The 57,671-nt window shown below is 37.6% G+C and carries 42 protein-coding genes and 1 riboswitch (2 of these 43 only partly in view); of the genes, 7 read left to right on the plus strand and 35 right to left on the minus strand.

From position 1 onward, the window contains the following. Window positions 1-690, plus strand: partial view of a 3-deoxy-manno-octulosonate cytidylyltransferase gene (gene kdsB / locus SOLCA_RS10305; RefSeq protein ID WP_014680388.1) — the 3' portion only. The gene continues 36 nt to the left of window position 1, outside the view; 690 of the gene's 726 nt are visible here — the last part of the coding sequence; the start codon falls outside the window, past its left edge; its stop codon occupies window positions 688-690. 128 nt (window positions 691-818) lie between these two features. Here the strand turns inward: kdsB and SOLCA_RS10310 are convergent, their stop codons facing one another. The 3 genes from SOLCA_RS10310 to SOLCA_RS10320 are packed head-to-tail and all read right to left on the minus strand — an operon-like array spanning window position 819 to window position 1,959. Then, on the minus strand, window positions 819-1,202 hold the full coding sequence (locus SOLCA_RS10310; RefSeq protein ID WP_014680389.1) for an acyl-CoA thioesterase: 384 nt from the start codon (window positions 1,200-1,202) through the stop codon (window positions 819-821). Continuing rightward, on the minus strand, window positions 1,199-1,441 hold the full coding sequence (locus tag SOLCA_RS23955) for a cysteine-rich CWC family protein (RefSeq protein ID WP_014680390.1): 243 nt from the start codon (window positions 1,439-1,441) through the stop codon (window positions 1,199-1,201). The genes SOLCA_RS10310 and SOLCA_RS23955 overlap by 4 nt, the downstream gene beginning before the upstream one ends. After that, window positions 1,441-1,959, minus strand: a complete 519-nt coding sequence (locus SOLCA_RS10320) for a PAS domain-containing protein (protein WP_014680391.1) — start codon at window positions 1,957-1,959, stop codon at window positions 1,441-1,443. Before SOLCA_RS10320 ends, SOLCA_RS23955 begins: the two co-directional genes overlap by 1 nt. 164 nt (window positions 1,960-2,123) lie before the next feature. Continuing rightward, window positions 2,124-2,271: riboswitch (cobalamin riboswitch) on the minus strand. Between the two features lie 215 nt (window positions 2,272-2,486). Between SOLCA_RS10320 and SOLCA_RS10325 the strand changes: the two genes are divergently transcribed. Next, complete coding sequence (locus tag SOLCA_RS10325) at window positions 2,487-4,115, plus strand: CTP synthase (protein ID WP_014680392.1); 1,629 nt, start codon at window positions 2,487-2,489, stop codon at window positions 4,113-4,115. 18 nt (window positions 4,116-4,133) lie between these two features. Beyond that, window positions 4,134-5,921 carry a membrane protein insertase YidC gene (yidC, locus tag SOLCA_RS10330; RefSeq protein ID WP_014680393.1) on the plus strand — a complete coding sequence of 596 codons (1,788 nt, stop codon included), beginning with the start codon at window positions 4,134-4,136 and terminating at the stop codon, window positions 5,919-5,921. Window positions 5,922-5,999: 78 nt separating this feature from the next. Here yidC and SOLCA_RS10335 read toward each other — a convergent pair whose 3' ends face one another. The 3 genes from SOLCA_RS10335 to SOLCA_RS10345 form a co-directional block, all read right to left on the minus strand. Further along, window positions 6,000-6,596 carry a hypothetical protein gene (locus SOLCA_RS10335; protein WP_014680394.1) on the minus strand — a complete coding sequence of 199 codons (597 nt, stop codon included), beginning with the start codon at window positions 6,594-6,596 and terminating at the stop codon, window positions 6,000-6,002. Between the two features lie 206 nt (window positions 6,597-6,802). Continuing rightward, window positions 6,803-7,393 carry a hypothetical protein gene (locus SOLCA_RS10340; protein ID WP_014680395.1) on the minus strand — a complete coding sequence of 197 codons (591 nt, stop codon included), beginning with the start codon at window positions 7,391-7,393 and terminating at the stop codon, window positions 6,803-6,805. A gap of 281 nt (window positions 7,394-7,674) precedes the next feature. Beyond that, window positions 7,675-9,111, minus strand: a complete 1,437-nt coding sequence (locus SOLCA_RS10345; RefSeq protein ID WP_169313286.1) for a T9SS type A sorting domain-containing protein — start codon at window positions 9,109-9,111, stop codon at window positions 7,675-7,677. Window positions 9,112-9,358: 247 nt separating this feature from the next. Between SOLCA_RS10345 and SOLCA_RS10350 the strand changes: the two genes are divergently transcribed. Next, a complete protein-coding gene (locus SOLCA_RS10350; protein ID WP_014680397.1) occupies window positions 9,359-10,132 on the plus strand; it encodes a DeoR/GlpR family DNA-binding transcription regulator in 774 nt (257 codons plus the stop codon). Here SOLCA_RS10350 and SOLCA_RS10355 read toward each other — a convergent pair. From SOLCA_RS10355 to SOLCA_RS10445, 17 genes are all read right to left on the minus strand, one after another. Next, entirely contained in the window at window positions 10,129-11,199 is a 1,071-nt protein-coding gene (locus tag SOLCA_RS10355) for a dipeptidase (RefSeq protein ID WP_014680398.1), read from the minus strand. The genes SOLCA_RS10350 and SOLCA_RS10355 overlap by 4 nt on opposite strands. Window positions 11,200-11,217: 18 nt before the next feature. Next, window positions 11,218-12,333, minus strand: a complete 1,116-nt coding sequence (locus SOLCA_RS10360) for a D-TA family PLP-dependent enzyme (RefSeq protein ID WP_014680399.1) — start codon at window positions 12,331-12,333, stop codon at window positions 11,218-11,220. A gap of 2 nt (window positions 12,334-12,335) precedes the next feature. Beyond that, window positions 12,336-12,986, minus strand: coding sequence for a bifunctional 4-hydroxy-2-oxoglutarate aldolase/2-dehydro-3-deoxy-phosphogluconate aldolase (locus tag SOLCA_RS10365; protein ID WP_014680400.1), 651 nt, complete (start codon window positions 12,984-12,986; stop codon window positions 12,336-12,338). Between the two features lie 18 nt (window positions 12,987-13,004). Then, on the minus strand, window positions 13,005-14,036 hold the full coding sequence (locus tag SOLCA_RS10370) for a sugar kinase (protein WP_014680401.1): 1,032 nt from the start codon (window positions 14,034-14,036) through the stop codon (window positions 13,005-13,007). Between the two features lie 51 nt (window positions 14,037-14,087). Then, entirely contained in the window at window positions 14,088-14,555 is a 468-nt protein-coding gene (locus SOLCA_RS10375) for a RidA family protein (RefSeq protein WP_014680402.1), read from the minus strand. Between the two features lie 8 nt (window positions 14,556-14,563). After that, window positions 14,564-15,883, minus strand: a complete 1,320-nt coding sequence (locus SOLCA_RS10380; protein WP_014680403.1) for a GntP family permease — start codon at window positions 15,881-15,883, stop codon at window positions 14,564-14,566. A gap of 387 nt (window positions 15,884-16,270) precedes the next feature. Then, window positions 16,271-16,636: an iron chaperone gene (locus SOLCA_RS10385; RefSeq protein WP_014680404.1), complete on the minus strand. Its 366-nt coding sequence runs from the start codon at window positions 16,634-16,636 to the stop codon at window positions 16,271-16,273. A 17-nt stretch (window positions 16,637-16,653) separates the two neighbouring features. Next, window positions 16,654-17,286 carry an endonuclease III domain-containing protein gene (locus SOLCA_RS10390; RefSeq protein ID WP_014680405.1) on the minus strand — a complete coding sequence of 211 codons (633 nt, stop codon included), beginning with the start codon at window positions 17,284-17,286 and terminating at the stop codon, window positions 16,654-16,656. A gap of 594 nt (window positions 17,287-17,880) precedes the next feature. After that, window positions 17,881-18,729, minus strand: coding sequence for a sulfurtransferase (locus SOLCA_RS10400; protein WP_014680407.1), 849 nt, complete (start codon window positions 18,727-18,729; stop codon window positions 17,881-17,883). 28 nt (window positions 18,730-18,757) lie between these two features. Then, complete coding sequence (locus SOLCA_RS10405; protein ID WP_217166210.1) at window positions 18,758-19,201, minus strand: methyltransferase family protein; 444 nt, start codon at window positions 19,199-19,201, stop codon at window positions 18,758-18,760. A gap of 574 nt (window positions 19,202-19,775) precedes the next feature. Then, a complete protein-coding gene (locus SOLCA_RS10415) occupies window positions 19,776-20,258 on the minus strand; it encodes a GNAT family N-acetyltransferase (protein WP_014680410.1) in 483 nt (160 codons plus the stop codon). Between the two features lie 15 nt (window positions 20,259-20,273). Next, window positions 20,274-20,804, minus strand: a complete 531-nt coding sequence (locus SOLCA_RS10420) for a DUF2199 domain-containing protein (RefSeq protein WP_014680411.1) — start codon at window positions 20,802-20,804, stop codon at window positions 20,274-20,276. Between the two features lie 77 nt (window positions 20,805-20,881). Then, window positions 20,882-21,148, minus strand: a complete 267-nt coding sequence (locus SOLCA_RS10425) for a hypothetical protein (protein ID WP_014680412.1) — start codon at window positions 21,146-21,148, stop codon at window positions 20,882-20,884. Between the two features lie 33 nt (window positions 21,149-21,181). Further along, complete coding sequence (locus tag SOLCA_RS10430; protein ID WP_014680413.1) at window positions 21,182-21,562, minus strand: VOC family protein; 381 nt, start codon at window positions 21,560-21,562, stop codon at window positions 21,182-21,184. Window positions 21,563-21,696: 134 nt separating this feature from the next. After that, on the minus strand, window positions 21,697-22,215 hold the full coding sequence (locus SOLCA_RS10435; RefSeq protein ID WP_014680414.1) for a 3'-5' exoribonuclease: 519 nt from the start codon (window positions 22,213-22,215) through the stop codon (window positions 21,697-21,699). 26 nt (window positions 22,216-22,241) lie between these two features. Then, on the minus strand, window positions 22,242-23,213 hold the full coding sequence (locus SOLCA_RS10440; RefSeq protein WP_014680415.1) for a toxin-antitoxin system YwqK family antitoxin: 972 nt from the start codon (window positions 23,211-23,213) through the stop codon (window positions 22,242-22,244). Between the two features lie 49 nt (window positions 23,214-23,262). Then, entirely contained in the window at window positions 23,263-23,706 is a 444-nt protein-coding gene (locus SOLCA_RS10445; protein ID WP_014680416.1) for a hypothetical protein, read from the minus strand. A 209-nt stretch (window positions 23,707-23,915) separates the two neighbouring features. On the opposite strand from SOLCA_RS10445, the gene SOLCA_RS10450 reads away from it, so the two are divergent. Then, complete coding sequence (locus SOLCA_RS10450; protein ID WP_157604551.1) at window positions 23,916-24,668, plus strand: hypothetical protein; 753 nt, start codon at window positions 23,916-23,918, stop codon at window positions 24,666-24,668. 60 nt (window positions 24,669-24,728) lie between these two features. On the opposite strand, the gene SOLCA_RS10455 is transcribed toward SOLCA_RS10450, so the two are convergent. From SOLCA_RS10455 to SOLCA_RS22330, 5 genes are all read right to left on the minus strand, one after another. Beyond that, a complete protein-coding gene (locus SOLCA_RS10455) occupies window positions 24,729-25,148 on the minus strand; it encodes a hypothetical protein (protein ID WP_014680417.1) in 420 nt (139 codons plus the stop codon). 1 nt (window position 25,149) lies between these two features. Beyond that, window positions 25,150-34,725, minus strand: a complete 9,576-nt coding sequence (locus SOLCA_RS10460; protein WP_014680418.1) for a SpvB/TcaC N-terminal domain-containing protein — start codon at window positions 34,723-34,725, stop codon at window positions 25,150-25,152. A 67-nt stretch (window positions 34,726-34,792) separates the two neighbouring features. Next, the gene (locus SOLCA_RS10465; protein WP_014680419.1) at window positions 34,793-36,736 is read right to left on the minus strand and encodes a T9SS type A sorting domain-containing protein; all 1,944 of its coding nucleotides are present in this window, start codon (window positions 36,734-36,736) and stop codon (window positions 34,793-34,795) included. Window positions 36,737-36,956: 220 nt separating this feature from the next. Continuing rightward, window positions 36,957-38,294, minus strand: a complete 1,338-nt coding sequence (locus SOLCA_RS10470; RefSeq protein WP_014680420.1) for an ATP-binding protein — start codon at window positions 38,292-38,294, stop codon at window positions 36,957-36,959. A gap of 71 nt (window positions 38,295-38,365) precedes the next feature. Continuing rightward, on the minus strand, window positions 38,366-39,895 hold the full coding sequence (locus tag SOLCA_RS22330) for an eCIS core domain-containing protein (RefSeq protein ID WP_014680421.1): 1,530 nt from the start codon (window positions 39,893-39,895) through the stop codon (window positions 38,366-38,368). 169 nt (window positions 39,896-40,064) lie between these two features. On the opposite strand from SOLCA_RS22330, the gene SOLCA_RS10480 reads away from it, so the two are divergent. After that, window positions 40,065-40,523 (plus strand): helix-turn-helix domain-containing protein, encoded by a 459-nt coding sequence (locus SOLCA_RS10480; protein WP_014680422.1) that lies wholly within the window; start codon window positions 40,065-40,067, stop codon window positions 40,521-40,523. 4 nt (window positions 40,524-40,527) lie between these two features. Further along, on the plus strand, window positions 40,528-41,091 hold the full coding sequence (locus SOLCA_RS10485; protein ID WP_014680423.1) for a PIN domain-containing protein: 564 nt from the start codon (window positions 40,528-40,530) through the stop codon (window positions 41,089-41,091). A 102-nt stretch (window positions 41,092-41,193) separates the two neighbouring features. Here the strand turns inward: SOLCA_RS10485 and SOLCA_RS22335 are convergent, their stop codons facing one another. The 7 genes from SOLCA_RS22335 to SOLCA_RS10520 form a co-directional block, all read right to left on the minus strand. After that, window positions 41,194-42,642 (minus strand): eCIS core domain-containing protein, encoded by a 1,449-nt coding sequence (locus SOLCA_RS22335; protein WP_014680424.1) that lies wholly within the window; start codon window positions 42,640-42,642, stop codon window positions 41,194-41,196. A 53-nt stretch (window positions 42,643-42,695) separates the two neighbouring features. Continuing rightward, entirely contained in the window at window positions 42,696-46,766 is a 4,071-nt protein-coding gene (locus SOLCA_RS22340; protein ID WP_014680425.1) for an eCIS core domain-containing protein, read from the minus strand. 85 nt (window positions 46,767-46,851) lie between these two features. Next, the gene (locus SOLCA_RS22345; protein ID WP_014680426.1) at window positions 46,852-48,441 is read right to left on the minus strand and encodes an eCIS core domain-containing protein; all 1,590 of its coding nucleotides are present in this window, start codon (window positions 48,439-48,441) and stop codon (window positions 46,852-46,854) included. 25 nt (window positions 48,442-48,466) lie between these two features. After that, window positions 48,467-49,732, minus strand: a complete 1,266-nt coding sequence (locus tag SOLCA_RS10505) for a contractile injection system tape measure protein (protein WP_014680427.1) — start codon at window positions 49,730-49,732, stop codon at window positions 48,467-48,469. Window positions 49,733-49,736: 4 nt separating this feature from the next. After that, complete coding sequence (locus SOLCA_RS10510; protein ID WP_157604552.1) at window positions 49,737-53,483, minus strand: hypothetical protein; 3,747 nt, start codon at window positions 53,481-53,483, stop codon at window positions 49,737-49,739. A gap of 10 nt (window positions 53,484-53,493) precedes the next feature. Then, the gene (locus tag SOLCA_RS10515; protein WP_014680429.1) at window positions 53,494-56,562 is read right to left on the minus strand and encodes a hypothetical protein; all 3,069 of its coding nucleotides are present in this window, start codon (window positions 56,560-56,562) and stop codon (window positions 53,494-53,496) included. Beyond that, on the minus strand, window positions 56,562-57,671 hold the end of the coding sequence (locus SOLCA_RS10520; protein WP_014680430.1) for a baseplate J/gp47 family protein. The gene runs 2,385 nt beyond the window's last position; only the last 1,110 of its 3,495 coding nucleotides appear in the window; the start codon falls outside the window, past its right edge — the gene reads right to left on this strand; it ends in the stop codon at window positions 56,562-56,564. Before SOLCA_RS10520 ends, SOLCA_RS10515 begins: the two co-directional genes overlap by 1 nt.

Genomic DNA, 57,671 nt, shown 5'->3' on the forward strand with positions numbered 1-57,671 from the left:
TCCACAAGATTTCCGGGCAAACCATTGGTAGAAATCAAAGGTAAAAGTATGATCAGACGTGTTTACGAACAATGTAAACTTTGTCAGGAACTTGATGAAGTGGTGGTTGCTACCGATGACCAACGCATCTATGATCATGTGATCGCCTTTGGAGGCAAAGCTATGTTGACGTCAGAAGACCACCTAAACGGGACCTCAAGGTGTGCAGAAGTTGCGGAAGCTTTTCCTGATTATGAGGTGGTCATTAATATTCAGGGCGATGAACCTTTTATCTCTCCAAAACAAATAAGTGATTTAATTCATTGCTTTGACGATAAAGAAACCGAGTTGGCGAGTATGTATAAGAAAATTAAACAGCCTGAAGAAGTATTTGACCCACATGTAGCTAAAGTGGTAATGAACTTAAAAGGCGAAGCATTATTCTTTAGTCGCTCACCTATTCCATTTTTGCGAAACGTTGCAGAACATGAATGGCTAAACAAACAGGATTATTACTACCATGTTGGTATATACGGCTATAAATCAGCAGTGTTGTTTCAGCTAATCAACTTAGATCCGTCTCCACTCGAGCTCAGCGAGTCTTTGGAGCAATTACGTTGGCTTGAGTATGGCTTTAAGATAAAAATGGCGGAAACTGATATTGATACGATTGCAATTGATACTCCCGAGGATCTGGAAAAAATAAAATGATTTTTTCCTAAAGAGAGAATAGCGTTGTCATGCTGAGGTACGAAGCATCTGTAACATATTTCGCAATGAATCAACAGATCCTTCGTACCTCAGGATGACAATCATATGAAGTTATTAATGATGTAACACTACACCACACTCACCGGCTTTTTATGTTCGTCTATAGCCACAAAAGTAAAAGTTCCTGTAATAGCCTTTTCACGTTCAAATGAATACATTTCTTCGATAAAAATCTCCACGCTTACCTTTAAACTGGTATTTCCGATATGTGCAACTCTACCTACCAGTTCGATAATTGTTCCTGCCGGAATTGGCTTTGAAAAGTCAATGCGATCTGAAGAAACGGTTACTACACGTTTGCGGGTAAAACGGGTTGCCGTAATAAAAGCTACTTCATCCATTAAATGCATTGCTGTTCCGCCAAATAGCGTATCATAGTGGTTGGTAGTATTAGGAAAAACGGCTTTAAAGATTCGGGTTTCTGAGAGATTTATTTTTTCTTCTATATTCATCTTGTTTTTAATATGGTGTTAATTTGTTCTTTCTTTTCTATGAGCGCTTTGAATTTTATCTCTTGTTTTATTTCCAGCAAACAATTACGACAAAGACAGTCGTTATAGCCACAAGCTATCGCTTCTTTCTCCTCCTCATTAAATGTGAGTCCAAAGCATTGACATTGAGTAATGCTTCCGGCTTTACACTCAAATGAAGCATTGCACCGTGGACAGTTTTTTGATTCGTGATTTGCCATCAACTTTCCTTTGCAAAAGTTATAAAATTAACCAGTTCCTGTTTTCTGTTAAATACCGGAAATCCTTGAATATTGCTGGTATAGGGAGTACCATTTTTTCGGTAATTCAAAATACTCACCTCAAAAGGCAACTTATTGCTAACCACCACTGAGACTTTATCCTTTACAACTTGATCCGTATCTATCCCTTGAAACATACTTAGTTTGTTTCCTATTACTTCTGTAGGTAAATAACCGTTCATTTCGAGCATATTATGACTTGCAAAAACAATTCTCAAATCTGGCTCAGTTACAATAATGGTCAGTCCTTGGTGGAATATTTTCTGATTAAAATTAAAGTCGTGATTCCATTTATTCTCCACCGCATACTTTTTCAGGTTCGTTATATCTTTTAGTAATAAAGAGTTACGTTGAAATCCTTGGATATAAATATCCCAGCTGTTTAATGGCGCTTTAAAATTGATTTTTTCAGTTTCTTCAACGAGTTTCTGACAATATTCCTTTGCGTTACATTTCATTTAATTTATGATTAACAACTAAATACAAATAAACATGGCTTATGCTTGTGAACTATTCACGATTCAGTGTAGAAATAAAAGATAATAGTAATCCGGTCGTCAGGAGGAAGATTGGTTAAACGACAGAAATATAACTTTTGACTACTGCTTTTTATCGCGAAAGCATTGATCCGAATAATGAGGCAAGTATCCTGACTTATTATAATTGATCGAAATCAATATAAATTACAGTTGCGCGACAGCCCGTGATTTGCACACGGTTCCTTTTTAATCTGGCATAACAATACCAGAACCACATTATAACAAGATAAAGAACTAACGGCGCAAAGATAGGAATAAGTTTTTCTTCTGCGGTTATTATTGAAGTCAGTCCTACTAATCGAGCATTAAAGTGAACATTTTGATTTCATATCTTATTTTTAATCAAAATTTTACCATAAGATTACGAGAAAATAAAATCATTAAGATAAGCAACCATTATTTTTCGTACTTTTGCAACCCGTAACCAGCAGCGATCAATTCAGATTATGACTAAATACGTATTTGTTACGGGGGGTGTTACCTCGTCGTTAGGGAAAGGAATTATTTCAGCTTCATTAGCTAAATTATTACAGTCGAGGGGGTACAGGGTAACCATCCAAAAGCTTGATCCTTATATAAACATCGATCCCGGAACCTTAAATCCATATGAACACGGAGAGTGTTATGTAACCGAGGATGGTGCAGAAACCGATCTTGACTTAGGTCATTATGAGCGTTTTTTAAATGTTCCAACTTCACAGGCCAACAACGTAACTACCGGCCGCATTTATCAAAATGTAATTAACAAAGAGCGCAGAGGTGATTATTTGGGAAAAACTGTTCAGGTGGTTCCTCATATCACTGATGAGATAAAAGCAAATATTCAGCGTTTAGGAGATACTGGTGAATACGATATCGTTATTACTGAGCTAGGCGGTACCGTAGGTGATATTGAGTCATTACCGTATATTGAGGCTGTTCGTCAATTCCGTTGGGAACATGGTTCAACTAATACCCTGGTTATTCATTTAACGTTATTACCCTATTTAGCTGCTGCAGGTGAGCTTAAAACCAAACCAACCCAGCACTCGGTTAAAATGTTAATGGAGTACGGTGTTCACCCTGATATTTTGGTTTGCCGTACTGAGCATAGAATGACGCCAGATTTACGTAAGAAAATCGCTCTATTCTGTAACGTAAACGTAAATGCAGTAATCGAATCGGCTGATGCTTCAACCATTTATGACGTTCCGTTATTAATGTTGAAAGAACAGCTAGATCGTATTGTTCTTACCAAACTAAAATTACCTATTAAAGACGAGCCAAATCTTGATTCATGGAAAGAGTTTTTAGGCAAGCTTAAAAACCCTACTTCTGAAGTTAAAATTGGGTTAGTTGGTAAATATGTTGAACTTCCGGATGCTTATAAATCGATTTGTGAATCATTTATTCATGCCGGTGCTAAAAACGAATGCAAAGTAAACCTACAATACATCCACTCAGAGCATATCAATGCTGAAAATGTTGCCGAGAAATTAGGCGGACTTGACGGTGTTCTTGTTGCTCCGGGTTTTGGTAACCGTGGTATCGAAGGTAAAATTGATGCTATCAAATATGTTCGTGAGAATAATATTCCGTTCTTTGGTATCTGCTTAGGTATGCAGTGTGCGGTTATTGAATTTGCACGCAACGTATTAGGCCTAAGTGATGCACATTCATTAGAAATGAACCCTGATACTCCATATCCGGTGATCAATCTGATGGAAGAACAAAAACAAATCACTAATATGGGTGGAACAATGCGTTTAGGTGCATATCCTTGCGAAATAAAGAAAGGAACTAAAGCATTTAGCGCATATGGTAAATCGCGAATTACTGAGCGTCACCGCCACCGTTATGAGTTCAACAACGATTATTTACAACAATACAATGATGCAGGAATGATCACTTCGGGTATCAACCCTGATTCTGGTCTGGTTGAAATCATTGAATTGAAAAATCATCCTTATTTTGTAGGCGGACAATTTCACCCTGAATTAAAAAGTACTGTAGCTAACCCTCACCCACTGTTTGTTAAATTTGTGGATGCTGCTAAAACTTACCATTACGAGAATAATCCAAAGAAATCTAAATAAGAATTAAGAAACCAATAGATGGATAGAAACACCTTCACCGGTATGTTTATGATTGCTGCCATTTTGCTTGCGTGGGGCTATTTTATGAAGCCCAACGAAGCGGAAGTGAAGCAATACCAACACCAAACCGATTCAATTAAAAATGCAAAAGCCGGCATTAAAACAACTCCGGCCGCTGCAAATAAAAGTGTAAATCTGGCCGATACCTCAACTGTTCAACAGCAACAATTCATCACTGTTGAAAATGAGTTGATCAAGGTAATCCTTTCAACCAAAGGTGGTCGTGTTTACTCAACCGAAATCAAAGGTCAAAAATCGTATGACGGTAAACCTGTTGTTCTATTTAACGGTGACGACAACCGCTTTGGTTTTAAATTGCCTTTAAACAGCAAGAATGTTAATACTAACGATGAGTTTTTCCAACCTGTAGGTTCTTCTTTCAGTGTTGCAGGAAAAGACTCTAGCAGCGTTACTTTACGTTTAGCCTTCTCTCCTACACAATACATTGATTATGTATATTCATTAAAAGGAAACAGCTATTTATTAAATTATGCTGTTAAAATGGTGGGTATGAATCAATTGATCTCTCCTAATGCGAAAGCATTAAATCTGGAGTGGAAAAGTGATTTGATCCAACAAGAAAAAGATAAAAAGAGTGAGCAAGGATACACTACTGTTTATTTCAAAAAAGACGCAGGAGATGTAGATTATTTATCAGAAACAAAAGATAAAGAAGTTAAGAATGAAGAGCCTGTAAAATGGATTTCATTTAAACAGCATTTCTTCTCTACTGTTTTAATTGCAAAGGATAAATTCCCTGGAAGTACTTTAAATACTGAAACAGATTTAACAAAATCCTATTTAAAAAGACTTTCAGCTGATCTTACCATTCCTTATCAGTCAAAACCAACTGATGAGTTGAACTTTACGTTCTACTTCGGTCCTAACCAATATAATACGCTTAAAAATGTTGGTAATGACTTACAACGTCAGGTTAACTTAGGCTGGGGACCTTTAGGTTGGATTAACCGTTGGGCAGTAATTCCTCTGTTTAATTTCCTTGATAACTTTAATATGAGTTATGGTATTATCATTTTGATTTTAACCATCATATTAAAACTGGTTTTATTGCCAATTACTTATAGCTCATACATGTCGCAAGCAAAAATGCGCGTGTTAAAACCAGAAATGGATGCTATTAAGGAAAAAGTTGGCGAAGAAGATCAAACCCGTTTACAACAAGAATACCTGAAGTTATACAAGCAAGCCGGTGTAAATCCATTAGCGGGATGTATCCCTCTGTTACTACAGATGCCTATCTTACTGGCATTCTTCCGTTTCTTCCCTGCTTCGTTTGAATTACGTCAGCAATCATTCTTATGGGTACCTGACCTTTCAACTTATGACTCGGTAATTACCTGGGGAACTAATATTCCTTTCATCGGAAATCACTTGAGTTTAATGTGTTTATTAATGACCATTTCCACCTTAATTTACACATGGATGAATAACCGTATTTCGGGTGTTACAGGCCAAATGAAGTATATTGGTTACATTATGCCAATTATCTTCTTAGGCGCGTTAAACAGCTTCCCTGCAGGTTTGAACTTCTATTATTTCTGTGCTAACATTATCACATTTGCACAACAGTTCATTATCCGCAAATTCGTTAACGAAGACGCTATCCACGCAAAAATTCAGGAAAACAAAAAACGTCCTAGCGCTGGCAAGAAATCTAAATGGCAAATGCGTTTAGAGGAAATGACTAAACAGCAACAAGCTGCGCAATCAAAAAGTAAGAAATAAGATCCTGTTTAATATAATTATGAAAGCCGTCCCGGTCTAACCGGGATGGCTTTTTTTTGTAGTCTATAAATTGATCAGCTATTCATTTGGATTCGGACAAGGACTAACGGTATAATAAAATACTCCTTGAGGATCTGCATATTTATAGAGATAGAAATTAACAACGGTGTCTAAAAAGCCATCAATATAATAGTCTGTAAACTCAAAGGTACTAGGGTAATTAAAGTCAGCTATAATTACTTCATTAGTGTAAAAGTCTGAGATTGGAAATTTCAATGCCGACTCTCCATTAACATAAGCGTATTCACCTGTAAAAGTTCGTAAGCCATCGCTTGAGGTTAACTCAATATAATTCAGACCATCATATCCAGCTTGAACATAGACAAACTGATGATCATGAAATATTGAAACCCCGAGATTATATGAATCATTGGAATCTTCCATTGTCATCTCCTGAGTTACACCTGGAGGGTTAATCTCATGGGTATCGGACTCATACCTTAAATAACTCGAATGCATAACAACAGTATATTGGGCTGTTGGACCACAAGATTGAACAGTTGAAGCTGAATTGTTAACAATCGGAGAGTTTACATTGGGATAAACCTTATCAATGTCTTTCTGACAACTTAGTGAGCACACTAGTACTCCCATAAGCACAATGATTTTTTTCATAAAGAAGATGTAATTTAAAGAAGATGTAATTTATTGAGTCAATTTGCAATTGAACAAACTATAAATCAATACATTAAATGATTTAACAAAAAAAAGAAAAAATAGAATCAATCGAAAAGTAAGAAGTAAAGATCCTGTTTAATATAATTATGAAAGCCGTCCCGGTCTAACCGGGATGGCTTTTTTGTAGTCTATAAATTGATTAGTTATTCATTTGGATTACAACACGGGCTGATCTTATAGGCAAGTTCACTTTTATTCGTGTTAATTGAAAGCCCGCGCTTAATGCTTCTGAGGTAAACATAAATCGGAGTTTCTAAGGTATAATCAATATAATAACTTTCAGGATCAAAAGTTTCAACATAACGGATCAAAATTGATTGATTGGCAGAAAATTTACTAAGTGGTATTTTTAAAATTAACGTACTACTATTTAGATAATCGTATGTTCCTGTATAGGTCGTTAACCAATCTGTTGAAGAAACAACAAAAGCTGATGAATCAATGTTAACCGTTCTAACATATAAATATTGATAATCGTTAAAGACGCAAACAGAACCAGAATGATCAGCATCATCAAAACCAGGAGTTGGGGGTATTCCAGAAGGCTCATAATAGCGGATTGTTTCTCTTTTAAATAAGACTGAATCTCTAACTACATTACCACAGATTTGAATAGGAATTCCCAAACTGTTTACCTGTTTGGCTGTTGCATTTACATACGGACATTTGTCCGTGTCTTTTTGGCAACTAAGAAGGCACACCATGGCCATCATAAGTAGAAAAGTTTGTTTCATAAGTATAAAGTTTAGATAAACAATAAGTTACGAAAAAAACAGGATATATAGTGGGCTTGAAAAATCAGATAAGGTAGCTACATAAAAAAAGGAGTTGAAACCTGGGAAGAATCAACTCCTTTAATTTAACCTAAACCAAAAGAAAAAGAATAATAATAGGAATATAAAATATAACTATACTCTTTTTCCTACCGCTAAAGTAGATTATAGATTTGACTTACCCAAATTTTTTTTAGAAATGCGAGATAAGTCCCTATAATCTACGTGGACAAAAAACTTAATTATTGTTTTTGAAACTTTAAAGACTTTTGAAAATCGGCACTTTCAACTATTATATTATAATAACCAGGAGACAGTGATGATACATTTATACTTTTATTATTTTCAAAGACACCTGTTTGTACTATTTGGTTATCTAAACTTACAATCCTATATTTTCCTAATTTAACAACTTCACTGGTTTTCAAAGTGATTTCAGAAGTTGATGGATTAGGATATAGTAACATAATTGCTTCATTAGATTTGTTTTGAACCTGCATTGTACTTCCTCCACCGCATCTAAAATCCACATTTACTAATGTAGAAGAAGTTGAGGTCTCTACTGCTGTTCCACATAAACTGACAGGTAATGCATATATATAATAGTTACCGGGATCTGTTATTCCAAACTCTTGATAATTCAAGCCAAATTGATTGACAATGGTTTTATCATTAGGATTATTAGCTGGATAATACCCCCAAACGTAGGTTGATACATCCGGCAATGGTTCTGCCTGAACTGTAAATAATTCTCCAGAGCAAACTTTTGAAGGTGCACTTACCCAATTTACTGGAACAGCTCCAATTAAAAACTCCCTACTTGCATACGGTGTTGAGTTTGTACAAAGTGGTTTATTTGCTTTAACCTTTACAGTTCCTTTGTAATTAGATAATTGACTTGAAACAACTACCGAAGTACCACCCAACCCAGTGATGGTAACAGGAGATGACTGACCATTTATTAATAAGGCAGATGTCGAAGTTTCCCATGTATATGAATCTGCTCCTTCAACTGGGTTAATAGTTACATTTCCTGATCCACATAGTGTACTAAAATCATTTGTTATTACCGGCGCATTATTTGTCCTATTGATCTGAATTGAAGCAACCTGACCAGTTGTGGTACATAGGTTATCTCTGCCAATTACATTGATACTAATTGAATTATTAGTTGTTACATTGTAATTTACACTTGGAGTTGTGGTTGTCTGCGTCCAGCCTAATCCATCGGACCACGTGTACTGATTCGCAATAGCAACCGGTGTAATACTTAATGGAATACTTCCTCTAAATGAACAATCTTTAGAAATTGTTAGAGATTGAACATCAGCAAATACCCTGACCTTTACATCATGTTTAATCGAAACAATATCAGTAGTACATCCACCACTTGAAGAAGTTTTATAATATGTATAATAAACCTTTGCATTAATTGATGTAGGGGTATTGATCCACTTGACTTTAATTTTGTCTTTATTCTGTGAAACCTCAATTATTTGCCCTCCAGATACAGACCATGGAAGATTATTTGGACATGGTGGAATACTTGAAATTGAGTACTCATAAATTACATCCGGACAAGGATTTTGAGGGCCAGAAATTGTTTGGGCTTTGGAATTAAAGCAACAAGAAACCACAAGGAATAAGATTCCTGGCAGAATTAGGCATTTTTTATACATAAATAAATTGTTTAAGATGTGATCAAGTGTACGACGATTAATAAAGAAAGTTGTATAAATTTGCAAGTATACAGTATAATGAGTATCAGTGCTCCCATTTTTAACTTGCAAAAAAAACGCAACCACCTTCAATCCTCCATTAATAATGCAGTTCACATTTATGTTACAATTAAGTTAATAGTCATTTTATTTAGCAAAATAATTGCAACAACTGCTTACCTTTGTAAACATTAAACCCAGAGGCAACATGAAGGATACTGAATTTGTAAACTACACTAAAGAGGAAAGAAAGTCGCACATCTTAAAAGAGATTGATTTACATACACGTGTAAGTTTCGAAACATTATCCAATCAATTAGGAGTTTCTGAGGATACAATAAGGCGAGATATTAACGAATTAGAAATCGAATCGCTGTTGATTAAGGTAAAAGGTGGGGCTATGACAAAAGCCTATCATCATACCTCCTCTGCACAAACTTATGCTGAATCTTCTAAAAAGATCATTGCTCAAAAAACAACGAAATTGCTGAAAGACGGCATGGTGTTGCTTGTTGGCGGAGGCACTACAATCAGAGAATTTATCCGATTGATTCCTACAGATCTTAACCTCACTGTCTTTACAGTAAATGTTTTATCAGCTGTTGAGTTATTAGATAAAGCCAATGTAAAAACCATTATGATTGGTGGCAGTATTTCTACCTACAGTCAAATGTGTATAAGCGGAGATGTTTATAGTCAATTGGCCAACATTAAAGCTGACCTATTGATTTTAGGAACAAACGCTTTAGCCATTGAAGGAGGATTTTCAGACTCGGATTGGGAAACGGTTCAGGTGAAAAAGGCGATGATACAAGCTGCTGAAAAAACAGCCATTCTTACTATTTCTGAAAAGTTGGATACTACCCTAAAAATGAAAATAGCCAACTTATCCGAAGTAGATTATGTTATTACTGAGATCGACACAGATAACGAAAAACTACAATCGTATAAGGAGGCTGTTCCTAGGCTAATATTTGTTTAATTCCAATTTTTCATCAGAAAATTAATCCAATTCTGGTGAAAAATATTATTCAAATCTGCTTGTGAATACCCATGATCTGTAAAAATCGTTACTAATTTTTGCAAATCTGCGATTGTATCCAAATCATGCGGACACTGTTCCGTTCCGAAAGCTCCATCCAGATCAGACCCAATACCTATATGCAATGTATTTCCTGCTAACTGACAAATATGATCCATGTGATTAAATACGGTTTGTAAATCACAGTGCATACCTGTTGGCGTTGACACCCCTCTCTCCCAGTTAGGAACCAGCATCCATGCATCAAATGCTCCTCCAATTACTGCTCCTCTTTTGATCAACGCTGTTAGCTGTTCATCGCTGAACTGCCTGTTGTGATTTACAAGAGCACGACAGTTATTATGACTTGCCCATACTGCACCATTAAAATGATCCATTGCCTGCCAAAAGGCATCATCACATAAATGAGTTGCATCAAGTATAATATTCAACCGCTCCATTTCTTTTAACAACGCTAAGCCATTGGCATTCATTTTTCCTGTAGCATCAGTACCGTTAGCATATCGGCCTGGACCATAATGTGCAGGTCCAACTGCACGTAATCCATAATTATAGGCTCTTTCAAGGTAGGAAAGATCGATCAGCGAATCGGCCCCTTCTAAACTTAATATATATCCAATAGGTTTTTGGTCGTTTGGCTGACCATTATTCCATAGTGAGATATGGTTTTGTAAGGATGTTTTATCTATGATCTGCACCATTTCACCAGCTTCTTCCATGGATTTATACCATGCAAGCTGGGCTTGTGTTTGTGCCCACGCTTGTTGGGGTGAATTCCAGCCGGGAATCAGGCTGTCGGGTTTTACAAAACGGGCAATCTGCGTAGCCACAACAATTCCAATATTTCCATTTCTTAATGCAGGCAACGATACCGTTGCTCTTTCTCTGTCGGGTTTATCGGTCATGCCTTTTTCCAAAGCACGCAACGTTGTAACATCATTTCTCAGATCCCTGTTCCATTCCATGGCATTCATGCTAAGGTCCAGGTGTGCATCTACTATAAACATAATAGCTAGTATGTGATTTTAAATAGTTATTTTTTTGTTGCGTGCTTCCACCAACCATGTATCATAGATCTCATGATTATTATTGACGACTTGTACGGAATCGTACAAAGCACACGTCGGACATACATGATAAGGTAGTGCATAAATGGTTTCTCCCAAAGAGTAGTGGTGTACACCTTTGTTCTCTAAAACCAAATGCTCTTCTGAATGCGAAATAGGGATTAAATTCTCATCATTTAAAATTGCCAGGCGCTTATCCAGCGGATTTTCAGAAGACACCGATTTATAACCTATATCAACACATAAAGTACTGGCAGATGGTTTAGAAATAACCGTTCCAACAATTACAGCAGCATTTTTAAACTCTTGCTCCGGAAGATTAGTCTGATAGTTTACATCCCAGAATACAAACGTACCCGGACTACATTCAACCTCCTTTATTCCAGCATAGAATGGGAAAGTGTTTGAACCTCCGGCTACAATCTTTAATTTATAATTTAACCGCTCCTGGAGGGTAGACAAACGGGAAATGATTTTCGAAAAGGAGTTACAAGCTTGCTGTTCACGTTGCTCAACAGTTCCTTTTATATGCCCGTCGTAAATATGTAAACCTAAAAAATTAAGATTAGGTAGTTGAGAAATTTGCAATGCCAGATCGTCCCAGGAATCATTCACATCAATACCTGTTCTGTTCATTCCGGTATTCATATCAATGTAAACATTTAACACCAGGTTATTTTCTTTTGCCGTTTCAGCTAGCAATGTTGCGGTTTCTATATTATCAACAATGATTGAAAAAATAGAATTCCGGTACCGCTGGATTAAACGAATCCAACGATTCAACTTCAGACCTGCAGGTTGGTAGGCTAATAAAATATCTGAAATATGATGCATCGCACTTAACTCAGCCTCTGCAATCGTTGCACATTTCACCTTTTCGATCTTGAAGTCTTTATATAATTGCAAGATCTCCCCTATTTTATGCGTTTTTATATGCGGTCTAAGGCGCAGAGGATCACCATCCACTGCTCGAATCAATTGTTCAATATTGTATTTGATTCGATCCGTATAAATAGCTAAAAAAGGTGTATCAATGCGAGTTTCAGGAGTTATTTCCCACCAATTATACTGCATAACTATTTTGTTCTGGATTTTCTTACAATTTCTATTAACTGTTTAAATACCTGAAATGCCTTTTCATAGCTAAGATGGGCTAAAACATTCTTAGAAAACAAGTGAGAGCCTATACCCACACAATCAACACCTGCATCAAACCAAGCTTTCAAATTAGTTTCTTCAAGTGTTACTCCACCAGTTGGCATTAATTTAAGACTTGAAAAAGGAGCTTTGATTGCTTTTACATAATCAGGTCCACCAATTTTATCGGCAGGAAAAAGTTTAACGATTTCAGCTCCTAATTTATTGGCGTACAACACTTCATTAAGCGTGGCAGCTCCAGGAATCCAATAAATATGATTATCAATACAATATTTCCCTGTTTCAGCATCAATGTGCGGAGAAATGATACAATCGGCACCTGCTTTATGAAAAAATTGAGCATCAGCAACATTTAAAACCGATCCTACTGCTAATTTTATGTTCAGGTTATTTTTTACTTTAAAATCCACCATTTGGGTGAAAACATCCTTTGCATCTGCTGAGCGTGCTGCAAATTCAATAATTCGAATTCCCGCATCTTCAGCCGACCTCAAAATTATTTCAGCAGTCTTGATATCAATCTGAGTAACTAAAGGAAGTACACCTTGCGTATATAAAATTTGGTACATGAGATTATTAAAAACTATTTATCGGCTAATTCTATTACTTGTACCATTTATCAGGAAATGATTTACTTCATCAACCGAAGTGATAGAAAAGTCGCCTGGTATACTCTGCTTAATAACTCCACAAGCGGTGGCCCATTCAATGCTTTCCTGTGCAGCAAACTGATTCATCAAGCCATACAATAATCCGGCTGTAAATGCATCACCAGACCCAATTTGATCGGTTACCAAATGAATTTGATGTTGCTTCGATTCATAAAAATTATCCTCATGCATTAACATGGCCGAATAAATATGTGATTGTCCTTCCGACTTTCTGAAACTCATTGCAAGCGTTTTCAAATAAGGCATCTTTAATTTCAATAAGCCATATGCTTTCTGAAATCGATCTGTATCCGGCGTATCTTTATCGGTTTTGATACCGAAATAGATCTCGACAGCATCCAGATCTGCCACAGTTATCGTACTATACTCAAGCAGTGGCGGCATTATTTCTGCCGGCGTTTTACCGTATCGCCATATTTTAGACCGATAGTTAAAATCCGAAGAAATGATCAATCCTTTATGATGTGCCGCTAAGATGGCCTCTTTACATGCCAGACTAGCCTCATAAGAAATTCCTGGACTGGTACCCGACCAGTGAAAATGAGTTGCTCCTTCTAATGCTTTACCCCAATTAATTTGGTTTAGGCCAATGGTTGAAAATGCTGTGTTATCACGATCATAAATAACCTGCGATTGTCTTATTTGATTGCCCTGTTCAATAAAATAAAGGCCGATACGATGTCCTCCAAACACACAATTGGTGGTATCAATCTTGTATTTATGAAGTTCATTTAGTGCAAGCTGAGCTAAATCATTTTCGGGCAACCGGGTAACATAAGCTGTTTTTATACCTAATTGAGAAAGTAATACACAAACATTTGCCTCGGCAGCTCCTACATTAACACGTAACTCATTAGCCTGTGTAAATCTGAATCCGTTGAGCGTGCCCATGCGTAATAATAGATCGCCAAAAGCAACAAGTTTTGTTTGTGTGTGGATATTATTCATGGATAATTAATTAATATAAACGCATTGTGATCTGACAAACAGCATAATTAGTCAGTATAATTCAAAAATCGCTTCAACTTCAACCGGAATATTATCTGGCAACGACCCCATGCCAACTGCACTTCTAACACCTATTCCGTTTTCCTGACCCCATACATCTGCAAACAACTCACTGCAGCCATTGATTACATATGGATGTCTTAAAAAATCGGGAGTACAATTTACCATTCCTAATACTTTTACCACTCGCTTAACTGCATTTAAACTTCCAATGTTGGTAACAATGGTTGAAAGCATAGTTAACCCAACCTGACGAGCAGCCAATTTACCTTCTTCCATATCCATATCATCACCAATTCGACCAATAATCAATGATTTATCATCTCTCACCGGACCATGACCTGATAAGTATAAATATTTGCCATCAATCAAATAAGGTCTATAAATACCCAATGGTTGAGGAGCGGGAGGTAATGATAAGCCAAGCGTTTCAAATTTTTCTTGAGGAAGTAAATTCATATAATAACCTAGTGAATAATAAAATTTAACACAAACACAAATACAATTCCGATAACAGATACTAATGATTCCATCACCGTCCACGATTTAAACGTATCTTTAATACTGATATTAAAATACTCTTTAAACATCCAAAAGCCCGGATCATTAACATGCGAGCACATTAAGCTTCCGGCTCCAACAGCGAGTACTAACAAATTAGGATCCAGTCCATGAACCTGGAGTAAAGGCAATAAAACACCCGCCGTCATTAACCCAGCCGCAGTTGCAGAACCGATGCAAATACGTATAATGGCGGCCATTAACCAGGCTAACAGGTACGGGTGAATATCAACTAAAATTAAAAAATCCACAATTGTTTGGCTTACCCCACTTGCCGACATCACCTCCTTTAAACTTCCAGCTCCACCGATTATGAGCAATATCAAAGCAACATCTTTGATTGCTACAGCATATTCGTCCATAACATTGCGAATGCTTTTACCGGACCGAACTCCTAAGGTGTAGGTGCATATCAGCAATGAGATCAACATGATAATACCTGGCGCACCAATGGTTTTACAAATGATGCTTACTTGTTCATCTTTCCAGATAAGAGGCACTAAAGAGGTGATGGTTAATCCGAATACCGGAAACAAGGAGGATAAAATACTTACCGAAAAACTAGGCAGCTGTTTTTCATCGATGGCTTCATCTATCGCAATTATTTCATCCTGCGAAGATGATTTAATGTTCTTAAGGAGGTTGGAGAATAATAATCCTGCGATTAAAATAGTAGGAATCGCAATTAAAACACCGTACACCAACACTAAGCCAATATCTGCTTTTAACAAATTGCTTATTCCCATTGGAGAAGGGTGCGGTGGTAAGAACCCATGCGCAACCGAAAGAGAAGCCAACATGGGTATTCCTAAGTAGACCTTAGGCAATTTAAATTGATAGGCTACCGAAAAAATTAAAGGAACCAGCAGCACAAAACCTACACTATAAAACAAAGGAATACCGACAATAAAACCGGTGATCATTAATCCTAACCGCACGTATTTTCTACCGGTCCATTTCATTATGGTTCTGGCAATTACAGTTGCTGCACCTGATGATACAGTAAGTTTTCCTATACAGGTTCCGAAAATGATAATGAGTGTAATCGAGCCTAACATATCTCCTAACCCCTTTTCTACCGATTGAGTTAAGGTTGTTAGAGGTAATCCTAATAACAAGCCCGTCAGTAAAGAAGTGATGATAAAAGCAATGAACGGATTGATTTTAAGCCAGGTAATCTGCAATATCAGGAAAACGATGCAAGCGATTAGTATAACTATACTCATTACACACTAAAATTGGTTGTTTTAAGGTCCTATTCTGTTTTGGCTCACTCTAACTCCATAACTAATCTCTCCTTACTTATAGCGCACGGTCAAATATATAAATTAGAATTATACTTTGCATATTTTTTGCATCAATTGCATTTTTTTTGCAAAATAGCTTTTAGCAATTAGCTATTGACTTCTTTTCCGTCGGCTAAAGCCAGACGGCAATGAAGCTCCTTGCTAATGGGCTATTAGCTTCGCTAACAACATACAAATCTCCCAATTCTGTTGGCTGAAGCCAGAGGGTTATAAGGCTCTCTGCTAATGGATTAATGGCTAATGGCTATTTTCCTATCCGTCGGCTAAAGCCAGACGGCAATGAAGCACTTTGCTAATGGCTAACTGCTATTGGCTAGTAGCAGCTTTTTCAAGATTTTGTTGAACCCTGAATTTTACAATTTCTGTAACCAGATCAAGAGGAAGCGGTTGATCCAATGGAAACTGAACAGATCCTTTAGCTCCTTTATAGGCAGATAGCTGTTCCTTGAATGTTGCAATTCCTCCTGCTCCCGGATAAAACCCTATGTGCTTGTTGTATCCTGCAAAATGTACCAAGTTTCCTTTTAAATAAAATGTGGGAATACCATAGCTTATTATTTCTTCAGCTTCGGGAGCTGCTTTCTGTATGGCTTTCCTTATTTGTTGCAATAGTTTCTGTGTGGATTCCGGAAAGCCGGCTATATATTCATCGGTATTGATTGGCTTTTGCATAGTATAGTACTGTTAAATTAACTCACCTTGTTGGTTTGGTAATATGCACAAACTGTATTCATAAGACATACTTCACACTTAGGTGTTGGTCGGCAAATTTCGCGACCAAGAAACGAGATGGCCATACCTGCATCCCATTGTTCGGGAGGTAAAACATTCATGATCTGTTTTTCTATTTTTACCGGATCTGCACCTGTTGCAATGCCTAATCTTGGTGCTACACGCACTACATGTAGATCAACAATTACTCCTTCAGCCGGTTTACCTGATTCTCGCAAAATAACATTAGCCGATTTTCGACCTATTCCCGGAAGTTTTACTAATTCATCTAATGTGGATGGAATATGTTGATCTTCTTTAACTTGTTGAGCAATTGACAAAAGCCATTTGGTCTTATTCCCAAAATTGCGCACATCATTTATAAATGGCAGTAATGCATCTGCGGACGCATTCGATAAAGCATGCATATCCGGAAATACTTCGAATAATTTCGGAGCGATCTGATTAATATGACGATCGGAATCTTGGGCCGATAAAACTACCATAACCACAAGCTGGTACACATTCTCATAGTCTAATGGATGTTTCTTGTTTTTATACTTGTCGAGTAAGGGTTGAATGGCTTCCACCCAGTTAACTTCTGTAGGCATAAGTAATAGATTTTGTCTGATTCTAGTTACTAATCTAAAGAATTGCAGAGAATTATAATAAGCTTTTAATAGATAAGCTTAAATTCAGTAGTTATTGTATTAATCACCTTATCTTACTGACGCATTTATTACTTGAAATAAAAGCCCAATTATAAGGTTAATTACAAAAGACAATTGACCAACTACAAATAAAACAATACCCCCTTGATAAAGCTGATAGATTAATTCAAGCGAATTAAAGTTATATGATTCTGAAAAATTGTTACCATAACCAATACCCATTATAACTAAAATGAAAGCTGCTAGTGTAAAAAGAACGTGCATCCAGACTAAATACACTGTCCAAAATTTTACTTTTGTGAACCTATAAACCACCCAGACCATGAAAAAGACAGATGCGAAAAACAAACACACCAAGAAGTCTATAACTATGTAATTATCGTGTAATTGTATTTCAATTGCAGAGTAGTAAGTAAAAAAAGAACCAACTAACCACAGAAATCCTATAATAAGGAATAAATTATAGGGTTTACTTAATATATAAGCGTGTATTTCTTTGCTAACTAATTTCATAGGTATTAATCTTACTACTTTTTACATCTTCGTAACCATTGGTTTGTTGTTCCTCGACCACTCACTCCACGAACCAACATACAATTTCGGTATTTCCATACCGGCTGCATCTATTGCCAATAGTGTATGACAGGCAGTAACTCCCGAACCACAATGAACAATAATATTTTCGGGATTCACATTTTCAAACGCTTTTGTGTATTTATCGTGAAGTTTTTCTCTTGATAAGAAAAATCCATGCTCATCTAAATTGGTGGTAAATGGGATATTAACCGCATTAGGTATATGGCCTGCAATTAAATCAATTGGCTCTATTTCGCCGTTGTACCGTTCTTCATCTCGTACATCAATAATCAGGAAATTTTCATCTTGTGATGCTTTATCAATCAGGCTAATGTCGGCCAATGGCAATTTAGACCCTTCAATTTTGTAGGGAGCAACCGGTTGAGGGGCCACCGTTTTATCATTTACAGGAAATCCAGCTTTAACAGCGGCCTGAAACCCGCCGTCCAATACCTGCACATTTTGATGTCCGACAGATTTCAACATCCACCAAAATCTGGCAGCTGCATTTGAACCGTTTTTATCATCATAAATTACCACATGACTTTCAGGTGTTATACCTAATTGCGACAATGTTTCTGAAAATTGTGAAAACGTAGGCAAGGGATGCCGCCCTCCTACCGCCACATCTGCTTTAATATCAGCCAATTGAGTATCCAGATCAACGAACAATGCACCATCCAAATGACTCGTCAAGTATTTCTCCTGTCCGGCATTTGTTGCATCAACAATTGTTAACTTTTCTTTTTTCTGATACAGAGATAATAGCTCCTCCGGCTTAATGAGTGGCGATAGTTGTTGTGACATAGTGATTTATGATTTTATACTTTTCATGCTATTCTAAACCTGTATACGGTTTCAAACGAGGAATCCACCGCGGAACATGTTCTTTATACTTTTGGTAATCACCTCCAAACCTTTCTTTTAAGTCGGGTTCTTCTTTCAAAATGAAGTAAATCGTATTGATTATAAAGAATATCGCAGCGAAGATTAACAGGTTAACTGAATTTAAAGTTAAGGTTTCTCCCAATAAAATAAAAAACACTCCTGTAATCATGGGATTTCTACAATATTTATAGGGCCCTTTGATGACTAACGTTTGTGTAGGTGTCCATGGTGCCAATGTTCCTTTTCCGAAAGTCCGAAATAAGTAAACTGTCCAAATAAATAAAGACAAGCCTGTTAACAGGAATAGTACGCCTAAAACAATAAAAAATGGATTCGCTATAAAGAGCATTTGAGTTTTATCATAACACAGGTATGGAATAATAACCGTCATTGTAAACGGTAAGATGAGGATATCCCGAATATGTTTTATGATAGAGGGCTGGGGCATTGAGTTGACGAATTACGTGTTGTGGGGTTTGAGTTTTGTATTAAGATATTATTTTTTATTGACACAACAACGACCAATACTCCTAATTATTTATTATCGAATATTCCTTTCTGTGTATTTTAATTTGGTTAATAAGAGACCGAAAAATCCCCAACTACAACATACTACCAAGCTCATAATGATATACCCTTTAACAGATACATTTTGATAAAAATACAACCGGTAGATATACATGATCCCAATACAAGAAAGCACTGTCAACGATAATATCCAGCCTATTTTTGTATCTATTAATAATGTAATGCCGGCTATTAAAGTAAGAATATATAAAATAACTACAGCAAAATACTTTTGAATCATAATTAAGGAATAATCAAAAGTGTTGATTTTTGCTCCCTTCGAGACAAAAAAGCGAAACATTTCAATGTTGCCCTTTATAAAGGTCCAGAAAAAGATCACCGCGAACACAATCAGTAGTATGGCAATTACCCTTCGGGAATTGTTTATCGTCCATGGTTTACTCATCTTTAGCATTTAAATTTTTGATTAGCACAATCATATGTTTACACTGTATTCCATTCTCAAAAATGGGTTCGTTGTAATTATCCAAAAAGAAATTTTTTCTGATCTCAACGATTTCAAATCCACATTTCTGGTATAAATAAAGCTGGGTAACACTTGAATTGGCGGTGCCGATTAAGAGTGATTCAAAACCTTTTTCTTTTGCAACCTGTATGGCACTCTCCAACAATAGCTTACCTATTCCCTTGCCTTGATGGACATTATGAACAGCAATGTTTTTTATTTCAGCAACATGATTATTCAAAGGTAAAAGTGCATAAACTCCGGTTATCACATTTTCATTTATTGCGAGATAGATTAATGAGTCATTTATGTATTCGTCAACCATTTTTTTGGAAGGATCGGCAAGTAAAAGTAACTCATAAGGAATTGCCTCGTTTTGTTCGAATGGTCGTATGTGGATATTGAGATTTTCCATGGAGTTAAAAGCTTTTTAATCCTCTTCTTTTTCAATCGATTCTATCATTGATGCAATCCGCCTTTCGGCTTCTGTTTTTGTTATACCGTTATGGTAGTCACGAACAAATGGATGATCGAAATCTTCATGAGGCACAATTTCTGGTCGCTGATTATTTGTCTTAATATACACTGTGGTCGGAATACTATCGTTAAAAATATAGTCAGGCAAATGGTTGCAAAGCCACCCAAAATACTTAGCCTTGTGATTCTCATTAGTATAATTATCTAAATAATCCTGAAAACTATTCTCACTTAGCGAAACCCATAAGCCATAATCTAAGTCTTCACAATGATCTATTACTTTCTGAGTTAAAGTACATCTGATAAATCTATCTACTTGATCAGGATAACGAATAATGCAGAAGTCGCTATTAAGTTCTGCGATTTTTTGTTTATCATCCTCTGATAATAGATTATAATGCAATGGAGAAATAAATCCTAGAGCAGGCCAGTCCTCATGTTCTTTTCCGCAACAACTACAGATGTATTCAATTGATTTTGTCATTTTAGTATAGTGATAGTTTAGTGCACCTTAAAATCCAATTAATAATGTCCTTTTGAAAGAATTCTACTTTCCTTTATTTACCTATACAGTTTGATTAAAGTCCAGTTTAGGTCATCTTGTTCACAAGAATAATCATCAATTACTCCGTAACTCTTATAATCAGAAACATTAAACCCTTCTTCGATATCATTATACCAAATCACTTTTCGTCCATAAATTGCCACTACCCAAAAACCACCTCCTTCTTTTCCAAACTCTTCTTCACTCCATTTCTCTGGCTCTATTCTGATGAGACGCCAAAAAGTCAATAAATCTCCTTCAAGTACTTCTTCAGCTTTCTGCATCTGAAGAACGAGCTCAGCTTTTGTTATTGGAGTTCACATAGGCTCCAGTGTTTCACAAGCTTCCAAAACATTTCCGTCAGGATCATAGAATTGAAAATACTTAATAGATTCGTCCTGGTTAAGTTCAGTTACGTTTACCGCATTGTCGAGTAGTTGTTGACGCAGGGTTTTCGCATCAGTGGTTTTGAAAATTGGGAATGAAGTACTTTTCTTGTTACTGTCTATTCTTTCTTCTGTTTTCCATAATGTCAAACTCGTCGGACCATTGGTGTCTACCACTACAAGACCTATTTGTGCATCTTCATAGATCGAATTCAACCCTAATTTATGTAGATACCATTCTTTAGCTTTTTCGATATCGGATACGCGAACAATTACTGTATCAATTCCCTGAAGTAGTTTTTTTTTATCCATGGTTTTTGATGTATTTAATTAACTCAAGTTGCTAGTTAAATAAGATGTCCCATCGGGACAATAGTTGCTTTTATAATCCCTCATACTACCGGTCTTTTACTCCGATGGAGTATTCATTCACTTAAACTTGGTTGTCAAAACTTAATGTTAAGATCAAAATCCTGTTTCAGTGTAAGCAATGCTTCTGCATTACCTTTTGCATCGTCAACCGGGTGATGTGTATGTTTAGTTTTGCGCAGGTGTTTAAATGTTTTGAAGGTGTCTTTTACCAATCCTTTATATAAGCTCCCTAAATTTTGAGAACTGAAACCAAACGGATTGGTACCGATAAAATGATGAAAATACCTGCAGACAAACATCCAATCGAAACCATTATTATCACTGATAAATATTGGATGATCAGTACAAGTTTCTCCCACCCAAATCTTAAATTCTGTCATTACCTTTTTCGGATCGTCAAAAGTGAGCGTTTCTTCTCTCGTATGTCCCGACATCGCTAACACTTCCGGTAGATATTTATCTGAAATAGGTTTTAGTTTTCCAAAAAACGTCTTATCAAGCTGTTCGTTGACCAATACCGCCCCCAAAGAGATCATTGAATAATCACCGGGAATAGGTCCGTCGCTTTCGATATCCACCATTATATAGGCCATGTTCTATATTACTTTAGATCAAACCATCAATTAAACCTGATAATTCTATTTATTACGTATGGCAAATTAACTTCAACATCGGTTTTGTCTTTAAATATCCAAGGAGGCAGAAAACTAATTGCTTCATTTATCTTAAAATTCAAGAGTTTCTTAGATAACTCCGTATGCTCTTTTTTTATAAGCTGAGACTCAGGATCGGTGCTTACAATAAAAGGATAAATTAGTGTTCCATTTTCATGATAATTTTGGATAGGTTCTACAAGGAAACTTGAAATATTATCATTAGTGATGTTGAATTTAATTAAATAATTATAACTGATATATGCATCCCAATAATCAACAGGTACTTCGATCAAATCAACTAACAAATCGCTCGAAAAAATAAACCCACCTAAAGGTGATGTTCCATTTGCTTCTTTTCTATCAGGATATCTTAGAATATAATATTCTCCCGTATTATCGTTCCTATTGATTTCATTGTCTTTATGAAATGCAACAGGCTGATTCATCAAAAACTGCGATGAACTGTAATCATATTGCACAGATGGTTTCTTTCCTTTTTTATCATAAATACTCCATACTCCTAAAGGTTTACCATTTTCGTACTCTCCCTCAATAAACACTTTTGAATTTGCCGTAAAATATGTCCATTTACCATTTTGTCTGCCATTTACAAAAGAAGCAGAAAGCTTCTTTGCACCATTCTGATAAAACAATTCACTACTTCCATTTAATACCCCATCTGTATAATTAATTTTCCGTATTAATGTACCTTTCGTGCTATAAGTATTCCATTCACCGTCTTTCTTCCCGTTTTTAAAGAAACCTGATTCAATAATTTTCCCTTTATACTCTCTTTCAAACTTTCCTTCTAAAGAAGGTGTAGTGTTTACTATTTTATCATTACAATCACAATGATCAAGTTTATATGTTTCCTGTGCTTGTGTAGTATTTAATGCTACTACTAATCCAATTAATGTTAATGTGATTCTATACATGCTAATTTTACTATTGTATATATTGTTATGTGAATGATAATAGGTTACCTTAATCACAACTATTATCAAGTCTCTGCCTTAAGTTTTTTGTCGGAATTAGCCCAGGAACCTTTACCCAAAAGAAAACGATCGCGTCGTAACACGTTTTCCATTTCGCTTTGTCAAGCACAACATAACCGATGTTGCTAACCTTTTCACCATGCTTGATGATATAACTTTGATTGCTTTGGAAGAAGGATTTCTTGTCGACCAATGTGCTGCCGGTACTGCCCGAAACAAAGACGACTTTTTTGTGAAAGAAATCATAAGAAGTCCCGCTTTCAGAAAGCAATTCTTTTAAAAGCCGGGCTTCCTGTTCATTGATCAATTCAGAATTTTCGGGAGTATAGTTTTCAAATAGTGTAACTATTGAGGGTTTGATTTCATTCTTAGCTTCCTGGCCAAAACAAATCATCGGAATCAAAAAAATAGCGAGTGTAGTTAATAATTTCATAGGTTATTGATTTCAATTTAGCAATGCAACATGTAACCAAAGATATATAAGTTATCTTTTTAACGAAGTTTATTAAACAAAAGTTATCATCCTATAATTTAATTTTTATATCTGCCTAAAAAACGCCCATAACGCTTATTTAAAGCACTTTTAATCGTATCTTAATAAGTAAAGAAATCTGGTAATCAATATTAAATCATCAGTGACTTATGAAGTATTTATTTCTTAGCCTTGCCTCTTGCATTTTGGTGAGTTATAATGTGTTTTGTCAGCCTAAAACTCCAATTCATTCCGACACCATTAATAAACTCATTCAACCAGCTGCTAACGTAAGCCCTTTGGCAATTATTAACCGTTACATTGATTTAATAGGTGGCATGGACAGGCTTAAAGAAGTTAAAACACTGTATATCCAATCAGAAGTTATACTTAAGGTGACTAATATTACATCTGTATTGAAAAGAATGGCTCCCAATAAGGAGTACAACACAATGAGCATTATGGACCTAACAGTTCTGACAAAAACCGTTTTTGATGGTACTAACGGTTATAAGATAATTGATGGCAAGAAAATACCTTTCACAACTGAAGAAATTAAACAGAAGCAGGAAGAGCATTCACTCTTCCCTGAATTATATTTTATCGAAAATAACTTTGCATTAACTGTGGAGGGAATTGAAAAAGTTAATGAGAAAGATGCCTACAAAATCAGAGCTGTATCACCATCCGGCAATATAACTTATCGCTTCTATGATGTTGAAACGGGGTTAATTGTAAGAGCTGACATTAAGCCTGTGGGCGACCCTGATTTTTACACTTCCATCGTTAGTAATTACAAACCTGTTAAAGGTATTTTATTTCCTTTTACCATAGTAACGACACTTCATGATAAACAACAGATGTATATTAAGTCTACTGAGATAAAAATTAACGAAGGAGTGACTGAAGGAGATTTCAAGTAATAAAATTGAAAGCCTGGTTATATGCACAACCAGGCTTTCTTATACTTCCCTTATACGGTCTTATTGACCAGCAGGTATAGGAGGAGCATCTGGCGGTAATTTAGCTTTCACCTCCTTAACCAGCATTATTTTCCCTTTATTGTTCACTCCAATGATATACTTATACCGGTGACTCATTAAGACATAATTTCCTTCTACGGTTGTAGTAGTTGATTTTTCCTTATTCAAGGTGTAATCCGTTCCTTTAAAGAGCGTTTTTACTTTATCCCAGTTATTCCTTATTTCATTTATCGTATAAAATCGCTTTGATTTGTTTGCAACCTGAAAAGTAACAGTGTCATTAAACAAATCATTATTTGCGGTTTTATCTATTTCCTTTTCCAAACTCTTAACAAATGAACTTGCATTAAGAGTACCCGTTTGGGCATTACAACTAAACTGAGATAGTAAAATGAAGCTAATTATTAAATATACTCTCATATTATTTTCTAATGATTGAAGGTACTGAATATGGACGGAATGTAGAAAGTCTCGTTTTTTGCGATTTTGCATCAATAGCTCTAATCATCGTACCGTCATAGATAACTTTACCACTACTGTTAGTTTTAAAGAGTCCACTACTTGTTAATGCCTTTACGGTAATTCCCATATTGTCTGCGAGTTTTTGACCAAATGAAAAACTCCGAATCTGTGCATCACTCCAAGATTGGTCTCCTCCTATCCAGCATCCGTAAAAAGTAGCCACGGCCGATTTTTCAAAGTTTGATTTATCAAATCTCATCACATTATTACCGTTGATCTCTCTTAAATCATAATTGTTTTTCTGCGCATCTGCATCCGCCTGACTTGTAGTTGTTCCATCTGAACGTCGTTCATTTGGTTTTTCTCCACCCAAGCTCACTCCTCCCGTGTTGGTTCCATTGTTATCACTAAATCCATATCCATGACTAAATACAGTGAGACTACCAATTTTACCCGATTTGTATTTTTTATTTACAGCACTGATAAATCTTGAAGAAGATGGAGCATAAACAAGAATAACTGCATCCCTGGCCGGATCAAAAGTTGGACTACTTTCAATTTTCTTTTTAAGCGCTTCCGCGTTCAATTGAAATCCTTTACCAACATCATGGCCTCCACCTGCAGTTGTATAGTTTAGATACCCCGCTCCATACACCACCAAATGTGTAGTATCACCCGTTGGGTCAGTAACTATCACTGGGTTATTCAAACAATAAGAATAACCACTAAAACCGGGATATTTTTCTGTATACCTGTCAATTGACAACCATAAAGAAGTTTTTGGATCCATATACCTCGACCCATAATAATACAGTCCGGTTTCTTCATCTAACTCTTTTCCATTAAATAAATAAGGTACCCTGTTAGTATTACTATGTTCTTCTACAAAAGTTTCTCCGAAAGCAAAATATTCTAAATGCTGATATATTTCTCCGGCAGCATCTGAAATGTAAGAAGTACTTCCTAAATGATCAGGATGGAAATAATATTGAAAAGATTCGGTTGCGTTTCCGGTGCCGTTAATTTGGCCAGGAGGAATTTTACCACTTTTGCCAGCTGTTAAAATCTGACCGTCCATACCCAAAAATTTAAGGTTTTTCACAATACCCTGCTCCATTGCCTGCTTCTTATTCGTATAGTTAAGTGAATCTCCTCCTGCCTTTAAAGGACCTTTCCCTTTATTATCCCAACCACCACCTAGCTTACTCAAAATGCGTTGACCCTCAATGTAATAATGCTTGGTATAACCACCACTTTTTAGCACAATATATGGGTTTACATAAACTGTATAATTACCCATTTGACCCGAGCCGGCTTTTCTTTCACCATTTACAAAAGCTGTTTGTCCTTGGCTCTGTCCTTTCAATACGCGCTCACCCGAGGCATCATACACATAATGATAAGTAGCACCATTATCCATCACTGCTCTTACACGGTTCTCTTCATCCCAGAATATCTTCCGACGTTGTCCGCTCTTATCATCCTCCCAACCAGTCTGATTACCATTTGCATCATAACTATAGGTTTGCCGACCTATATGCACAGGCGTATGCGGCTGACTTTCTCCATAAGTATAATCACTAGCATAGGTAGTTTTTTTCTGCTCTGTCCACGCATTTCCGGAACTACCACCACTTCGTTCATGCTTTTGAACTTTTTTGGTAATTCCACCTACTGTATTATAATCCATAGTTAGTGAATAACGATGCTGACTATTACTGCCCTTAAATAAGCCAGTAGCTTCTTTAAGTTGGTACATATCATCATAATCATAAGCATATTCTGAAGACCCACCCATCAGATTTGCAGCAGGCACAGGCGCGTTATTTTTCAGGCTCAGAATATTATTTACTTTATCATAACCATAAACATTATCCATAAAAGTTCTTCCTTTGGCCGTTTTGGCATTCATCACTTTTAGTCTTCTACGATCTGGTTCATAGGTATAAGTTGTTTTAGTTCCATTGCCATAAGCCAGGAATAAACGCTGTTCAAACTTATCGTATCCCAGCTGCTTAACATAGTTATACTGACTGCCTTTTTTCTTGCCATTCAGACTATTAAGCAGGCCACCAACATTGTAATTATAGGCAACCTCTTCTCCATCCGGATAAATCATTGAAGTTAATCGTCCCCAAGTGTCATATTTCCATTCTGTAATGTAGGTTTGCTCAGCATGTTGTGGGATCACAATAGTGTGAACATTCTTCACCACCTCTCCTAGCGCATCATAGAAAAACTCTTGTGCTCCTGAAACATCTTCCTGTAAAACGATGCGTCCTACACGATTATCAGATGCATCTACAGCTCCATAAACATACCTTACATTATTTTCAGGATTTTGAGGATAATTAACGTTTGTTAAACGTTCAAAATCATAATCATAATTGATGTGAGCATTATCCTTTTTCAAGTTAGCTGTTTGTAACTGAATCAGATTTCCAACCAGGTCATAGGTATAAATGTTTATGCCTGCATCAGGATGTTTACGGCCGGTGCGTCTGCCAAACCAATCATAAACGGACTGAGTAGTATGTCCTTCATCATCAGTTGATGCAATCAGTTCGTCAATTGCGTTATAGGCAAAACTTGTCCAGATATCTTTATCTGTTGTATAATTTTTTATAGAGGTATTTCTACCTTTTATATCTGTAAATTGCTCAGTTTGTTTCCCATTTGCGTCAGTAATTTTAATACTAAATTGCTTTACACTATTCCGATCATTTCCGAAACCATATTCAGTTTTATTAACTGCACCATCCGGTAATGTAGTCGTGAGTGTACGCCCCATAATATCATAAGTACTTAATGTAGGAGCGATATTATCTTCGGAAAAATTAAACTTACCGAGGGTACCTAAATTTTCAATTACAGGATAACGAGATTCATAAATTCTGCCAAAAGGATCAAACTTCACTCTTCCTGAAACGACCACTTGTTCTTTATCAGCTTTATTTTCCCCTTGATAAATGGCAGCATCTTTCTTCGTTTGTAAAACACGCCCCAAACCATCCACAAAAATGACTGATTCCAAATCATTCCTCGGATTTGAAGGGTCGTAATGTTTTGTTAATGCCCAAGGAACAGCTGCCTCCGGATGGTATTCGAATTTAATCGTATAACCAGCGGGCGAAGCTTTTTCATAAGGACCGGTTACTTTAATAATCCTGCCCAGGTTATCAAATTCCGAAGAAATCAGGTGACCATTCATATCCTTGCTACTTATGACTTGGCCGAAACGAAAGTCATAACTGGCCTCAGAATTATACCCATAGGAATTACTCACCTTTGTATTGTAGGTATGAACCGTATTATCGTAAATGTAGTTAAACGATAGTCTTTGTCCTTTTGCATTTGTCGGTCGGGTTACCTTGCTAAGATTACCATAAGCATCGTATTCCATATCAAAAGCAGCGGCTTCCCCATTTTCAAGGAATTGTTTTACTTGGCTAACATTCCCCTTTTCATTGATAGAAGATTCGCGCTTGCGATATACTGCGCTACTGCCACTAACCACAATTGACTTAGGCGATGACATTATGTATTTATCTTCAACTGAATGATAAGTGATAACTGATGAAATATCATCCTGATCGCCTTCATCTCCAAAGTCAGTAAAATTGGTAACGTTCCCTAGCTGATCATAAGCATAAGTGCTTCTGGTGCTTTTTCCCGGATCTGTTTGTCCTTCATAAAACTTTTGTACGGTTTCCTTTAACGATGGAAAAGCACTGTTAACAAAGTTTTTTTTCGCATCTGAGGATAAGACAGTTCCAGTTGATCGGTCGGTTACTGAATATTGATTCTCTTTTTCTAGATATTTATGGCCTTGTCCGTCTTGCATCACCTCTGTCAGTTGCAGTCCCTTTTCATAAAAATTATCATTATTAAAAGTTTGCTCAACAACTATATATTCTTCATCGCGCTTTTGAGTATCATGCGTATTTACAATTACTTTTTTAAAGCCATAAAAATCTCTCTCAAAGCGATCGTAGTAACCATTTTTGTAATCAAAAGTCGTTAGCATCCGATCTGCTCCGTCCCCTGTAAAACCATCCTTAACTTCAACCTGACTTAAAGCCCATACATCATTTGGCATCTCATAAGTATTACCAATACGCTTGTAGTCGATGGCAAAAGATGCCCCCAATGGACGTTTAACACCTTTTAATAGATTGGTTCGACCTATAGTTGATCGTGATACAAACAATTCATTATCCTTTGTAGATTTTACATAATCCGGATACCCGTCACCGTCTACATCAGAAAGTTTCTCCAAATCCCTGGTCATACCTTTACCTGCATTCACACTTGGGTTAAAACAAATCTTAATATTAACTATAGGAAAATAAATACCGAAGGTAAAAGCAACATTCGCAGCTTCATTAGCGGCCGAGCTTTTGTTTATTTGCGATGCCCCCAACCAATTTATTTCTTCTCCAAACCCACTTCCGGTATTTAATCTTACTTTCATTGGGTTTCCTTCTAAGACAATATCAACCAGGTTATCACCATTCACATCCTGCAGCCCGATTCTGTTATAGTTATCCGATCTTGATAAACTGATCCCTCCTGAAATACTACCATTCCAAATACTGAATCCAAGTCCGCCGCCATAACTTTTACTATCACCTTTCTGTATTTGACTGTACCCCCAAGGCTCTTCCGGAGCAAAACTGTATCCCAGATTTAATTCAACCATTCCACCTTGCTTAACCCTATCTGGCAAACCATCTCCGTTAATATCCATCCATGTAAAATCAGCTTCATTTTTTCCCTTTCCATAGTTGGCACTTAAACCTGCTGAATTATTGCCCGTACCAACACTAAATGTGATTTTTTTGGCATTTGAAGGAGATGAAGTTCCCTTGGAAGTAACAAATGAGCCTGATAAAGAAACACCATCCGACTCAGTGGTAGTTTTATGATTTTCTTTTTTACCGTGGTCAATATAGGTCGATGATAGTCCTCCTAAAGCATTGGTATACTGAATTTTTCTCTCCGTAACAATATCCGGATAGCGATCGCCATTCATATCTACAAAATCAGTAAGCACCTTCATTCCTCCATAAGATTTGCCATAGCTACCACTAACAAAGCCTCCTCCGGCACCAACAGAGAATGAATAATTAGTACTTTTTGCAATTTTATTTATTGCTCTTGCACCACTGCCATTTCCTGGAACAGCCTGTGCCGGACTTATATCATCATCTCCCAATCGAGAACTACTAATAATATCAGCAGTTATAAACGTTTGCTTATCATATCCCTCCCAGTGTTTTTTTTCACCCATGGCAACTAACATAATAAAATTGTCTTTTGCAGGATCATAAGTATTCTTATTCTCCAATTCATTACCATCTCCTATAGAACCAACATCTACAGGTTCGGTATTTAAAAGCACTTCGCTTAATTTTAGCTCACTTTCATTGATGGCACTTGTTGCCCGGTCGCGATTACCGTTATAGGCAAAATGTCCCCATCCTCTAAATAAAGGGCCAAAAATTATATTTCCATTTTTAACTGTATCCAGATAAGCATGTAATCCGGTTGCTACATTCAGTGTCGTTCCTGCCTGAACTACAACAGCCTTATGATCCAGCACTTTAGCTAATTCAAAACTAGTTGTGTGGTATTCAAAATATAAGGTATCATTTGTAGATGTATTAATGTTTAATGTTTGGGGATTACCAATCTGACCATTAACTACATTGAGTCTTTGTTTAGCAACCAGCGTATCTTTCTTCTTTACGGAAAAGGTGATTGAACCATTGTAAAGTGATGAAGGCGGTAACGAAAGCTGAGGGATTACACTAATGGAGTTAACATTTGCATTTACCACCCAAGGCTTCGTAATTGAAATCACATCAGCATAAATGGAATAATCAGGTACAGGATAAAACTTAATGAGCGATTCTCCTGAGGTTCCTGTAACTGGTATTGCAGGATCAGCTGATGCAGTATAATACATCACCGGGTTCCATTTTATATTACTCCAGTCAATATTTGTTGAAGAGTGTACTTTAAATGAATAACTTTCATTATTCTCAACAGCTAAATCAGCAACAATCGGCTCATTTACTTCTGTTTCCCAAGAGTACATTTTAGACCATACAGGTACTTCAATACCATTGTTAACTTTCTTTATAATCTGCACCAAAACTGAATCAGAGGTTTTAGGTTTACTAAAACTTCCTTCAATTTTAACCTGTCCTTTTATTGGTGTTGCCACTTCCTGACTAGAACTCAGTACAAAATCATCCTTACTTGAAAAGCTATAAACCGGTTTATTATTAGCATCTTTTAAGCTGATATCCTGATTTAAGTACTCGATCTGTGGACTCCAATTCACCTGATCATAAGAACCATTGGCTATTGAACCTACTCTAAAATAAATCCTGTCCCCTTTTTGAACAGCTAAATTATTTACTCCTGATGGCTGATGCCATGAATAGTCATCCGGACCGATGGTTGCGTTCCATAATTCGGTTCCTTTCAGCTGAATAGCTACCCTCACACCATCTGCGGGAGTCTCATTTCGATCCGCATCATTACTCTTAATTAATTGAACAGGAGCCTTAACCACTACCTGACCATCAAAAGGAGCCTTCCACGTACGAACAACATCATGCAAAGGGTTTTGATTAATTGCAGAATCAAGTTCAGCGGGATCTACTTCATAAATATCAGTAGCCACATTGCCGTCCTGGTTAATAGGACTTGGAGTTCCATTACTTGTCGGATTAAACTCCGGATGGCCGGAAGTGGTATTAAGTCTATTGAAATAAACTGTTCCGTTAATCACCACATCCGTTAATTGATCGCCATTGGCTTCAGTGAAATAAACCGTTGTAGTAGAGGTAGTTTTGCTAGCACCTACACCTGCAAAAATAACCGCTCCGGGACCATGAGCTTCAATACCTCCGCTAATTGTCTTACTCTTCTCTTTATGAAACTTATTAATACCCTGAATTGAAATCTTATCTCCAAAAACAGCAGTACCATCAGGTCCTGATAAATTTGGACGATAAAACATTCCGTCATTAGTTGTGAAAACTTTATCAGGCAATCCGTCTCCATTTATATCAATCATGGATAAAAGCCCTTCACTTGTTGATTCCGAATAACCCAGATTACCTCCAACAGAGGTACTCTTTGAAGCAACATTCGCATCAAAACCAACCGTAACAGCAAGACCGGCACCTATGTCTGTAGACTTTGTACCACTTAAAGCCGAAGCCTCATCTCCAAAATCTTTTAACGGATCAATGTTTTTTATTGGATTTATAAAATTGGCATTAATCTTATCATTATTAGTTGTCCAGTTTTCTACGGTTTTAAAAGGCTTTAAATTACCTCCCGTAGTTATATCATTATAATATTCGAACTTGTGACTATTAAAGAATTTACCGGCGGCATCAAACTCACTTATACTATCGAGCAAGGTTTTGAAAAACTCTCCTTGTTTATAGTTCAACTCGTAACTCCGGATATTCTTTCCCTCAAACTGTACTTCAATTTTCTTTAACAAATCGGCTGTAACTTGCTTAAAACCAAGATTGGCCATGATGTTTACATCCACACGTTTTTTCCAGTTTTGCAATTCCCGGTCTCTCTTAAACAGTACAGCATATTTGCCTTCTTCCGTGTTATGTCCTGTGTAGGAAATCTTTTCAATGTAAATCTGATAACCTGGTACCGTTCCACCCTCAACGCCAACATCTTCAACTTTTCGATATTGATAACGGACAAAATTCCCATTCAAATCACGTGTTTCTTTTAAACACCAATGGGCTTTATTGTTATTAGCATCACTTAAGGTAGCATTTTCATCTACCCCATTATCAGGGTCACCACCATAGAAATATGTTGTCCCGTTCTTATCTGTTACTTCCCACCAATAGTTTGCAGGGCTATTTCCATGACGAATAACCTTACTAAAAGAGCTCTCCACCCTTGGATAAAATCGTTTATCACCCGTCGTTCGGTCTTGCAATTCGCCCCGATGAGCAACCGGAGTCAACTGTTCTCCATTAAACAAATAGGTTTCTGTTTCTTTTCCTGCATCATAGCGTGGTACACCCCAACGTGTATCAATTCCAATAAAAGGTGTGCCTAATCCCCATCCTAAACCCAACCATCCATTACCATTTCCGCTGTTATAAGAAATGCCCACCTGTGGTTGCATACCATTTCTGCCAGATGGAATATTAATGCTATAACCAATTGATGCGTTACCCATACTATTGGCCTGTGGAGGCTCTATAAGATTAACTGCAGCCGTTGGATTTGCTGATTTAATGTCTTTAATGGAATTAGAGTTGTAAGCATTTACTTCGGGAGATTCGGGCACCTTAATCACCGCATTGATCATGTCAGTAAAATGCGTGGTACCGGAAATTACTTCGCCACTTTCTTCCATTACTGAATCCAATGGTAATGCAATCCAATGATGCGAACTCTCATCAAAGAAATAGGTCTTTACATCTTTTGCGGTATAACCGTCTGGTATCTTTTCCTCATCAAAAGCAATACGTAATTGAGCTTCTTTCAGGAACTGCGTTTTATGTGGAAGGAAACGATAACCGACATGATTTTTGGTCACATTTACCATTCCCGGGTCAAGAGCCGGAATATCGACATCTCTTAATGAGGTAATAGATATAGATTGAGCACTTTTAAGTGAACCATTAACTAATGTCAAACTTGCTCCATTTAACGAAACACTGGCATCCTGATGGGGAAGAATGAGTTTTTTAGTGGCGCTAATTGCTCCCGACAAATCATAAGTGTAATCAGCGTTTTCCGAATTTAGAAATTCAACGTTCTTCACTAATCTTTGCCCATTCGGATATACGGCTTCTACTTTAACCCGTTGTGAAATACCGGAACGTTTAACAACTCCTTCAAATTCTCCTTTGTATAGTCGTGCCTTTTCTCCGTCAATAAAGATTTGAGCCTTATTATCATTACCTGTAATAAAGCCTTTAATGTAGGCCATATTATTATAATAAGTATGGCCAGCGTTTTGATCGATCACCAAAGATTGACCAATAGCACTATTAGTGTGATCTATTTCGAACTGAAGATTGCGAACCTGATAATGATGTTTTGCTCCTGAAGGTACAGTGAAGCGAATAACATTGTCTCCTGATTTTAGCCAGGCGGCATTTATTCTTTCACGTTGTTTTACCCAACCGTTTCTCTTTTTAACCAGATACCCCCCAACAGCTAACTGATCATTTACACTACGAGATACAGCATTGTGGTCTTCCACTCCTTCTAATTCATAGATTAGCCAAACATTTTCATTGCCGCGTAAGGACTTATCGATATTAATATGAAATACGTTATCTGCCGGATTATCGATTGGAATTTTCTCAGATACCCCAATCTGTCCTTCCTGTTTTTTTGAAAGATAGTATTTTTTAGAAGGGCCGTTTTTGTCTATTATTTCTGAACAATAAGCATTATTGATAATGCCCGCAGTTAAAACTAAAAGAGCAGTAATTTTCCTGAAAGAAATATTCGTCATTGGTTATTGACTTAACTAAGGTAAATGGAATTATTGCTTAATGAGAGCGGGTATAGTTTACTTATGATTAGTGAACCATAAACTTTTTGGTTTCAATTCCCTTGGATGTTTGTAGTATTACGATATACATTCCGGGCACCTGCAATGAGTTCATAAAATGATACTCTGATTTATCACTGCTTTTTATTTCTTTAAGAATGCTACCGTTTAAGTCACATATCTTAAGTATTACAGCCTCAGGTTCATTTAATGATACTGATACGTTATAATTATCTCCAACAGCCACCGGAGCCGGAAATACATCAAATTTTCTTGCTACGGATCCAGAAACTATGATTTCATCCGAAAAACTACATCCTAGTGAATTCGTTACTGTTACAGTGTAAATACCAGACTGAGATACCTTTATCTTTCCTGCATCACTGCTAAAACCATGACTACTCGTCCACTTATAGGTTACAGCACTTGAATTGTTGATATGTGCAGTTGCGTCTAAGATGATTTCTTTATTCGGTGAGAGTTTTAAGTCCTGGTCTTCTCCAAGGTTTACAATTAACTCATCAGGTAGATTAAGAGAAAATGTGCGTTCTACCACATCATTCTTGCTATCCTTCAATTTAAAGGTATAATCTCCTGCACTCAATCCGTTGATTGTGATGTTTTCCGCACCTTCGCCTTTATGAAAGGAGTTTTGTGATGAATTTCTTAATTCATACTGATAAGGACCTCGTCCGCCGATTACCTTTAAGACAACACTTCCTCCATTAGAAGCTGAACAGGTTGGTTGTACTTGTGAGGTAATCATAGCAAACAGTGGTTTTGATTGAGCAAAGCCAAATACATCACTTCCTGATTGATCTGTATCCCATTTGATATTTGCGAAATGAGCTACACTATCAGCAGATATACTATCCGGAAAAATATACTCCAGCTTATCTTCCGAAAAATCTCCCTTACCACTTCTATCTATAACTAACCAATAGCCTAATGAATCAGCAGGGAATTTTGAAATTTTAACCTGTAGTTCCGTAGGCAACTTTGATGCACTGTTCCCATTCACCTTCATAAGCCATTGCCGTTGGAGAAAAGAAACAGCCGCATTTTGCTCAGAACCCTGTTTTATAGCAAGAGGTTTGTTATTGTCGCCCCACAATAAAAAGTTCTTATCATCAATTTTAGCAGTATTACTATCATTAGATTTAGCTAGATTGTTAACACTTATCGTTAACAAATTGATACCGTCATACGAACTTTTAGCTTGTTTTTGATACAGTGAATAAACATCATCCCTTCCAATTCCTGTTATTCTGTTTGAAAACTGCTGATTATCTTTTGCACTCCATAAGACAAGCTCATCAGAACTTATATAATTACTCTTTAAAGGAATTCCATACTTTATGGCCAAATAGGTTTCGAATTGAAGCTTGACCATCGGCTCTAAAACCTTATCAAAAACAATGTATTCAGCAATTCCCCCTTTAAACAACCGGTTACCGGAAGCCTTACCTGTATTTCCCAATATTAAAGAAGCGTTTGTGCTTAAAACTGATGTTCCGATCCAATTTTGAGTAATGGTGTTAATTACCGGAATCTTCTCATTCTGACCATAAAAATCAATTGCACTATCAGGACCGGTTATGTGCCTTGTTGTTAACAGAACTTTTCTTGACAGCGCATTTTCTGTACTCCATACATTTCGTTCTGTTGTATCAGGAGATTGAAATACTGTTATTACCGTTAATCCTGATAAACCTTCGAAACTGTAGGGTATTTTCATTTGGTCATTTACCCCATCAAAAACCATTACAGGATTATAATTTAAAATTCCGGTTTTGGATGGATTTTCGTCCTTGGCAGCAGTAGCATCATGTTGATTACCACTAATATCTGTCCAAATGGTTGTTACAGCAGCACTACGGTCACCTCTTAGCCAGATCACTTGCGCAGATACAGAAATTACGCAAATGCTAAAAGAAAGCAGCAGAGCCATAAAAATGATCAATTTTCTCATAAAGTATGCTTTTCTTGGTTACTAATTCAGCGCTTTTAGATAAGCTAATTAGCTAATTATTTAGATGTTATAGTTCTTTTAACGACAACACTTTCTCAAATGTTTCATTATAAGAAATTATAATAACCTTTATGACATATACTTTCTGATGCGTAACACTCCCAGGCGTGTTTTGATCATTTAAACTTATTATCAACTATTTACAAACAGCAGCGATAAATCAACTTACAAACACCTTCTCTTCCTTTTCATATTCCCGCTTTATGCCTTCAATAAGATCTTTCTTTTGGATGACCGAGCTATTTTTATGGATGGTCTGCAAGGATGCATAATGAACAACACTAATGATGGATGATCCGGTAAGCTCATACTTGTTCGACAGCATTTTCAAATCTATATCATCAGCTAATTTTGCTTTAGGAGGGATTGACGTCTTCCAGATTTCGTACCGTTCATTTGTGTTGGGCATAGGAAAATGAACAATGGCATTAAAGCGGCGAACAAATGCCTGGTCTATATTACTCTTATAATTAGAAGCTAAAATGATGAGTCCCGGAAAGTCTTCTACCCGCTGCAGCAAGTAAGAAACTTCCTGATTGGCGTATTTATCATGCGCATTTTGCACATTGGTACGTTTACCGAACAACGCATCAGCCTCGTCAAAAAATAATATCCAATCTTTGTGTTCGGCTTTGTCAAAAACTTTCTCGAGATTTTTTTCTGTTTCGCCAATGTATTTTGAAACAATTTGCGACAGGTCTATACGATAAACTTCTTTCTGAAATTGCTTCCCTAAAAGAGTGGCGGTTAATGTTTTACCGGTGCCAGATGGACCATAGAACAACGCCCGGTAGCCAGGTTTAACTTTATTAGCCATTTCCCAATCATTCATCAATGCTTGATTATGATCGAGCCACAATTTGATATCCTGTATTTGCGTCTCTGTTTTGGTATTAAGCACCAAATCATTCCAATTCAGTTTTGTAGAGATGCTCTTTGCGGGAAAATCAGGTCCAAATACCGGTTTAGAAATTGTACCGATCGTAAACAGATCAATATAATCCGGCTGCAGTATTATCTTTCCGCTCATACGAGGTTCTCCGTCACGAAGCTGCTCTAGGCTAAGTATATGCTCTTTTGCAAAAAAATGATCAGGCGAAAAATAATGGGCTACTTGCATTCTTTTAGTAATATCATTTCCTCCAAGAATAAATAAGGCTGTTTCTCCGGTTGGTATAGTTCCACGATGGTTATTTCCCTTTACTCCTCCTATTTCCGCAAAATCACCACCATTAGGTAAGTAGGTTTGAATTATAGCATCAAAAAAATTGGGTTGAATATGTGGTGTTAAAGCCAATAGCAACACAATATACTCTTCGATATTTACCTGATAATGCACCAAAAATCGATTAATCGGCGCGTTAATATCTTCCAGCACAATCTCAGGATAAGCAAAAGGGGCAGCCGTATCTTTCTGAAAAAACAATTGCAACCTCCGGTCAATTGTTTCCTGAAGAAACGCGAGTGAACAAGTAATGGTGTGTTGGTAGCTTTGCAAGGGCTTAATGCTTTTACCTAAAAATACTTTTTTTTATTGAGGTAAAAAATGGCTAATGATGGAGCTGCTTACTAATGTCCTTTGAGCACATTTTGCGGAGCAACCAATTTTAGCTTGAGCCAGTAAGTAGATCCGCTTTCTTCTCCTCCGGTTATCGATTCTCGTTCTACTTGTACATCCAGAAAGTCAGTAAAGCGATAACCAAGTCCTAAATTGTAAGATCCAACAGTACTGGCATCCTTTCCAACCTGGAATCCACCGCCAACAGAACCAAAACCAAAACCACCTCCTTGTTTTTTTGGATCAACCCTGATGCCTACGGTTGCCAAAAAACTAGCATTAATTCCCGGTTCGTCAGTAATACCTAAACTGGTATCCACTCCAAAGGTTAAGTAAGAGTTTATTGGTATTATTGGTAATGGCCGGTCTCTTTTCTCCAAACCGATGCCTAATTTTAGGTCGAAATTGGTACCTCCACCAAGACTAATGGTCGGTAAAAAACCGCGTCGTTCGGCAAATTTATTAAACCTCGGCAGTCCTTTACTACCCAGGTAAAGTCCAAAAGCACCTAATACTGCTGGTACCCAAAGGCTGTTAGCTCCAAATCCTCCCTTTGGCAGCCCAATACCCATTGTAATGCCTGTAAAAGCACCAAAGCTTCCTCCTATCAAATTCGCATCTTCTGTAGCAATATCACCAATTAAATGTCCCATTGATCGTTGACCTCTTTGGGTAAATGGCTGAGGCGGATCGGTAAGTTTCATCGGAATATCACAAGTGCCATCTTTTAACTGCCCGGAAACAGCAGATACAAAATCTGGACTTGATTCTTTAAAAGCGCCCGTATCTTTGTCGAAGCAGTATTGATCACCGGGTGGATGTCCTTTAGCGGCAGGAATTTCCCGATAACATTGCAACCCCGGATGCAATTTCCCCGACTCAGCAGAATCGCGACACCATTTGCCTTTTTTTACTAAATTTTCAATATCCGATTGAACGGGTGTTTTTTTCTGACGTTGAATATGATTCGAAGTAGTTGATTGCTGCATCACATGTGCTAATTCATGAGCCAACAGTCGTTTGCCTTCAAGGGTATTCGGCTGATATTGTCCGTCACCAAAAACAATATGGTTACGGTGTGTATAAGCCCTTGCATTAATAGCGGATGACGATTGATGTGCATTTTCATCAGTATGAATCCGTACGTGGTTAAAGTCGGCTCCAAACCTTGATTCCATAAAACTTCTCGTACCCATATCCAATGATTGTCCGGAGGTATTAACCGTTTGGTAAACACTTGCAGGAACATTCACATTTGGGTTATTGATTGAACCTGGTTTTAACTGCAATTTTTCTTCCTCTTCGCAATGCGAACATTTACGTTGGATAGAAGAAGTTTCTGTGTCTTTGGATCGAAAGAAGGAATGGTTAACATCAGCCGTACGAATAATTTGATCTGCAACAGCATCTGCCTGCTGCTCGTAGCTATCATTTGGCTGATTAACGGTAAGTTTTGGTTGAATAAATGGCGCAAAGAAATGTGAACTGTTTGGATTCGTAACAGCTTCCGAAGAGGTGGATTTATAGCTAAAGGATAACATGCCTCTGTAGATAGATAGCAGATTTTAACTACTTAAGTTACGAAATATAATGCGTTAAAAAGATCAGGTGTTGAATATTTGCGAGAATCCTATTTTTAAGGAATAGATATCCTACAATAACTTGTTTCGTTTATTTCGTTTATGTACCTTTGTTAAAACAACGAGTTTTATGGAAACAGTATTGGAACGTACTTCAAAAGCTGATCAGGAAATTGCAAAAAAGTCGATTTCCAAAATTCGGAGAATTAATTCCTTAAAAACCAGTATTACTGATACAGGCTTTATCCAGTTTACTTTTCAGGGAAGTGATGAGCCTTTGTCTATTCCTAAAAAAGCTATGGCATTATTAAATGTAATATTAGATAATATGGCACAAGGTAAATCTATCACCTTACTACCATCTGATTCTGAAATAAGTACTCAAGAAGCTGCAGATATTTTAAATATTTCCAGGCCATATCTCGTTAAGCTAATTGAAGATGGTGCAATTCCATTTAAAAAAGTTGGTACGCACAGAAGACTAAACTTAAATGATGTAATTGAATATGACCTTCGAATGAAAAAGATTAGAGATAAGAAATTGGAAGAGTTGGCAAAATTAGCGCAAGAAATGAATTTGGGCTATTAAAAGAATGATTGCAATATTAGACGCCAACGTATTATATCCTGCTCCCTTACGTGATTTTTTGATGCATCTGGCAAACGTGAAGCTTTATCAACCAAAATGGAGTGCTCAAATTCAAGAAGAATGGGTTAGAAATTTATTAATCAAACGACCAGATCTTAATATGAATGGTATTAAGAGAACAGTTGATTTAATGAATGAAATCTTTCCAGATGCGAACGTAAACGGGTTTGGTAATTTGATAGATGGGCTTGATTTACCAGACCCTGATGATCGGCATGTACTTGCTGCAGCTATTAAATCAAAGTCAAAATTTATAATTACGCATAATCTTAAAGACTTCCCCAATACCGTACTAAAAGATTTTAATATAACCATATTACATCCTGATGACTTCGTTTTAGAATTAATAGAAAATAACGATGTATTGGTAATCGAAGCATTTATGAATCAGGTAAAAAAACTAAAAAATCCCTCACGAAAAGTTCCTGAAGTTTTAGATACGCTGTATAATCAGGGTTTAAAGAAAACTGTTGAACAGATAAAAGTAAAATTGAAAATTTTCGATTAATATACTTCTATATCAAGTAAACACCTGTAACACCTAGTAGCATTTATAAAAATGGCCCTATCGAAACCTTAATGAGAAAAGTCTCGGATAGACTGTTCTATATTATTTAAAACCACTACTTTTAAAATACTGATAAAGCTTTAGGTTCTTTTTCTTCAATAAATCAGGATTCAATTTATAAATTGCAAATGCCTCGGCAAATGCTTCGCGTTCATTTTTCTTTGAGTAAGGTGTTAACGGAGGTTTACCTTTTACCAGTTTCACAAACTCAGATTCAACCGAAGGATTTTTGTTGTACGCTGCTTCAGCTTTATCATGAATACGTTTTAATTCATCCAGTTTTGGCTTCATACCTTTTTGTTTGTCGGCAGAGGCTTTATCAAATTCTTTTTGATACTTATTTTGGAAATACATAGCCTCCATATATGGCCTCGATCTTGCATACATCATAGCATGACCAATTTCATGTAGTATACAAGGAACTCCCGGTGTTACCCCTGCTTTAGTTCCTACTGGTGTATCTGAAGTTCCATCAAAACAGAATTTCCAAAATTCAATGGTATATTCATTCCTGATAATGTCTTGAGTGGTAAGCCCTGCCACCACCTTGTCACCATCTTCAATCATTACATCACCCTGTTTGATAAATCGATAACCACGCAAGTTGGCAATCTCCGTATCGTTAAGCATAGAAAGCGCTTCCGATATCAATACAAGTTCTGATTTCAACCATTTTGCTCCACCGGTTTCAACTTTAATATTATAGGCTGTTTCCAGATCTGGTATTACTCTATCTTTAGTATTAGCATATTTGAAATAAACACGCTTATCGTTATAACAGAAAAAATAACTCTTACCATCAAAAAACACATCATAGACCTTTCCTTTAATTGGCGTATAACCATCTAAAGCGGCAAAATCGTGCTGGTTTTTTACAGATACCCAGGCCTGGCTCCTTACACTTTTATCGGCACAAGCGCGTTGTATACGAGGATTACCAGCTTTGGTTTGCTGAATCACATGTGTGAGTTCATGAGCTAGCAGTTGTTTACCTGCATCAGTTTGTGGCTGATATTGTCCAGCAGCAAATGCAATATGATTAGCGTGTGTATAGGCTAAGGCATTAATAGCTGTAGACGATTCATGAGCATTGGAATCATCATGAATATGGACATTACTAAAATCATGGCCAAACCTTGATTCCATGAAATCTTTAGTTGGATTATCTAATGATTGTCCAGCGGAATTAATCACCTTAAATGCACCTGAAGAAACTTCGCTAGTGGAATTATGATTGGAGTCCGACTTTAATTGTAATTTTCCTCCTTGCTCACAAGAATCACATTTACGTTGAATCTGTGACACTGCGGGTTTAAAGAACGTTTGTGTTGATTCACTATTTCCCCCTCCCATCACCTTTTCTGCAACGGTATCTGCTTCCTGTTCATCGCTATCATTAGGCTGACTAATGATCGATTTGGACTGCATTCGAGGTTTAAAAAAAATCGACCCTTTACTTGGAGCAGAACGAATTAACCTTTGTTTATTCATTTGTTTCGGATATAAATGAAATTATTGCCTCATTACTGGGTATATCAATTTAACTACGGAAGTTCTTTTGCTTTGGTATCGCATCGCACTCCTTTTGGAAGCACCGACTCTCTGGTTCCAATTTTTTTCGGTTCGTTATCATCCGAAAAATACTCAAAGACAAACCGTTGCGAAATGATGTAAAACTGTCGACCACAATGTCCACTACGTGCATTTGCCTGATCTTTAGGACTAGGTTTAGGCGCATCTTTATCATCGAAAGGATGTGTATGAACATTTCCCACTATCATACCTGAAGCTCTGATAGCTCCACATGGAATATTGGTTTCTATAACTCCGGTAGCCATATTCAATGGTTTACCCATATAAACAGCATCCTCCGGATCGCGATGCAATGTATGATCACGGTCCTTCCAGTAAACAAGAGCAAACTCCCTAGGTTCAAGTCCGCCTTTGTTGAATGGATCATCGTCAGATAAAAGCAACTCAGTACATGCCCATAGCAAAGCCATTTGTTCCTTTACTCCTGGCTCTTCAATAAGTCTCTTTTCGTCTTTGGCAGCTATTAATGGAGGTAAGGTAAATCTCAGGAAAGTTCCATTCTGATCGCTTGATAATTTTTTTATAGCTTCTGTATTCAGTATCACTTTTTTAGCCTGATTTTGCTGATCAAGTTTTTCAAGTCGAAGTCCAAGCGCTTTTGACAAACCATTCAATCCATTTTTTCCAATACCCGGACTATCAATTAATACCGATCTGTTTTCTCGTTCATTGTCGATCTCCGAATAAGGCAACATTCGTCCTGTATTGGGGTTTATTCTTACCGTTATGGTAAGCGTATCAAAAACATAACCCAAACGAGGCATGTCTTTACCTGCCTGATTATTGGCGATTTCTTCCTCGGTGAAAACCTTAAGGGTATCAACAATTTGTTTTATTAACGCCATATATTCAGGCAAGTCCATTCCTTCACCTCCAGAAGGCGCTTTTCCAGGACCTACCATTGAAACAAACTGTCGGTTCAAATCTATATTTCCTGCGGTTGGGGTCCCAAATCTGGCCAATCGGAAGTCTGCAGCTGCATCCGATGTTTCTATGGTTCTAAATACACCATCAATTAAAACATTTTCAACCTCACCCTGATTTAAAGGATCATTTTCTGGTAGATCCAAGTTTCCTCTTTTACGTTTAAAATCGACCTTAATATTTTGAGCGATTTCATATACTTTACCTTCCATCGGAATAACAGTGAACCGATCTAATGGCCCTCCAAGCCGGCGTGCTACTAACCAGATGGCTATCTTCGTATGATGTTGAAGTGTGTCTAAGAAATTGGCATTAACAATTGGATTATCGTTAAAGAAACCAAGCGTTAAAGCAAAGTTGGAATCCATTTGCCAGGTGCTGTTTAATTTTACCTGTCCTTCGGGGTCAGGTCTTTGCATGGCATTCATCGACATCCATGGTAATGGTACCTGTGGATTTCCCTTTATTTCTGCTGCTCTTGTGGGCACAGGGAGCTTTTGAACTACTTCATGACCAGTTATGTATTGGGCAATGGTGAGATCATCAAGTATCGATTGCATAAACCCAATTTCATAATCATTAAATACATTTTCATTACCCACTAATGAAACAGTGGATGATGGCTTAATAACGGGTGATGCTTCTGCTGTTTTAATTGTCAGATTTTGATTTAAGGCAGGACCTGTGCTTTTTTTCGGAGCAATCCTGATCGATTCATGTGCACCCTTCTGTTCCAGGCCAAAATCTGTATTTTGAGGCTTAAACACTGTTTTTTCACGTTTTTTGGCACCTTTAGGCGGACTTAATAATCGGCTGGGTTGTGGAACTGCTGCACATAAAGGAGGCTCCATCAATTGAAGTGGGTCATCTTCAATTGGCTCTGATACGCCTGTTGATTTACCACTTGGTGATTTTCCGGCACTGGCTTGAGTACCCAGACAGGCTGAAAATCCTGCTAAAAATACCAGGTGAAGTCCTACCTCATGACGCATTTTTTTATCTTTTCTTAATCGGGAAATCGTTTGCGAATTATCATCTTCCAATAAGTTTTTATTGGATGTAAGCACATCATTATTAATTACCGCATGATGAAATGCCATATCTATTAAACGGCCCATAATGCATTCCAGTGGATTATCTGCACGCAATGATGTATTTGATAATCGTACGGTATTTACGCCAATTCCTTCCTCTACTCCATCAGCATCGACTGTCAATAATTCATCTTTATCGCCCAACGGAGATTGAATATGTAAACGCGTAACAGCCTGTCGAACAGTTTGAGTGGTTCCACAAGTCCAGAAAGATAAATAAGCATCAGCACCCAGATTATATTGTCCCGATAAGAGAATTTTAGCCGCTTCCTTTATCAGCGCGGCCTTTTGTTCAGCTGTTTTTGCTTCCTTAGGTTTATCATTTAAAGGATTTATACGACCTTCATCAACGTGTATAACCACCACTCTATTTTGAGAGAAGGCAGTTTCATTATTTCCTTTGGCAAATTTATCTGTAGCCCCAATGCCACTCACTTCCTTGATTTGCTCTGACAAAACTCCGGCATTCATCAATTCCCGCGCAACTCGTAAGGCCCGGTGGCATGAAAGTCGTTTATTCGTATCCTTAGTTCCCTCTTCACTGGCAAATCCATGGATTGTAAATGAGGCACTGGCAGCTTGTTTATGCGCAAATGTTTTAACATTTTTAGCGGTTTCGCCTAAAAAAACATCAGAACCCGTACAGAAGAAGAAAAATCGCCGTTGCAAACTTGCCTCAGTACCCTCGAGCACCATAGTAGGTTGATCGCAGTCAATATCAGGCTTCACATCGCCTATGTTTTTAGGCGCATCTTTACAGGCAGGCTCATCGGGGGCTTCCCCAAGTGGTTCCTGGAGATACAAAATTGCAATACGATTTGCTTCCGGTGTATTTCCAAATTCTTTAGTCGGACCTTGTGATGCGGTTTCAATTCGTCGGCTTATTTCAGCATCTTGTTCTGTTTTAGATTTGTCCATGCTGTTTCGTCGCATTGTAGCTGAAAGAGCCTCCAAAATGGTGTTAGCTCTGCGACACGCCAAAACAAAATTATAATCCTTATTCCCCTCTAAACTTGCATAACCATGAATCAGAAAACGACTCGATTTGAAATTGGTCTCCAAAATTTTATCGAGATCATTTAACTGATTGGGGTCAATAAGCGTGCTTGAATCGGCACAAAAATTAAAACGTTTCATCGCTTTTGAGCCGATATGTGTACCTATTGGACAAGGCGGATCAGGAAATATAAACCCTTCATTAGTGGGAACTTTAGGGCACTTTGAACTTTTATCACCTGAGAAAATATCTGTTTCTGTACCAGGTGTTTCTTTACGTTGAATAGTGCCTAAATCCGTATTGTGTGAAATTTGATGAGTCTGTATTGATGGGTTTTGCTGCAACACATGGGTTAATTCATGTGCCAATAATCTCTTGCCTGAAACAGTATTCGGCTGATACTTACCTGCAGCAAATACGATATGATTTCCATGTGTATAAGCTAATGCATTGATGCCGGCGGACGATTGGTGAGCAATTGAATCATTATGGAGTCGAACATTCCCGAAATCATATCCAAACCTCGGTTCCATAAATGCTCTTGTTATGGCATCCAATGGGACGCCTTTTGAGTTAATCACTTCATTTACAACTGAAGGGACAGCCATTCCCGCTTTTACACCCTCTATTCCTTTCATTTGTACTTTTCTATCTTCCTCATGACAGTGGGTACATTTTCTTTGTAAAGGAATATCTTTTATAGGATTTGGCTCAAGAGGCTCTGATTCTTCGTTATCTTCTTTTCGATTCAATTCTTCTTCTTCACACGCAGCACATTTCTTTTGAACAACAAGAGGAGCTGGTTTTGCTGCTACCTCCCTGTTATCAGACATACTCATCACTTTTTCGGCGGTTGCATCTGCTTCATGTTCATAAGGGTCATCTACAGGTCCAATTGTCAATTTAGGCTGTAAAATTACGGGAGCAAAGAATGGCTTTTTTTGCTTACTACTGTTGATTAGTTTAATGCCAGATTTCGCTGATATCGCTGTTATGCAAGTTTGCATTGCCTCCGTAAGTTTAACAGGTTTATACTTTGACTAACTGTTATAAATTCAATTCACTCCTTTCATTCATTTCATTTAGGTATTACTAAGCATTTGCAAATACAGTAGCGCAATCTGTTGCATCCAAATCTTCAGCTGTAGCTGCATTAGTTGGATGCATCAATTTTGTCGTTACTCCCGGAGCATGACCGGGACTATTAAGCAGTATATGTCCAAATTCATGTGCAAGAGATCGAGGCATAGCCGAATTGCTCACAAATGAAAAATTTAAACGGCTAGCAGCTAATCCGGTTGCACAATACGGAGGAAAACTCATTGCCCTATCTCCAGTACTTATTGTATCGACATAAAAAACCTTGAAGCGTGAACTGACCCGTGGAGATAATTTTGCAACAAGGCTTGATTCTTCAGCAGAAAGTGCCGCACATGAATTGGCTACATTTAACTCCGTATTGCCCTTCAGTATTATATCAGATTCTGCATTGCTTAATGAGAACCCTTTGCCCATTTCAAATTTTACACAACATTGATTAAAAACTGTATTTGCATAATCCAAATCAGCCCCCGGATTACGAGTCGAACCCCTGAATGATACAAAATCAACTTTGATGGTTTTAAATGCCGGACATCCAGTGGTTGCTCCTCTTGATGTTCCCGCGGGAGTTGGTGAATTGGTAAAACGCTGATCAAGCCAGCCCATGGTTGTAGGCCCAACAACTCCATCCCGGTCTATGCCACTTAACCCTGAAGCCCGCTGAAATGTCTTTACAGCATTTTCTGTTTCCGCACCAAATTTACCGTCGACACCGTAAACAGGTAAAGTCATTCCTGAATCGATCAGCGCTTGTTGTAAAATTTTTACCGCAGGTCCTTTATCGCCTTTACGTAACAGTTGTTCGTTGTCATATAAGGCTTCTAAAACTATGTTCCCTTTAAATCGTGCAGCGTTCAAATCATGGCCGTCGCCTATTCTCCGTTGAACAGCTTGTTGTTGACCGGCTCTCTGTTGCACCACATGGGTTAACTCATGTGCAAGCAATTGTTTTCCTGCATTTGTATCAGGTTGGAATTGACCCGAACCAAACACTACATGATTGGCATGCGTATATGCCTTTGCATTTATTGCCGTTGAAGATTGATGGGCTAATAAATCATTATGAATTTGAACATTACTGAAATCATAACCAAACCTTGATTCCATAAATGATCGAGTAGCTGCATGCAATGGTTCTCCTTGCGAATTGATTACCTGGTTGACAATGGAAAGAGCTCCTAAACCTCCTTTAGCACCATCGGCACCTTTCATTTGTAGGTTTCGTTCCTCTTCTTCACAGTGGGCACATTTCCGCTGCACGGGAATATCCTTAATGGCAGATAATTCGTCAGCAACTGCAGGGGCTTCATCTTCCTTGCGGTTCAATTCTTCTTCTTCACAAGCGGCGCATTTTTTTTGGATAACAATAGGTGATGGTTTAGCTTGCAAAACATCCTGCTCAGGCGTGCGCATCACTTTTTCGGCCACTGAATCTGCTTCACGTTCATAAGGATCATCAACAGGACCAATCGTTAATTTGGGTTGTACGATTACAGGGGCAAAAAACGGCTTGTTTTTTTGCTGATTACTATTGACTGTATTTCCAATCTTTTCCGTTATCCCTGTTACGTGAGTTTGCATTGCCTGATAAATTAAGCATGATACGTTAACACCAGTCGGTATGTACAATTTCTTTCATCCACGGTAACCTGATTACTCCAAAACCCCAAGGTAAATAACCCAGTAAAATATCGGTTGATTTTTGCTCTACAGTTAACAGCCAGCCATTGTCAACAGGACTTAACTTTCCGTTACGCTGTAAAAAGGTTTCTCTTAATGCATCAATCCCGGTATTTTTTAAAGCACTCCAATGAACGATTACATTTTTCAAAAGCGTTTCACACTCATTTTTTGCTTCATGATCAAGTGCTACATCAGTTCTGATAATATTATTGATAGCAAAGCCGCAGAGAATTTTGTTGAGCATCAGGTTAAACTCCGCTGCTTTTTCATTGCCTGTTACCAAATAATCCAGTACCAACACCGCTTTAGTTTGCGCTAACTCGTCAATCCATTCATTTTCATGGATAAGTTTTAACTGCTCAAATAAAATTGACAAGAAAGGATGCAGCAGAATTAACCCAGCATTAGTGATGTAGCAATTATTATCTTCTTTCTTATTAATGTTCTTATCAATGGTTTTATCAATTTTCTCATCAATGGCTTTATTTTTTGCCAGGGCTTTGTCCACCAGTTTTTCGAGTAGCTGTTCGGTTGGATTATCATGGTGATCAGAAGCCAGCATCTTTAAAATTGCCCCATCAACAGCCTGCCTATTTAATGTTGAATCCAGTTTTGAAATCCGTGAATTAAGCTCACTTCTCTCCCATTGTCTTTCTTTAGTTAATTCAGTAATAACCGTTGACGTAAACTTTTCCGAAAACTGCAAAGCCAGGCGTTCCGCAATTTTTGGATACTCCTTTATTTTTTCTGTTAACTTGGCTAAAAGTTCATTATTTACACTTATCAATTGTTCCAATTCATTAATTGAATTAACCCGATTATTCCAGGGAAAGGAACCGTTTTCAAGAAAAAAGAGGAAGATTTCGGGAGCCGTTAATTCTTCAACCTTTGCATCCTTGATTTCTCTTTTATTTACAGGACTAAGTTTTTCCCTTAGCTTTTGAATGATCTGCTCTGCAAGGCCCTCTTCCCAATCTTTTTCGTTCAAAACTTCGCATTCAATCTCCAGTTTCTCAACAGAAGCGTAATATTTTTCACCAAACAGTTCATCAAGTAATTGCTCCATACCAGGCTCCAACCGATCATAAAACAGATCAGCCAGTCGGTTTTGCAATCCATTATCGTTTTCCATGTTTTCAAACTGAATATCTATGGACTGACGTTGGATGATATGGGCTCCTGCTTTCATCTTTTTATCCTACAATAATGTCGAGTGCCACTTTTGTCTCCAATAAAGCGAAACAACCGTTGCTTGATTTGATACCAATTACGCGGACTGTTGGCTGTTCCTGAGATGGCAATAGCTGCACTTTCTGAGGCGCCACCTGATCCGAATACAATGGGATTCCGGTATGGAAATACCAGAAATACTTATCAAAAATAGGTTTCGTACTGAAGTTGAAGAACGGCTGGTTAAACTCAACCTGGCTTCCTTTGATCTCATCGATCTTTAACGTTTCGTTGCATTTGTTTACAACCTTCCCAGTGCATTTATTAACCTGTACACAGCCGAATGGCGGTACAATTACCTTAGTTTGTCGTTGTGTATCAACTATGGTTACCCCATCTTTATCATAAATAATATTCAGAATGAGTTGCTCGTCGCTGAAGCTCATAAACACTTCTAACGTTAATGTAACCTCATGACAATCGAATTTATCAATGATCCAAAGTTGATTTTCAGCATCATAGGTAAACATTGGCTTATTATTGCCAATAAATTTGGCAGGTATAACATTGTTTATCTTTTCAGTAAGCGCTTTAAAAATGGAATCGAAATTAGTGGCGAGGATGACGTTATGAACTGATTCAAATACTTCTTTAAAAACAGGCATCAGATTAATTACTGTTTCCTGGTTATTTTCATCAACTAATCTCAATTTTGCACCTCTTGTTTCATGGACAATCCTGGTTCCTACAGGTTTGGCAACCCATAAGATATAGCGACAAGCTTGCGAGTTACCATCACAAGGTAAGTTACATGGTGGCTGACAGGTATGGCTCTTAATGACGATTTCTGCAGTTTTTCCGGCCGCATCCTTTACGGTAACTTTTGTATCCGGACTGCCACTTGCCAGTACAATGGTATTGTTAGTTTGTTCAACATTATTTACAATGAATGTGTATGGACCAGTACCGCCACTTACCTCTAACCTTACTGAATAAGATGTACCTTCCGTATTACAAATAGGTTGGTCTGCAAAAACACTTAACGGCAATGGTTCAGGTGGTTGCAATACATAAGAAACAGGCGTGCAATCACTGCAACATATGTATGGAACATAAAAATCGGCTATTACCGTTCCAGAGGCGAATGAAAAACCCGGCCTTTCCGGGGCTTTTCGCAATGCCGCCAATAAAGCCTCCCTTGAAGCCTCCGGAATATTAATATCAGTCTTTAAATAATCTTTTACCGCATTTGTTAAAAAAGTAAACTGTTCCGGACATTTAAATTCCACAGCTGTTTGCAATTCCTCTGTTGCCGCCTTGAGTTCAGCATCCGGTACATCTCTGGCAAGCAGATCAGGATGTTTGGCAAGCATTAGCCTGCCTAAGTTTTTATTAACAAATAAAGCACTTATATCAAATCTTCTGTTTCGGGTTTCCTCATAATAAACCAAGATAAAGGTACCGCCTTTACTCACACCCGCTTTATGCTCGATGCCTCCATGAGCTTTAAAGTAATTATTAAACTTTCGGGCAAGTGCATATTGATTCATGCGTCGACGGTATTCATCTTTCAATGCTTCCAGCTTTTCTACTATACAGGTACTCAAAAAGACCTGAACCTTATCAGTGATCACCCTCAACTGTTTCGCAAGGTTCTTTACCTCTTTCTCATAACGGATGTAGGCATTTTTAAATTCAGTAAGGTTTAGCTCCGAAAGTTCATTGTTCAGCAAAATTTTAAACATGCTCTCAATACTATCGATCAGTTCAAAGAACCTGAAATACAAGCTGGCAGCTCTTATTTTGGTATTCAGTGAAATCGGATTGGTGAAAATATTGTCGGAAATATTGGATAAATAAATATCACCGATAGAGCCTTTTCTGACACCGCAAATCCTCAATATTGAACTTCCTTTTACGTAATTTTTGGTGATATGAGCCTCACTTACCAGTCGCGACAAAACCGGATGATTGACCGCTAATCCATCAAAATCGGTTTTACCGATCAGTTCATTCACTTCAAGATCTTCATCTTCTTCATTAGTTGCCGCGGCTGCTACAGCTTTTGCTTTCGATCTTACCGCAACGAGCTCAAGTGGTTTTGGGCTAAAGTCAAACCTGTAAATACTACAGAAAGCATCATGCAGTTTACAGATAAATTCGGCGATGATGATCCGGTAATCTGCTTCTAAATCCTGGATAACACATTGAGGTTCCTCTCCTTTTAATATAGCCCCTATATAGTCGGCACTCAATGCAATCACTTCGGCAGGAAGATTATATTCTTGTTTGATGTTGATTATGCCTGGCAATGCAACACCCACTTGCTTGCCAATGTGACCCTCTACTCTGAAAAAGTTATACTTTTCAATATCAAATAATAACGGATCCCTAACCAACAGATTGGTTGGATCTGCATATTCATTACTCTTATAACTTAAATTATAATCGGCTTCACCATGCAGTGTTTTTTTGTAGTTCCAAAACTTAAACAAAGCAGGTTGGTTAGCTCCTCCGATCACATTATAATAATAGGGTATGCAACGTTCAGATAAATGGGATTTTCCAAGGTTACTTGGTGTAATCTTAATGACCCTCTTTTCGAATAAAGTGGCATCATCTGTCGAAAAGTTCTGAATTAATAATTTCAACCGGGCAAAAAGAAAACGGACCTCTCCTAAGCGATAGTTTTGAGCATCAAACAGCGGCGAATAGATAAAAAACTCCCTGTAGGCTGATTGTTTACCCGGTAAAGTGTTAACGGTAGCTTCACCAAGCATTAGATGAAGTGGGAATCGCATCTCATCCATGCAACATTCGCTATACACGTAATAGGCTTTTTCCCTGAATTCATAATAGGCTTTAATCAGATCATCAAGAAAATCATAGAAGTATTGGATGAATAACGGGTTGGTAGTGACTATTTTCTGCCGGATTGACTTGAGTGTATTACCGACACCTCCAAAAGGATTTCCGCCTTGCTCATCAAGTAAATAACTATAATTGGTGAAACTACTGTTTAATGCTTCATCGATTTTATCAATAGTGGCATCATTGGTAATATCAGCAAATGCTGCTAATACGGCCGATGTGGTTAACAGATTTCTTACCGGAACATTGTATCGTTTGAGCTCAACATGAGGAAGGTTGTTTTTAGTAACCTGCCCTTTAGAGTCGGCATTGATTCGATCTAATACAGCCTTTTGTACCAGCAGTACTTTAGGCTCAAAATCCATACGACTGCCCTTATCATTACAATCATTTGTATCACAATTCTTTAACTTAATCTGTTCAGCTTCCAAAAATAACACAACAGCCAGCTCACTCAATGTCTGAACGCTCATAGCCGATAAAGCAACAGCAGTATTCTTGATCTCGGTACTTAATCCTTCTAATTCTTTCGCGCTGATCAACTGAAGCATCGGTTCGGTAAAACCTGGCTTATAGAAAGGGACAGAACCCGGCACACCGTTTCCACATTGAGAAATAAAGTCAAAGTCTTCCGGAAACTCAGGCGCAGTATAGGGGATGCAATGCGTGTATTCACTATCGCACAGTGTAATCAGAAACCCTTGAGATGTGAGTCCACAACCTTTTGATATCTTGATAGCTGATGAACTGACAGTAATTTCCAATCCACACACGATACCCGACCCGATTAATTTTGAACGGGTTAACCTGTTTTGCTCATCAAGATATTTGCGCAAATCATTCAGGTGATTATTAGTAAGCACCTGATCGGCATCAAATACAGGAAAACTGGTTTGCATACCCATAATATTAAGTTTTAAATGTTCCCAAAACTGTTTTATTTAATACAACTGTATTGCTTCCCTCCTTACTCTCGTCGCAGTTGTGTAATGTTGCCTGCGGATATTCACTATGCAGACGTTCAAGTATTTCAATCATTTTATTATTAGCATCCATAAAGTCGGCCTCATTAGCGATTTTATCAAACGAGTAAGCCGCCAACAGTTCAATCCACCTTTTATAGCGAACCTCAAATTCTCGCATCAGGTCATTATTGAGCCAGCAGATCTTTAGCATTACATGCGCTGGAGCTTCTTCCCTTAACCTGTTTTCGAAATAGCTCCGGAAAGCAGGATTGTCAAAATGTCCTGGCCAGTATGGTAATACAACCGATGCTCTGAATGTATATGGATCGATTTCGCACGGACAATCACAATCGTGCAGACACACCTGCATTAAATCGAATTGATTGGTGCGCGGTCTGAGCAAGATATGTTCGATAAGGTGGAGACCTTCAGGGTCATTACAGGTTCCTTCAAATTCTAAGGCAATTTCATTAATTGCTGTAGTCGCATCACCTTGTGAATTATATTCATTTACACCCGTAAGAATGTCTTTGTAGCTTATTTTGAACTTACCACCTACGGTAATCACCGAATAATTGGTTTTAACGGCACCACCGTTTATAACATCTGCCAATGCGGCTTCTGCATCTGTTTTGATTTCATACTCTTTTGAAATCAGTTGAGTACCATTCAGCGGGGTTACTGTAAAACTATGGAAGCACTTTAGCACCTTATTACCTTCCACCAACACTTCTTTTTCCGTGCAGATGATTTCAATTTGCTTAATACAATACAGGAATCTCCTCTTATGATCTTTGATGCCAGTAAGCGCACAAATCCGTTTTTCCAGTCCTGATACATTATCTGTATCCCAATACTTAGTAGGGTCAGGTAAAAATTGAACATCATCACCAACCACCTGTACAATCTGAGGAAAATAGTTAAATGCTTTGCCCCGGTTAGCGCTTATATCATCGTATTGTTGCAGGGTCAGTATTTTTGCCGTCGACAGCTCTTCAAAGCTTATTTTTTCTTCTGTTTGCTCTTCATAATTAATGGTATACATCATTAGCGCATAATCATTAAAAGATTCTGCAAATCGGGCCAGCAAATGGTCAAAGAACCGACCTCTTCTGTCTTCGAAAGTTTCCTTCGTTTCATAAAGCTTTTGCCATTCATTCTTTTCAGCTTTTGTTGCATCAGGATCACTAATTGCATCGTTAAGAATGGCAGAAGCCACATTGGGTTTATAAATGGTCTCAATATTCTTAATGTCGGCTAAGAATTGCGCATAATAGGTATGTTTAATCTTATCAGTAGAGAAAAGCTCGTGTGAAAAAGACAGCTGTGAAAAGAAATCGGCTAATAACTGCTCATAAAATAACAGATAAGCTTTTAGCTGCCGCTGCTGCGCCTTCCGCTCAGGTGTAACACCTTCAGCCAGTCCGGCTTCACCTATCCCATACACCAATGGAAAATCATATTGAACAGGCCAGTAACTCTCCGTATCCCGCTTAGCACCTTTCGGAACAGGAATATCATCTTGCAAACCACTTAATTTATTTCTCGATCGAATGGCATGCAATAATAAAACCGTGTCCTTCACTTCATCATACCGGGCTATAAAAGGAAACTCATTCTTAAAAAGCAGGATTTTTGATTTATCAGTTCGAAGTACCGGTTTGTGAAATGGTTTCACAGGCATGCACCATTTAAGGTTTTTAAATGCATTATCCGGCTCTCCGTTCTCTTTATATTTGGTCATCTGGAAATTCCTGATCGCAATAACGCCTTCAATATCCATTAGTAAATTAATGATGTCGGAAGCGTATATTTCCTTTTTCAGATTGGTCGATTCCAGCTGAATGGTATCAATGAATCCGTGTTGCAATACCGGACCATTGAATATTTCATCAACAGGAACCTTCTTCTCCAACAGTTCTTTTAATGAGAAGAATTGAACAGGAGGATTTAAATAGTTTTCAATCAAATAAAAAATTTCCGCCTGTACCTTTTCAATATCTGCATCGGGCCTAACATCCGTATCAAAACAAAAAGCAATCTGATCGGTATCTGCTGTTGTAACCTCCACAAAATCTTCACACAGATTCCGGTGCTCATGCAAGGTTTTAATGGCACTCTTTACTATCGTTTGTGCAAGCTTAATTTTTGAAAGATATTGAGCAAAAATTCCCGCCACCCAATCTTTATTATCAAACATGCTCTGAGCATCTGCTTCACTCAGCTTGCCTGATTCGGGCAGTTTTGAAATGGTGACGCCAAATACTTTAGGATTCGGCACTCCGGATACAGTTAAAGCACAGGTCCAGCCATTTTTACCGGCCGATAATACTGCCGACTGAATCTTGGTTTTATCTTTAGCCAGTTGCGCGAAATCAAAATCTGCATTCTTCCAAGCATCCAGTTCAATGGAAAAATAAAACTCATTTTCAACATATTTCCCGACTAACTCAGGATTACCCGTTACGATATCTCCATCATTTAAATCGCCAAATTGATCATCATAATCGAGCGAAAGCAATACCCTGTACAAACCCGAAAGAAATAGCGGATGCTCATTAGGAGTATAGATTAACTGATCATTGATACAATCGGCATATATTGGCACTTCATTTACCGGAACTGTTTTTCCGTTCACCATCTGCACATCTTCAGCAATTAGCCAGGCATTCTGCACGCCGGCCAGATCAACCAACAACTTACGGTAATCATTTATGGTTAAAGGATTTACTGTAAGAATTTGCTTAGCAGTAAAGAAGGTTTGTCCGCTTACTAAGTTGCCATTCACATCCGAAAGGAGATCCTTCATATCGAACTGACAACGGTAGCCAAGTTCGGTGATCGCATAGCACAATGCTTCCAAGATGGTGATGCCCGGATCATGCACATTATAATCTGTCCATAAATCGCTTGATAAACTCTCAATATGTCGTAATCCTTCCTTACGCAATAATTCATAATCCATTGCTTGCGGAAGTTTCCTATTTTTCGATATGGTCGTTTTTTCTTCCATCAGCATTCACAGGTGGCAGGTGAATCAATAAGGTGAGTAATCTTTGTTATCTCATTAGTATAAGATACCAGTAATGACCGTGCCGTAGAAGGTATTGCAACTTCTACGTCTCTTTTTTCAATCGTATGTACAGCGCCATTGCGTTGTATGATGTGATGCATTTTAAAGCAGGTAACGTAATCAACATAAGGCCGCTCCTCCACAAAATTTAACACTTCAGATTTTATGATCTTTCCTCCAAAAGAAATCTCATTGCTTATGTCGAAGGCCCATGGTGTCAGAAATTTCTCAATTTCCTTATCGAGCAATTGCCTGTAAAAGGAGTTATCAAGATTTTCATAAAAACTTACCATAAATTCAAACTGAACTTCTTCGAACTGCGGATTTTTTACATGCAGTTTCACAAAAGGAGAAATTAGCTTATGCAGGTAGGCATCCATGTTAACCAGTGTGCCTATCGGAGTGTAAGGTTTTAAAGGATTGATACCGGATTTGTTCCTGAAATCAGGAATAGTAATAATGGTTACATGACCCGGGAAATTTTCGCAGAAAACCTCCGAGTTATCAGTTTCTGTATAAAACCCCGCATGATTAATGCATTTTACCTTACTTATTTGAGGGAATTGTTCGAGTATAATGTGCTCATAATCCCAAATGGTGATGGCTCTTTGTTTATGCCTTAACCTTTCGCTTACTCTTGTATAAAAATGCTCGTCCGATTCTCTAGTTCTTCCTCCAAAGGAATCGAAAGGTTGAACAATGCTTTTTATGGCCGACTCACTAACTACCAGTTTGGAAATTGTACCGGCTCGCAAGGTTTGAGAAAACTCAATTTGCTTCGTTTCATCCTGCACTAAAGTTACCTGCGCCGCTTGAGCCTGTACCATCATCAATTTGCAAACTGCATCCGGGTTTTGTTTAGCAGCAATTCTGATCCAATAAAGCCCTTTTTGCTGTGCGGTACATTGATTACTTATCGTTAATGGAAGTGTAGCCGTAACAATACCGGATTGTGTTAAATTATTGGTTCTGTCGATAATATGCTTACTCTCAAATTCTATCCACTTATTACCAACAGCCAGGTAATGCCAAAGCAATTTTTCCTCGTT

Origin of the sequence: Solitalea canadensis DSM 3403 (assembly GCF_000242635.2) — a bacterium.
GTDB lineage: Bacteria > Bacteroidota > Bacteroidia > Sphingobacteriales > Sphingobacteriaceae > Solitalea > Solitalea canadensis.

Bases quoted from the DNA above. Each gene is read 5' to 3' on its own strand.
- SOLCA_RS10310 (WP_014680389.1), bottom strand. From the start codon at position 1,202: ATGAATATAGAAGAAAAAATAAATCTCTCAGAAACCCGAATCTTTAAA.
- SOLCA_RS23955 (WP_014680390.1), bottom strand. From the start codon at position 1,441: ATGGCAAATCACGAATCAAAAAACTGTCCACGGTGCAATGCTTCATTT.
- SOLCA_RS10320 (WP_014680391.1), bottom strand. From the start codon at position 1,959: ATGAAATGTAACGCAAAGGAATATTGTCAGAAACTCGTTGAAGAAACT.
- SOLCA_RS10325 (WP_014680392.1), top strand. From the start codon at position 2,487: ATGACTAAATACGTATTTGTTACGGGGGGTGTTACCTCGTCGTTAGGG.
- yidC (WP_014680393.1), top strand. From the start codon at position 4,134: ATGGATAGAAACACCTTCACCGGTATGTTTATGATTGCTGCCATTTTG.
- SOLCA_RS10335 (WP_014680394.1), bottom strand. From the start codon at position 6,596: ATGAAAAAAATCATTGTGCTTATGGGAGTACTAGTGTGCTCACTAAGT.
- SOLCA_RS10340 (WP_014680395.1), bottom strand. From the start codon at position 7,393: ATGAAACAAACTTTTCTACTTATGATGGCCATGGTGTGCCTTCTTAGT.
- SOLCA_RS10345 (WP_169313286.1), bottom strand. From the start codon at position 9,111: ATGTATAAAAAATGCCTAATTCTGCCAGGAATCTTATTCCTTGTGGTT.
- SOLCA_RS10350 (WP_014680397.1), top strand. From the start codon at position 9,359: ATGAAGGATACTGAATTTGTAAACTACACTAAAGAGGAAAGAAAGTCG.
- SOLCA_RS10355 (WP_014680398.1), bottom strand. From the start codon at position 11,199: ATGTTTATAGTAGATGCACACCTGGACCTTAGCATGAATGCCATGGAA.
- SOLCA_RS10360 (WP_014680399.1), bottom strand. From the start codon at position 12,333: ATGCAGTATAATTGGTGGGAAATAACTCCTGAAACTCGCATTGATACA.
- SOLCA_RS10365 (WP_014680400.1), bottom strand. From the start codon at position 12,986: ATGTACCAAATTTTATATACGCAAGGTGTACTTCCTTTAGTTACTCAG.
- SOLCA_RS10370 (WP_014680401.1), bottom strand. From the start codon at position 14,036: ATGAATAATATCCACACACAAACAAAACTTGTTGCTTTTGGCGATCTA.
- SOLCA_RS10375 (WP_014680402.1), bottom strand. From the start codon at position 14,555: ATGAATTTACTTCCTCAAGAAAAATTTGAAACGCTTGGCTTATCATTA.
- SOLCA_RS10380 (WP_014680403.1), bottom strand. From the start codon at position 15,883: ATGAGTATAGTTATACTAATCGCTTGCATCGTTTTCCTGATATTGCAG.
- SOLCA_RS10385 (WP_014680404.1), bottom strand. From the start codon at position 16,636: ATGCAAAAGCCAATCAATACCGATGAATATATAGCCGGCTTTCCGGAA.
- SOLCA_RS10390 (WP_014680405.1), bottom strand. From the start codon at position 17,286: ATGCCTACAGAAGTTAACTGGGTGGAAGCCATTCAACCCTTACTCGAC.
- SOLCA_RS10400 (WP_014680407.1), bottom strand. From the start codon at position 18,729: ATGTCACAACAACTATCGCCACTCATTAAGCCGGAGGAGCTATTATCT.
- SOLCA_RS10405 (WP_217166210.1), bottom strand. From the start codon at position 19,201: ATGACGGTTATTATTCCATACCTGTGTTATGATAAAACTCAAATGCTC.
- SOLCA_RS10415 (WP_014680410.1), bottom strand. From the start codon at position 20,258: ATGGAAAATCTCAATATCCACATACGACCATTCGAACAAAACGAGGCA.
- SOLCA_RS10420 (WP_014680411.1), bottom strand. From the start codon at position 20,804: ATGACAAAATCAATTGAATACATCTGTAGTTGTTGCGGAAAAGAACAT.
- SOLCA_RS10425 (WP_014680412.1), bottom strand. From the start codon at position 21,148: ATGCAGAAAGCTGAAGAAGTACTTGAAGGAGATTTATTGACTTTTTGG.
- SOLCA_RS10430 (WP_014680413.1), bottom strand. From the start codon at position 21,562: ATGGATAAAAAAAAACTACTTCAGGGAATTGATACAGTAATTGTTCGC.
- SOLCA_RS10435 (WP_014680414.1), bottom strand. From the start codon at position 22,215: ATGGCCTATATAATGGTGGATATCGAAAGCGACGGACCTATTCCCGGT.
- SOLCA_RS10440 (WP_014680415.1), bottom strand. From the start codon at position 23,213: ATGTATAGAATCACATTAACATTAATTGGATTAGTAGTAGCATTAAAT.
- SOLCA_RS10445 (WP_014680416.1), bottom strand. From the start codon at position 23,706: ATGAAATTATTAACTACACTCGCTATTTTTTTGATTCCGATGATTTGT.
- SOLCA_RS10450 (WP_157604551.1), top strand. From the start codon at position 23,916: ATGAAGTATTTATTTCTTAGCCTTGCCTCTTGCATTTTGGTGAGTTAT.
- SOLCA_RS10455 (WP_014680417.1), bottom strand. From the start codon at position 25,148: ATGAGAGTATATTTAATAATTAGCTTCATTTTACTATCTCAGTTTAGT.
- SOLCA_RS10460 (WP_014680418.1), bottom strand. From the start codon at position 34,725: ATGACGAATATTTCTTTCAGGAAAATTACTGCTCTTTTAGTTTTAACT.
- SOLCA_RS10465 (WP_014680419.1), bottom strand. From the start codon at position 36,736: ATGAGAAAATTGATCATTTTTATGGCTCTGCTGCTTTCTTTTAGCATT.
- SOLCA_RS22330 (WP_014680421.1), bottom strand. From the start codon at position 39,895: ATGTTATCCTTTAGCTATAAATCCACCTCTTCGGAAGCTGTTACGAAT.
- SOLCA_RS10480 (WP_014680422.1), top strand. From the start codon at position 40,065: ATGGAAACAGTATTGGAACGTACTTCAAAAGCTGATCAGGAAATTGCA.
- SOLCA_RS10485 (WP_014680423.1), top strand. From the start codon at position 40,528: ATGATTGCAATATTAGACGCCAACGTATTATATCCTGCTCCCTTACGT.
- SOLCA_RS22335 (WP_014680424.1), bottom strand. From the start codon at position 42,642: ATGAATAAACAAAGGTTAATTCGTTCTGCTCCAAGTAAAGGGTCGATT.
- SOLCA_RS22340 (WP_014680425.1), bottom strand. From the start codon at position 46,766: ATGCAAACTTGCATAACAGCGATATCAGCGAAATCTGGCATTAAACTA.
- SOLCA_RS22345 (WP_014680426.1), bottom strand. From the start codon at position 48,441: ATGCAAACTCACGTAACAGGGATAACGGAAAAGATTGGAAATACAGTC.
- SOLCA_RS10505 (WP_014680427.1), bottom strand. From the start codon at position 49,732: ATGAAAGCAGGAGCCCATATCATCCAACGTCAGTCCATAGATATTCAG.
- SOLCA_RS10510 (WP_157604552.1), bottom strand. From the start codon at position 53,483: ATGCAAACCAGTTTTCCTGTATTTGATGCCGATCAGGTGCTTACTAAT.
- SOLCA_RS10515 (WP_014680429.1), bottom strand. From the start codon at position 56,562: ATGGAAGAAAAAACGACCATATCGAAAAATAGGAAACTTCCGCAAGCA.